Raw genomic sequence first — 49907 nt, 5'->3', positions numbered from 1 at the left:
CGGCGCCCCCCCCCCCCCCGGGGGGGGGGGGGCCCCCCCCCCCCGGGGGGGGGGGGGGGGGGGGGGGGGGGCCCGCGCCCCCCCCCCCACCACTCCGGCCCTCTGAGTCTCTTCGCCCCGAACCGGCTCCCGGGCGTAGTCCTCGCCGCCGTTCCCGACACGTGGTGCTTTGTTCCCGGGATTCCCGGCTGGTGGTCTTCTCCTTCCCAGGCCGGCCGGGACGGAGGCGGCGGTGGGTGCAGGCCCGCTGCCGCCTCTGCTTCAGAACCGCCCGTCGGTGGTGAATCCGCCGACCCGGGCCGGCAACACCAGGCCCGCCTCGGCCAAGAGGGTCAAGATCGATGACAATTCGGTACGGGTGAGCGCCGCCGCCCGGGACGGATGCGGGTGGGGTACCCCGAGCGCGGTGGCCGCCTCGATCGCGCGGGCGCCGATGGCCGCCTCCACCGCCCACACCCGGTGCGCGGACATCGCGGCGTGCGCCGACGCGGCGAGTTCCCCGTGCAGCCGGAGCAGTCGCCGCAGGTCGGCGGCGAGCCGTTCGATCGGTGGGCCGTAGGGTGCCGGTTCGGCCGGTCGCCGTCGTCGCCGGCGGTCGGCGAGGACCGCGCAGCCCCGGGGCACATGACGCACCGCGGCCACCACGACGGCCGGGGCGGCGAGGATGAGGATGATCCGGCTGGCATCGACGAGAGTCACGGGCTCCTCCGTCGGAGGTCGTCGTTCTACCCTCGACCTTCCGCTGCGTCCGGCCACCCGTCAACGCACTTTGTGCGACCCGCCGAATATCGGCGCAGAGCCGCCTCGAAAGCGGGATCCCCGGTGCCGGCCCGCCGTCCGGCGAAGTCGGTGTCCACCTCCTCCGCTCGGGGCCCGCCGGATCGAATACCCGCCCGTTCGGTCACGGCCCGGGCCACCGACGACGGCGCGGCGACCGTCGTCACGTCAAGGGCATGGACACTCCGGACATTCCGGCCACCCGGGTCGTCGACGGTGAGCAGTCGCCAGCCGTCCACCTCGGACCAGACGGCCCCGGCCTCGTCGTGGTCCCAGACCGGCCGTCCGTGCAGGCGGACCTGGCGGGCCAGATCGAACGGGATCCAGCCGTCGCGCGGCACACCGTCGTCGGCGCGCCAGTCGGCGACCGGCACCCCGGCGGCCTCGAGCGCCGCGGCCACCGCCCGGATGTAACCGGCGTGCGCCAGCCCGCTCACCGCGGCGATCCCCACCCGCCGGCCCAGAACGGCTCGCTCACCCGGAAGCCGCCGGCGGCGAGGGCGGCCGTCGCGGTCCGCCCGCAGGGCCCGTCGTCCCAGGTGATGACCGGGGGGACCCGCTGGTCGGCGCGCGGGTGCAGACCGGGGACACCGGCCAGCGCCGTGAGGAGTCGGGCGGGCGTCATCGGACGATCATGGCAACGGCCCGCCGAAGAGTAAAGCTCAGTGGGTCCGGCCGTGCCGGTCGCGCGCCTTCAGCCGTACCGTCGGGAGCTCGGGAGCCGGAAGCGGGTCGGCCGCGCAACCATCCACGAAGCCGAAGCGCCCGGCGCCGGGACCGGCCATCCACTGCTCTCGCGCCCGGACGATGTCCTCGTGGCTGCGGCCGACGAAGTTCCACCACATCACCAGCGGCTCCTCGAACGGCTCGCCGCCGAGCAGGAACAGCCGCGCCGGCCCGGAGACATCAAGATCCAGCGAGGTACGCCCGGAGCCGAGACAGAGCAGCGACCCGGGTTCGAGGACGGTCCCGTCGACGGTGGCCGTCCCGGACATCACCACCACCCCGTGTTCGAAGGACGGCTCCAGGGCGACCGTGTGGGCGGCCGCCGCCGAGTAGTGCATCTCGGCTCCCACCAGCGGCGAGTGCGTCCCGGCGGGCGAGGTCAGCTCGCCGAGCCGTCCGATCACGACGGTGACGGTGACGGGGCCGTCGCGGTGGGCGGGCAGGTTCTCGTGGTGCTCGAAGCGGGCGGCGCCGTGCCGGGCCTGTTCCGGCAGGGCGAGCCACAGTTGCAGCCCGTGCATGCCGTCGGGGTGGTCGGGTGGCGTGTACTCGGAGTGGGCGATGCCGTGCCCGGAGGTCATCAGGTTGAGCTGACCGGGCGCGATGAACTGGTGGCTGCCGAGGCTGTCACGGTGCTCGATGAGGCCCTCGACCAGCCAGGTGACGGTCTGCAGGCCGGTGTGCGGGTGGGGTGGGACCTGCATGCCGGGCCGGCCGCTGACGTCGTCGGGCCCGAAGTGGTCGACGAAGCACCAGGCGCCGATCATCCGCCGTTCCCGGTGCGGGAGCAGGCGGCGCACCGTCGTGTACCGCCCGAGCGGCACGTCGTGACCGGGCAGCAGCACGCTGTCCGGCTCGCCGACCGGGCTGGGTTCCGCGGAGTACAGCGAGGTGCTCATGACCTACGAGGGTAGTAGTGTCGCCGACCCGAGAACGCGGGTGATCGCCACCTCGATGACGACCCGGGCCGGGTTGGGCCGGGGGGTGCGGTAGCGGCCGGCGTACCGGCGTTCGGCTTCGGCGACCGAGGAGGGATCGTCGCGGACGACGGCCAGGCCCTCGATCGTGCTCCAGCGGCGGCCGTCGACCTGGCAGATCGCCACCCGGTGCTGCCCACGCCGGACGTTGCGCACCTTGGTGGAGGTGTCGAAGGAGATCACCCGGGCGATCCCGGCGGCCGGGTCGAGGGTGGCGCCGACCGCCACCACGTGCGGCGATCCGTCGGCGCGCAGGGTGGTGAGGGTGCACAGGTGCCGCTCGGTCCAGAATTCGGCGAGGGCGGGGGAGCCGAGGGGAACAACGCCGCTCACGGTCGTACCTCCGGATGGGTTCTGATCGTCACGCCGGCTCCGCCGGCAGGTGGCCGCGGCGGACCGCCTGGGTGAGCGCCGCGTGATCCGCCTCGACCTGATCGGCGTACGCCTTCGCGAACCGGCTGAGCGACTCGTCCAATTTGTCGCCGCTGCCCACGTAACCGGCGATCATCGACGCCCCGCTGGTCCGGGCGTGCGACTTGGCCAGCAGCGATCCGCAGATGCCCGCGTAGTCGGCGAGCGCCCCGGCGTTGATGTCCTCGATCAGGATGGCGCCCTTCATGTCGCGGAACTGGCGCACGTAGTACTGGTGCTCACCGACCGTGGTCCAGCCGAGCAGCGGGTCGCTGACCGTCTGGAGAGCCTGCTGGTACTCCACCACCCGCTGGCCCTGGTGCCGGTGCCAGGCCAGGTCGCCGTGCTGATACTTCGCCACGACCGACCGGCGGGCCTGCTTGAGCTGGAGGAAGACCACGTCGTCGCTGCTGCTGCCCTCGCACAGGGCGACGTAGGCCCGCAGCCCCACCGACCCGACGCCGACCACCTTGTGCGCGATGTCGACGATCCGGTAGCCGCCGAGGATCCGGGCCCAGTGCGGTTTGAGGGTGTTGAGGTAGCCGTCGAGCGCCTCGGCGAGCTGCTCGTGCTCCCGCTCCGGCAGCCGGGTGATCAGCGGTGGTTCCTCGACCAGGCGGGCGGTGCCGTCGTGCCGCTCGGTGAAGCGGGGCAGCGCCCGGTCGCTGGTGCGCCGCCGGGCCCGCCGGGCGGCGCGTTCGATCTCGTCGCGGAAGCTGGCCCGGCTGGCGTGCGAGCGCATCCCGTCGACGTCGAGCTGGTCGAACGAGCGGGCCAGCAGCGGCTGGTCGGCGAGGTGCCCGATCTGATCGCGGTACTGCTCGACGCAGTGCGCCACGGCGTCCGAGCAGGAGCTCTCCCGGAAGCCGTTGACCCGGCCGGCGACGTGCACGCTGACCGCGAGCCGGCGCAGGTCCCACTCCCACGGGCCGGTGTGCGCCTCGTCGAAGTCGTTGAGGTCGAACACCAGCTCCCGCTCCGGCGAGGCGTAGAAGCCGAAGTTGCCGAGGTGGGCGTCGCCGCAGATGACCGGGGCGATGCCGGTCGAGGGGAGCGCGGCGAAGTCGTCGGCCATCAGGCCGGCGGTGCCGCGCAGGAAGGAGTACGGAGAGACGATCATGCGCCCGATCCGGACCGGGACGAGGTGGTCGAGCCGGCCCTCGTGGGAGGCGATCACCTGGCGGACCGGATCGGGGCGGCGGTCGGGTGCCTTCCAGTGGGCCATCTCCGAGCGGGGGGAGCGCTCGCGCAGGCCGCGGCCTGTCTCGTAGCGTTCGGCGCGCGGGGCGGCGGCCCGGCGCAGCGAGGTGAAACCCTCGTCCGCTAGGCTGCCGAGCACACCCGGCCCGTTGATCGTCACTGCTGGTTCCATCGCTGCCGAGAGTACGTGTCGGCGAAGATCGTCCGCGCGGGGCTCGTGCAAAGCGGATGTTATCGATAACATTTCTGCTGCGCGGGCCGGTGGCGGTTCGGCGTTACGCTCCATCAGAACCGGATCGGACGAGGTGCGCAAGTGGACAAGGCCAGCCGTAGCCCGGCGATGACGGATGTGGCCCGGTTGGCCGGTGTCTCCCATCAGACCGTCTCGCGTGTCCTCAACGATCATCCCAACGTCAAGGAGCAGACCCGCATCCGGGTCCGCGCCGCCATCGCCGAGCTCGGCTACCGCCCCAACCGCGCGGCCCGGGCCCTGGTCACCGGCCGGTCCCAGCTGATCGGCGTGGTCGCCCGCAACAGCACGCTGTACGGGCCGGCCTCGATGCTGACCGAGTTCGAGCAGGCCGCCGCGGACGCCGGTTTCGCGGTGAGCGTGGGCAGCGTCCGGGAGCTGGACCGCTCCTCGATCTCCGCGGTGGTGGACCGGCACCTGGATCAGCGGGTGGCCGGTCTCGTGGTGATCGCCAACGTGGCGTCGGCCGCCGAGGCGCTGGCCGAGATCCCCGGTGACGTGCCGGTGGTCTTCATCGACGGCGACCCGGCCAGCGGCCGCCCGCTCGTCACCGTCGACCAGGTGGCCGGGGCCCGGGCGGCGACCCGGCACCTGCTGGACGCCGGTCACGAGACGGTGTGGCACGTGTCCGGGCCGACCGACTGGTTCGACTCGGCCGGCCGCATCCAGGGGTGGAAGCAGACGCTGCTGGAGGCGGGCGCCGAGGTGCCGCCGCTGCTGTCGGCCGACTGGTCCGCCGCCGAGGGGTACCGGACCGGTCAGATGCTGGCCCGGATGCCCGAGGTCACGGCCATTTTCACGGCGAACGATCACCTGGCCCTGGGCATCCTGCGGGCGCTGCACGAGCGGGGCCGCCGGGTGCCGCACGACGTCAGCATCGTGGGTTTCGACGACGTGCCCGAGGCCGCCTACTTCATCCCGCCGCTGACCACCGTCCGGCAGGCCTTCGGTGACGTGGCACGGGCCGCGCTGAGCCTGCTCCTGGGCCAGATGCGGGACGACTCCGGCACCGCGCACCAGATCGTCGTACCCCCTCAGCTGATCGTCCGCGAGAGCGTGTCGCGCCCGGCCTGAGGGGCCGTCCGGCCCCTCTTTCCGGCGGCCGGCCGGCCTTGATTAATCAGCTGTTACCTCGTTGTTGCCGACTGCCGTTGACACCGGTTTTGTTAGCGATAACACTGGGATTCTCCGCCGGGGTGTGGCCGCCGCCACCGCGCCGGCCGCCCATCGGAGGTACAGGCAATGTCCGCAGACCGTACAGCTTGTGCGGTGTCGCCCACTCTCGGTGACCAGAGTCCGCCGTGGGGCCTGCCCGGCCCGGCTAAGATCATTGACGCGTTCAGCGTGCGGCGACTCCTGCGTGACAAATACTCAGCGTGATCGGGTGTCGCGTGCCCGAGGCCCGCTGAATTTCGAGAGAACCGAGGAAACACGATGAACCCGCAGATCTGGTTCCTGACCGGCAGCCAGCATCTCTACGGCCCGGAGACTCTCCAGCAGGTCGCCGACCAGTCCGCTGAGATCCAGCGGACCCTGGCCGCGGCCGGTGTCAGCGCCGAGATCGTGGGCAAGCCCGTGCTCACCGACTCCGGTGCCATCAAGCGGGTCATGCTCGAGGCGAACGCGGATCGTGACTGCATCGGCGTCATCGCCTGGATGCACACGTTCTCCCCGGCCAAGATGTGGATCGGTGGGCTGGACGCGCTGCGCAAGCCGCTGCTGCACCTGCACACCCAGCACAACGTGTCGCTGCCGTGGTCGACCATCGACATGGACTTCATGAACCTCAACCAGGCCGCCCACGGCGACCGGGAGTTCGGGTTCATCCAGGCCCGCCTCGGCGTGCCGCGCAAGGTGATCGCCGGGCACGTGTCCGACCCGGCCGTGGTGAGGCGCGTCGACGCCTGGGCCCGCGCCGCCACCGGCCTGCAGCACCTGCGCGGTCTGCGGCTGGCCCGCTTCGGCGACAACATGCGCGACGTCGCGGTCACCGAGGGCGACAAGGTCGAGGCGGAGCTGCGCTTCGGCGTCTCGGTCAACACGTACGGGGTGAACGACCTGGTCGCGGTCGTGGACCGGGTGCCGGACGCGGAGATCGACAAGCTGATCGCCGAGTACCGCGACGCCTTCGAGATCGCGCCCGAGCTGCTCGGCGAGCGCCTCGAGTCGTTCCGCTACGCCGCCCGGATCGAGGCCGGCCTGCGGCAGTTCCTCACCGAGGGTGGCTTCGGCGCCTTCACCACCAACTTCGAGGACCTCGGCGGTCTGCGCCAGCTCCCCGGCCTGGCCGTGCAGCGGTTGATGGCGGACGGTTACGGCTTCGGCGGCGAGGGCGACTGGAAGACCTCGGTGCTGGTCGCCACGGTGAAGGCGATGGGTTCCGGAACCGGACGTGGCACCTCATTCATGGAGGATTACACCTACCACTTCGGTCCGGGTGAGCCTAAGATCCTCGGCGCGCACATGCTCGAGGTCTGCCCGTCCATCGCGTCGGCCAAGCCGCGTGCCGAGATCCATCCGCTGGGGATCGGCGGCCGGGAGGACCCTGTGCGCCTGGTCTTCGACGCGGCCCCCGGCCCGGCGGTGGTCATGGGCATGGCCGACATGGGTGACCGGTTCCGCCTGGTCGCGAACGAGATCGAGGTGATTGCGCCGGACGAGCCGCTGCCCCACCTGCCGGTGGCACGCGCGGTGTGGAAGCCCGCGCCCTCGCTGTCCACCTCCGCCGAGTGCTGGATCACGGCCGGCGGACCGCACCACACCGTGCTGACGCAGGCGGTCGGCGCGGAAACCCTGCGTGACTTCGCCGAAATGGCTCAGACCGAGCTTCTGCTGATCGATGAGCGCACTACGCCGGCCGATTTTCTCGACCGAGTGCGCTGGAACCAGGCGTACCACCGCCTGGCTCGCCCCCTGTAACACCGTTCTCGAAGAGGAGATCCACCGTGAAATTCACCCGGATTGCGGCTGTTCTCACCGCCGCCGCGCTGACCGCCACCATGGCGGCCTGCGGGGATGCGGAGAAGACCGTCGACAAGGACACTTCCAGCGGCGACAACACCGGAGCCCTGGTCGGCATCACCATGCCGACCCGCTCGTCGGAGCGCTGGATCCACGACGGCGACAACCTCAAGTCGCAGCTCGAGGGCCTCGGCTACAAGGTCGACCTGCAGTACGCCGAAGACCAGATCCCGACCCAGACCCAGCAGCTGGACAGCCAGATCACCAAGGGCGCCAAGCTGCTGATCATCGCGTCGATCGACGGCGAGGCGATCACCAGCCAGCTCGAGAACGCCGCCCAGGCGGGCATCAAGGTCATCGCGTACGACCGCCTCATCCGCAAGAGCCCGAACGTGGACTACTACGCCACGTTCGACAACTTCAAGGTCGGCGTCCAGCAGGCCACCTCGCTGCTGACCGGCCTCAAGGTCCTCAACGCGGACGGCTCCGACGCCGGCGCCAAGGGCCCGCTGAACATCGAGCTGTTCGCCGGCTCGCCGGACGACAACAACGCGACGTTCTTCTTCAACGGCGCGATGAGCGTCCTCCAGCCGTACATCGACAAGGGCGTCCTCGTCGTCAAGAGCGGCCAGAAGGACTTCGACACCGTCGCGACCCTGCGCTGGGACCCGGAGACCGCTCAGAAGCGCATGGAGAACCTCCTCACCTCCACCTACAAGGGCGGCGCGAAGGTCGACGGCGTTCTCTCGCCGTACGACGGCATCTCGATCGGTATCCTGTCGGCCCTGAAGTCGGCCGGCTACGGCACCGCGGCCCAGGCCTACCCGATCGTGACCGGCCAGGACGCCGAGCTCGCCTCGGTCAAGTCGATCATCGCGGGTGAGCAGTACTCCACCATCTACAAGGACACCCGCAAGCTGGCGGAGACCACCGGCAAGATGGCGGACGACATCCTCAAGGGCAAGACCCCGGAGACCAACAACAACACCGACTACAACAACGGTGTCAAGGTCGTCCCGTCGATGCTTCTGGAGTCGACCATCGTGACCAAGGACAACTACCAGAAGGAACTGGTCGACAGCGGCTACTACAAGGCCGACCAGCTGAAGTGATCCGGGTTTCGCGCTCCGCCTGACCCCAGCGGGCGGGGCGCGGCCTCCCCCGCGGCCCAATAGGAGGGTCCCCATGACCGACACGATCCTGCGGATGAGCGGCATCACCAAGACGTTCCCGGGCGTCAAGGCGCTGCAGGATGTCAACCTTGAAGTACGCAGGGGAGAGATCCACTCCATCTGCGGGGAGAACGGGGCCGGCAAGTCGACCCTGATGAAGGTGCTGTCCGGTGTCTACCCGGACGGCACGTACGAGGGCGACATCACTTTCGATGGCGAGCTCTGCCGGTTCTCCGGAATTCGCGACAGCGAGCACCGTGGCATCGTCATCATTCACCAGGAACTGGCGCTCGCGTCGAATCTTTCCATCGCCGAGAACATTTTTCTCGGGAACGAGCAGGCCACGAACGGCTGGATCAACTGGAACCGGACCAACGCGGCGGCCGACCAGCTGCTGCGCCGGGTCGGTCTCTCCGAGACCGCGGTCACGCCGGTCATTCAGCTCGGCGTCGGCAAGCAGCAACTCGTGGAGATCGCCAAGGCACTCTCCAAAGAGGTCAAGCTGCTGATCCTCGACGAGCCCACCGCGGCGCTCAACGACGAGGACTCGGCACACCTGCTCGACCTGCTGCGCGGCCTGCGTGACGAGGGCATCACCTGCGTGATCATCTCGCACAAGCTCAACGAGGTGATGGGCATCTCGGACCGGGTCACCATCCTGCGGGACGGCAAGACCATCTGGACCGAGGAGACCGCGAACCTCACCGAGGACAAGATCATCTCTGGCATGGTGGGCCGCGACATGGATCACCGCTACCCGGAGCACGAGCCGACCATCGGCGAGGAGGCGCTGCGGATCGAGGACTGGACCGTCTACAGTCCCACCCAGCCCGACCGGGCCCTGGTCCGCAAGGCCAACCTCACGCTGCGCCGCGGCGAGATCGTCGGCCTGGCCGGCCTGATGGGCGCCGGGCGCACCGAGCTGGCGATGAGCGTCTTCGGCCGCTCCTACGGCGTCAACATCTCCGGCCGCCTGATCAAGGACGGCCGGGAGATCCAGGCGCGCAGCGTGCGCGAGGCTATCGACCACGGGCTGGCGTACGCCACCGAGGACCGCAAGCGCTACGGCCTGAACCTGATCGAGGACATCAAGCGCAACGTCTCCGCGGCCAGTCTCGGCAAGCTCGCCAAGGGGGGCTGGGTCGACGGCAACGAGGAGTACAAGGTCGCCGACGAGTTCCGGGCCAGCTTGAACATCAAGGCCCCCAGCGTCGAGGCGATCACCGGCAAGCTCTCCGGCGGCAACCAGCAGAAGGTCGTGCTCTCCAAGTGGATCTTCACGGACCCGGACGTGCTGATCCTCGACGAGCCGACCCGTGGCATCGACGTCGGCGCGAAGTACGAGATCTACACGATCATCAACCGGCTCGCCGACGAGGGGAAGGCCATCCTGGTCATCTCGTCCGAGCTGCCCGAACTGCTCGGGATCTGTGACCGCATCTACACCCTCTCGGCCGGCCGGATCACCGGCGAGCTGCCGCGTGCCGAAGCCACGCAGGAAAGCCTGATGACCCTGATGACGAAGGAAGTACAGGAGGTGGCGCCGTGACCGCCGCACCCACCAGCACCGGCGTGCAGCCCGGCAAGGGACCCGCACCCCAGGGCCAGGCGCCTCGCAAGGTCAACTTCGACCTGAAGCAGAGCGGCATCTACATCGCGCTCGCGCTGATCGTGGTGCTGTTCACCGTGCTGACCGGCGGCGACCTGCTGGCGCCGCAGAACCTCAGCAACATCATCGTGCAGTACTCGTACATCCTCGTGCTCGCGATCGGCATGGTGCTGATCATCATCGCCGGGCACATCGACCTCTCGGTCGGCTCGGTGGTGGCGGCCACCGGCGCGTTCGCCGCGGTCCTGATGGTGGAATGGGATGTTCCCTGGCCGCTCGCGATTCTGCTGACGCTGATCTTCGGCGCTCTGATCGGCGCCTGGCAGGGCTACTGGGTGGCGTATTTCGGCATCCCGGCGTTCATCGTCACGCTCGCCGGCATGCTGCTGTTCCGCGCCGTCACCTACATGATCCTCGGCAACAAGGGCATCGGCCCGTTCCCGGAGCAGGTCCGGACCGCGGCCAACGGCTTCATCCCCGGTTTCCTCAACAACGTCGCTCTCGGGCCACTGGGCGGCGCCGACCTGTTCAGCATCATCGTCGGTGTGTCCGTGGTCGCGGGCATCGCGGTCGTGCAGTACCGGGCCCGCGCCGGCCGGATCCGCTACAACCAGGTCGTCGACCCGGCGTGGCTGTTCTCGGTCAAGGTGGTCGTCCCGGCCGCGCTGGTGATGTTCGTGGTCATCCAGCTCGCCCGGTTCCGCAACCTGCCCTGGGTGCTCGTCCTGCTGGCGCTGCTGGTGGTCGGCTACACCATGGTCACCAACCGGGCCGTCTTCGGCCGCCAGATCTACGCGGTCGGCGGCAACCTCCAGGCCGCGACGCTCTCCGGCGTCAAGGTCAAGTCCGTGGTGTTCTGGCTGTTCGTCAACATGGGCGTGCTCGCCTCGGTGGCCGGCCTGATCTTCGCGGGCCGTCTCAACCTGGCCGGGCCGACCGCCGGTAACAGCTTCGAGCTGGACGCCATCGCGGCCGCGTTCATCGGCGGCGCCGCGGTCCAGGGCGGCGTCGGCAAGGTGGTCGGCGCCATCACCGGCGGCCTGATCATGGGCGTGATCAACAACGGTATGGGTCTGCTCGGCGCCCAGACCGAGACGGTCATGCTGGTCAAGGGCATCGTGCTGCTGGCCGCGGTCGCCTTCGACGTCTGGTCGAAGCGCCGCACGGCGGGCGCCCGCTGACCGAGAGCGGGAAAAGACGCGTCGTCCCGGCAGGGCCTTGACGGGACGACGAGGGCCGGCGCCTCCCTGGGAGGAGCGCCGGCCCTTTCGTGTGTGCGGATCGCCGCCGTAGATGCGGGGACGTCGGGACCGAGCTACCGTGGGTCTCGAATCACATCAGGCCGTAGCCCAGTTCTGACTGCAGGTGCTCTGAATGCGACTGCCGTTGTCGGAGACGCAAAGCGTGAAGCTGATGGTGTGGCCATCAGTGACGCTCATATTGATGTTTTTCTCCTCATAGGCGCCACCCACATAGGCGGTACCGTTCTCGTAGACGTTGCCCCGAGGATCGGAAAACGCCCAATAGATTCGGACGCCGGCGCCATCGGCGGCGTTGTCCACGATTCTGAGGTGCTCGCCGGCGTGATAGAAGTACGCGAGCCCGGCACCCGACGGGTAGGAGGGCGTGCCTACTGTCGCCAGGCTCGTGTTGGTGCCGGCGAAGGCGGGCGTGGCACCCAGGGCGCTCGTCATCGCGGTAGCCGCGACGGTGGCTGCGAAACCGGTGACCACTCGCTTCGAAATCTTTCGCACGTCAGTTCCCTTTCGAGGGCGTTTCATCCCTGCCGTCGTCGCCATGCGCATTCGGCACCGGCCCCTTGATTCAGTGCCAGGTGGTCCGAATCTCGTATGGAGTCCCGTGTGGACGATCTTCGCCACCCTACGTTGGTCAATCACCTCTGTCTATGCATATTGAGCGGGTCGCTCGAGTCCGGTATGTGTGTCTCCGGAACGCGGGGCATAGTGGGTTCGGCCCGTCCGGCGGACCTCCGCGCGGCCGCAACCGTGACCGACGGACTCGCGATCCGCGCGCAGCCGTGTTCAAAGACCGCCGCGCTGTCCTAGGCTCATGGCCGTGGATCAGGCTGAATCGGTACGCACCCCGTCCTCCTGGGTCGTCGTCGGGTTGGACAACGGCGGCACCTCCAACAACGCCACCGTGCTCGACGCCACGGGGCAGTTCCTCGTCGACCACCTGGTGGAGAACCCGAGCCGGGTGCTGGACGGCCCGGAGTCGGCCGTCGAGGCGCTCGCCGGCGCGTTCACCGGCATCCTCGAACTCACCAGGACGCCGCGTTCCCTGGTCCGCGCGGTCGGCCTGGACACCCCGGGCCCGGCCAGCGCCAACGGCGTGATCTCGTCGAAGGGCGCCACCAACTTCAACCACGTGTCCTGGCACGGCTTCGACATCCGGGGCGCGCTGGAGGCCCGGCTCGGACTGCCGGTGGTCTACAACAACGACGGCAACGCGGCCGCTCTCTACGCCCACCACCAGCACTTCGGCGCCGCCGCCGCGGCGAACTCGTCGGTCTCCGCGATCGTCGGCACCGGCCTGGGCGGCGGCGTGGTCGAGGCCGGCGCGGTGATCCGCGGCGCCGCCGGGATGGCGGGCGAGCTCGGCCACGTGCAGATCCCGCTGCACGGCGTCCTCGAGAACGACCAGCCGGTCCCGCGGTGCAACTGCGGCTTCGAGGGGGACGTGGAGAGCGTCGCCTCGCTGACCGGCATCAAGAACAACCTGCTGCCCTACTGGCTGGCCCGGTTCCCGGAGCACCCGCTCGCGGTCGAGCCGATCGGCGCCGCCGCCAAGGCCCTGCGGGGGTACGCGGAGAAGGACGACCCCATGGCGCTCGCCGTGTTCGCGCAGCAGGCCAAGGCGATCGGCAAGCTGTTCACCATCGCGGCGAACTTCACCGATCCGGCCGCCTACTTCCTGGGCGGCGGTGTGGTCGAGGCGGCCCCGCACTTCCGGCAGTGGTTCCTCAACACCGTGCGGGAGAGCACCGACCTGCGCGACGAGCAGAAGGCGGTGGCCACCTTCGCCCTGGTTCCGGACCGGGACATGGCCGGCTCCCGGGGCGCCGCGGTGGCCGCCCTCAACACGGTGATCGCCGGATAGGACCGGCTCACTCCTCCTTCAGTGCGGCCGCGACGTCGGGGAACATCGGCAGGTAGTCGCTGAGCCCGAGGGTGTCGAAGAGCCTGCGGAGGAAGCCGGACGGGGAGGCCAGGCGGACCCAGCCGCCCCGTTCGGCGGCGCGCCCGTGCGCGGTGACCAGGACGCCCACGCCCATCGAGTCACAGAAGTCGAGACCGGACACGTCCACGACGACCCGTGGGGCCGGGCGCTCGACGAGACGGCTCAGGTTCGCCTTGAGGGCCGGCGCGGTGTCGATGTCGAGTGATCCGCGCAGGACCAGCACTGCCGTGTTCGGTGGATGGTGCGCGACCGAGACCTGCATATGCGTCTGTCTTTCCATCGGGCCAGAAGGATCATTCAGAACGGTTGAGGCCAGGGCGCTGAGCTGCGGCCCCTGCAACTCGATGTGGGTTCTGAATGACCCTCCTGGAGCGGGCTCAGCGATCGAGGATGATGACCACCCTATGCGAGCCCGCCGTCACCCGCAGGTTCCCCCGGTCAGGCGGCGTTTCGCCACTTGCGCCCGTTGCGGCCGATCAGCCGGTCCGCGTCGGTCGGGCCCCAGGACGCCGCCTCGTACGTCGGGATCGGCGAGTTGTCCTTCGCCCAGTGCTCGATGATCGGGTCGACGATCCGCCAGCACTGCTGCACCTCGTCGCTGCGGATGAACAGCGACGCGTCACCGATCAGCGCGTCCAGCAGCAGTCGTTCGTACGCCTCCGGGGACTCCTCGACGAACGTCTGGTCGTACGAGAACTCCATGCTGGCCGTGCGCACCCGGAAGGAGTGACCCGGCACCTTGGCGCCGAAGCGCAGCGAGATGCCCTCGTTGGGCTGGATCCGCAGGATCAGCGCGTCGGCGTCGAGGCCGGTCAGCTGGTCGGTCGGGATCGGCAGGTGCGGCGGCCGCTGGAACTGCAGCGCCACCTCGGTGAGCCGGGCCGGCAGCCGCTTGCCGGTGCGCACGTAGAACGGCACCCCGGCCCAGCGCCAGTTGTCGACGTTCAGGCGCATCGCCGCGTACGTCTCGGTGCGCGACAGCGGGTCGACGCCGACCTCCTCGCGGTAGCCCGCCATCAGCTCCTCGCGGGTGCCGCCACGCGTGTACTGACCGCGGACGGCGGCGTCGGCGATGTCCCGGTCGGTGGGCAGCCGGATCGCCTGGAGCAGCTTCACCTTCTCGTTGCGCAGGCCCTCGGCCTCGAACGACGCGGGCGGCTCCATCAGGGCCAGGGCCAGGACCTGGAGCACGTGGTTCTGCACGATGTCGCGCATCGCGCCGGCGTTCTCGTAGAACCCGCCGCGGGTGCCGACGCCGAGGGTCTCGGCCACGGTGATCTGCACGTGGTCGACCCAGGAGCGGTCCCAGATGGGCTGGAAGATCGAGTTGGCGAAGCGCAGCGCCAGAACGTTCTGGACGGTGTCCTTGCCCAGGTAATGGTCGATCCGGAAGACCTGGTGCTCCTCGAACGCGCTGTGCACCACGCCGTCCAGCTCGCGGGCGGTGGCCAGATCCCGCCCGTACGGCTTCTCGATGACCAGGCGGGAGAACGAGCCCTCACGCGGCTGGTTGAGCCCGGCGCCGGCCAGCCCGTTGATCACCGGTTCGAACGCGCCCGCCGGGGTGGACAGGTAGAACAGCCGGTTGCCGGCGGTGCCGCGGACCGCGTCCAGCTCGTCCAGCGTCTCGGCGAGCAGCTTGTAGGTCTCCGGGTCGTCGTAGCCACCCGCCACGTAGCGCACGCCGCCGGCCAGCTGGCGCTTCTCGGCGAGGCTGCGGCCACCCAGCGCGCTCTCCGCGAACTGCTCGTCGCTCATCGGCGTACGCGCGACGCCGACCAGGGCGAACTGGTCGGGCAGACGGCCGTGACGAGCCAGGTTCTCCACCGCGGGCAGCAGCTTGCGGCGGGTCAGGTCGCCGGAGGCGCCGAAGATCACCAGCGTGGCTGGCGGCGCGCTGCGCTCCTGGATGAGCTGAGGTGCGTGGTCCATCTTCTGCGAGTCCTCCGACCGGGTCGTAACCGTTCGTCTGAACCTTACGGCCGAGGGCCCTCGGAGGGTTCATTCGCTTCCTGGAAAGCGGGACAACGTGGCGGTGAACACGTCCGTACGTCGATGCCGGGCGGGCCTTAGCGAAAAAAGTGGCAAACTGGTGCCAAAGGTCTGGCAAGCGAGGGGGACCCCGTGAAGTACCGGCTGGTGACCAGGAGTGACTTCGACGGTCTCGTGTGCGCCGTGCTACTCCGCCATCTCGACATGATCGACGACATCCTGTTCGTGCATCCCAAGGACGTGCAGGACGGCGTCGTCGACATCACCGACCGGGACATCCTGACGAACCTGCCGTACGACGCCCGCGCGAACATGGTCTTCGACCACCACCACTCCGAGACCCTGCGCAACACCGAGGGCCTGGGCAACCACGTCATCGACGCGGACGCGCCGTCCGCGGCCCGGGTGATCTACGAGCACTTCGGCGGGCGGGAGCGCTTCCCGAAGGTGTCGGACGAGCTGATGCGCGCGGTGGACCAGGCCGACTCGGCCGACTACTCGCTCACCGACATCCTCAGCCCGACCGGCTGGACACTGCTCAACTTCCTGATGGACAGCCGGACCGGCCTGGGCCGGTTCCGCAACTTCCGGATCTCCAACTACCAGCTGATGATGCAGCTCATCGACGCCTGCATCGAGCACAACGACGTGCACGAGATCCTGGCCCTGCCGGACGTGGTGGAGCGGGCACAGCTCTTCCACGAGTGCTCGGCCCGCTTCGTCGAGCAGCTGCACCGGGTCTGCCGGCCGGACGGCGACGTGATCGTCGTCGACCTGCGCGACGAGGAGGTGATCGAGGCGGGCAACCGGTTCATGGTCTACGCGCTCTTCCCGGATGCCCGGGTCTCGGTGCACATCCTCTGGGGCCGGCAGAAACTCAACACCGTCTTCGCCTGCGGCAAGTCGATCCTGGACCGCGGGTCCCCGGTGGACATCGGCTCGGTGATGCTGCGCTACGGCGGCGGCGGGCACCTCGCGGCCGGCACCTGCCAGGTCCCGCACGAGGAGTCGGAACGGGTGGAACGCGAGATCATCGACGCGCTGCGCACCGAGCGGGTGGTGCCGGTCTGACCGTACGGGCGGGGCCGCGAGGCCCCACCCGTACAGCACGCGGATCACGGGCCTTGCCCGGGCCCCACCCGCCGGTCGTGGTTCCGCGCCCCACGCGCTAGCCACGACGAACCTCACGCCCACCCGCGTGAGGTGAGGGTTGTTCACGACCTGCCTCGAGTTCCGCGGCCCGCAAGCGGCCCGCTTCGTCTCCGCCGTCGTGAACAATCCTCATATTTCCCTGTCCGCAGGCCCGGCCTACGTCGGGAGTCTCAGCCCTTGTAGCTCCACTTTCCGGCCGCTACCGGCTCCTTCTCGGCGGACTCGTCGTCGCCGGAAGGCGTCTCGTCGGGCTCACCCGGCTCCTCCTCGGTGGCCCGGTGCCGGTTGCGCAGCAGCACCCACCCGGCGCCGAGCAGCACCAGTCCCGCCACCAGCCAGCCGGAGACGGTGACCCAGGACGGGCCCTCCTGCGCCTGCTCGGCGAGCTGCCGGAACAGGGCCGCCTCGGCGTCGGTGGTCCCGGTCGCGCCGGAGCCCTGATCGTGGTGCGACACCGGGGTGGTCCCGTCGTTCGGCGTGAGCGTCACCGTGCCCGGCATGACCGGACCGGCCTTGCCGTCGGCGTACTTCGTCTCCACGGTGAACCGCATCGAGCTCAGCGCCGGCATCGGGCCCAGCGCCACGGTCAGGTCGGCGGATTTTCCCGGCTGGATCGTCGTGCCGTTCATCGCGAGCCAGACGATCGTGTCGGCGGCCTCGGACACCGGGGTGCCGCCGTGGATGGTGGTCAGCGGCTGGCTCAGTTTCCGGTACGTGATCCGCGGCGCCCAGTCGTTCACCGACAGCGGGTACACCTCGGCCACCGGGGTGTCCGCCGGGATCTTCAGCGTCACCTCGGTCACCGGCGCGGCGCCCTCGTTGGTCACGTGGAAGCTGAGGTTCGCCCCGCCGCCCTGCGGCACGCTGGGCGGGCTCACCGTCACGTCGGCCGCGGCCGGGCCGGCGAGCGCCAGCACACCGGCGGTGGTCACAGTGGTCAGCGCGCCCGCACGGCGGGCCATCCGGATAAGCCTCACGACATGTAGTTCGGATCACCGGCCCCGATGGTTCAACGCCCACCCAAGAGTTTTCCGCGATCTCGGCCGGTGGATGATGAACGGATGCGTGACGTGCCCATCGACGGCGACATGATCCGGCTCGGTCAGTTCCTCAAGCTGGCCGATCTCATCGACACCGGTGGGGAGGGCAAGGTCCTGATCGCCTCCGGGGACGTGACCGTCAACGGCGAGGTCGACCTGCGGCGCGGCCGGCAGCTTCATCCGGGCGACGTGGTCGAGGTGCTCGGCCGCAGGGCGCGGGTGGTTTCCTGACCGGGGCCGGAACCCGGAGCGGGTGCGCCTCGTCGTACCCGTCATGAACAGAAACCGCGGCCTGCTGACCGCCGCCGTTCCCCTTCTGCTGCTGGGCGCGTGCGCCCAGCCCGGTGCCGCCGGTGGCACGACCGCCGGCGCGCCGGTCGTCGAGAGCACCACCGCCTCCGCTGACTCGAAGCAGGTGGTGTTGCGTGTGGAGTACCGCGGCGGCTTCGTGCCCGCCGAGCTCATCCCCTCCCGGCTCCCGCGGTTCACCGCGTACGCCGACGGCCGTTTGCTGAGCGAGGGCCCGGTCCCGCTCATCTATCCCGGCAAGGCGCTGCCCAACCTCCAGGAGGTCCGGCTCGGCCCGGAGCGGGTGCGCGAGCTGATCGCCGAGGCGGTCGCGGCCGGCGTGAAGACCGGCACCGACTTCGGCATGCCGGGTGTCGCCGACGCGCCGAGCACCCGGATCACCGTCGTCACCGCGGGTGGCGAGCAGGTGGCCGACGTGATGGCTCTCAACGAGGCCCGGCCCGACGACGGGGCGCTGACGAAGGAGCAGAACGCCGCCCGTAAACGGCTGACCGGCTTCCTCGAGGAACTGGACAGAGAGTTTGCCGGCTCGACCGGCCCGGCGCCGAAGCACTATCAGGCGGAGCGGGTGGCGGTGCTGGCCCAGCCCTACCAGGACACCGGCGACGGCCTGGGCGGCGACCCGGTCCGCTGGCCCGGCCCCGACCTGCCCGGCGGCTACCTCAACGAACAGCTCAAGATCAACTGCCTGACCGTCGAGGGTACGGCGAAGGACGCCGTCTGGGCCGCCGCGGACAAGGCCAACGAGCGTACGCCGTGGGAGTCCGCCGGAAAGAAGTGGCAGGTCCGGTTCCGGCCACTGCTGCCCGAGGAGACCGGCTGCGACTCCCTGCTGAGGCAGGCATGACCCCGATCGAGGAGGTCGTGGAGGTGGTGCGGACCGGTGGCGTGCCCGCCCGCGACCACCGTGACGAGCGGCCCCGCCGTGACGAAACCACTCCGGACCCCGAGAGGCGAGCCCCGGGCAGCTGACACCACGACCGCCGGCGGCCACCGAGGAGGCGGCCGCCGGCGGTCGTGGCCGGGTCAGTGGACCTGGAGCAGGTCCACCAGGAAGACGAGGGTCTCGTTCGGCTTGATCACGCCGCCCGCGCCGTTCGCGCCGTAACCCAGGTGCGGCGGGATCACCAGGCGACGGCGGCCGCCCACCTTCATGCCGGCCACGCCCTGGTCCCAGCCGGCGATGACCTGCTGGCCACCGACCCGGAAGCCGAACGGCTCACCGCGGTTCCAGGAGGCGTCGAACTCCTTGCCCGTGGACTGCGCGACACCCACGTAGTGGACGCTGACGAACGCGCCGGGCTCCGCCTCCGGGCCGGTGCCCTCGACGATGTCCTCGATCACCAGTTCGGTGGCGGGGGCGTCGGGGACGGGGCCGACGTCGGGCTTGCTCATGAATCCTCCAGATCTCTTACCGGACTCGGCCATGCAATCACAGGTCGATCACCGCTGAACGAGCAGTGCCCGAAAGCCGTACTCCCGGGTGGCACCGTCCCAGCCGTACCCGGGAGATCTGATGTTCGTCCGCCGTCTCGCCCTCGCCGGCCTGCTCACCGTCGTGTCCGTGCCGTTCGTGCCGGCGCCCGCGCTGGCGCACGGGTCGCCCATCACGCCGATCAGCCGTAGCGCCGCGTGCGCCGGGAACGGGACGAAACGCGGCGCGCCGGCCTGCAAGGCCGCGCTCAAGGCCACCGACGGGTTCCTCGGGGCGTACGACAACCTGCGGCTCGCGAACGTGGACGACGACCGTGAGCGGGTGCCGGACGGGAAGCTGTGCAGCGGCGGGATCGACGCCTACCGCGGGCTCGACCTGGCCCGCGACGACTTCCCGTCGACGGCGGTGCGCTCGGGGGAGAGGCTCCCGATCACCTACCGGGGGACGATCCCGCACGAGGGCTCGTTCCGTCTCTATCTCACCCGGCCGGGTTACTCGCCGGAGCGGAAGCTGACGTGGGGCGACCTCACCGAGCTGACCGAGATCAAGGATCCGCCGCTGACCGGAGGGTCGTACCGGATGCGGGTGACGCTGCCCCGGCGGAGCGGGCGGCACATCCTCTACGTGGTGTGGGAGACGAGCAGCACCCCCGACACCTATTACTCCTGCTCCGATCTGGTCTTCCCGGCAGCGGTGGCCCCGTCCCCGACCCCGTCCCCGACCCCGTCCGTTTCTCCATCTTCATCCGCAAAAGTCACGAAAAAAGCGGATCTAAAGCCGTCGGCGGGAGCGACGGTGGAAGCGACCGTCGAGCCGTCGGCCACCCCACTGGTCCTGACCGCCGAGCAACCCACCGACGGCCGCCGCACACTCGGCCACTGGCTCATCGGTGGCGCCCTCCTGGCGATCTTCCTGGTCGTTCTCGGCGCCGGCGTCCGCCGACTGCGCCGCCGGGAAATCCACTGAGCTGTTTCGCCAAAAAGGTTTGAACCGCCCGCTCGTGGATCTCGTACTGACGGGCGTCGACGATGCACCGCCTGTCAGGCCCCCAACGACGAAAGGCCAAGCATGAGTCGTGTTCGTTACCGCGCCCAGTCCCGTACCTCGTGGCTGTCGCGTCGCCGGGTCCTGGCCCTCGCCGCTACCGGTGTCGGCGTCTCCGCCGTCTCCGTGGCCGGCCTGAGCCTCGCCGGCGAGTCCTCGAGCGGCGGCGACGGCGACGGTTCGCCGCTGATCCTGTCGCTGGTCGACGCGAAGAAGGGCACGATCGACGTCTTCACCGGTGAGAAGCGCAAGACGATCACCGACAAGAGCCTGGCGAAGAGCCTGCTCAAAGCCGCCGGACGCTGACCTTCCGCCGTTTCGACAGGAGATTCCCCGAACATGTCTTCCCACCGCGAAGCGCCGGAGATCAGCAAGGACCCGGTCGCCGACAGCTCCGACCTGTACGCGTTCGTCAGCCCCGACGATCCGGACACGGTCACGATCATCGCCAACTATGTGCCGCTGCAGATCCCCGCCAGTGGCCCGAACTTCTTCGAGTTCGGCGACGACGTGCTGTACGAGATCCACATCGATGCGAACGGTGACGCCCGCCCGGACATCACCTACCAGTTCCGGTTCCGTACCGAACTGCGCAACGACAAGACGTTCCTCTACAACACCGGCCAGATCAAGTCGCTCGACGACGAGAACTGGAACCGCCGCCAGTTCTACTCGGTCACCAAGGTCGACAAGCACGGCAAGAGCACGGTGCTGGCCAACAAGCTCCCGTCCCCGCCGTGCAACGTCGGCAAGATCTCCATCCCGGACTACGACAAGCTCGCCGAGGACGCCGTCCACAAGCTGAAGACCGGTGAGAAGGTCTTCGCCGGCCAGCGCGCCGACGCGTTCTTCGTCGACCTGGGCGCCATCTTCGACCTGGGCACCCTGCGCCCGTTCCAGGACAAGCACCTGGTCGGCTCGCAGCTGTTCAACTACGCCGGCAAGGCGGTCAACGCCACCGACAAGACGAACGTGCACAGCATCGCGATCCAGATCCCGCTGAGCATGGTCCGCCGGGACGGCAAGAAGCGGGTCCGGGCCAAGGACGCCGGCGCGGTCATCGGCGTGTGGACGTCGGCCAGCCGCCGCCAGGTCGAGGTCCGCGGCAACAAGGGCGACGGCGACGTGGTGGTCGGCCCGCAGGTGCAGGTCTCCCGCCTCGGCAACCCGCTGTTCAACGAGGTCATCGTGCCGATGGCGGAGAAGGACAAGTGGAACAGCCTGCCGCCGAGCGAGGACAAGCGGTTCGCCGAGTTCGTCGCCACGCCCGAGCTGGGAGCGCTGCTGCCGGTGCTCTACCCGGGCCTGTTCGACAAGCTGGCCGAGCTCAACAAGACCAAGGAGCCGCGCGCCGACCTGCTGGCGATTCTGCTCACCGGCATCCCGGACGGCCTGATCGAGGGCTTCCAGAACAACACCGGCGCGCTCCAGGCCGACATGCTGCGGCTGAACACGGCCATCGAACCGGCCGCCAAGGAGAACAAGTTCGGCCTGCTCGGCGGTGACCTGGCCGGCTTCCCGAACGGCCGCCGCATCGCCGACGACGTCGTCTCCATCTCACTGCGCGCCATCGCCGGCGTCACCGTCCCGCTGGTGAACGCCGACTTCGAGCCGGACGCCGCGGCCGCTCTGGTCGAACAGGGTCTGAGCATCAAGGACGCCAGCGCCGGCCTGCTCAAGAAGTTCCCCTTCCTCGGTACGCCCTTCGACGGATTCGGAAACCCCTCATGAGCCACGGCCACGGGCATCCGCACCACCACCACACGTACGCCCCGTCCGGGCAGGGCACCGTGATGCTGAACATCGGCGGCGGGATCGGCGCGCTGATCATCCACACGCCGGCCCAACTGCTCGGCCACGAGATCGAGGTGTCGCCGGTGGGGGACACCGGTGCCCGTACGCATGCCGCGGTCCGGGCCCGTTATGTCAGCTCCGGTGTCACCTTCTGTGTGGTGATCGACAGCCTGCCGGAGGGCCGTTACGCGGTCTGGCAGGACCACGACACCCCGCTCACCCAGGTAGAAGTGCGCGGCGGCGCGGTCGCCGAGGTCACCTGGCCGGCGAATCTGGTTCCCGGGCGGAGGCCGGTCGCGGTCTAATCTGGACGCCATGGCAGGCGGTCGGTCTCCGGGCCCGGCGGCGCCGGGCGCGGACGTCCCGGTTCACATCAGCCTGCGCACCACCGATGTGGACGAGGCCCGCGAGTTCTGCCGAAGCCTGTACTACGGACCGCTGCGGATCGAGCCGGTCGGTGACCCCGGCCGGTTCCAGTTCCAGGCCGACGTGGTGGTGCTCGGCCCGATCACGCTGGGCGAGGTCGGCTACGGCACCGACATCCGGGTGTCGATCGCGGCGCTCGAGACGGCGTACCACGTACTGGTCCCGCTGACCGGCATGCTCCGCTCCCGGCATCGCGGCGCCGTGGTCCTGGCCGACCCGACCAGGGCTGTGGTGTTCCGGCCGACCGGCGACATCGAGGTCGACTGGCCCGCCTCCTGCCGGCTGATCAGCGTCAAGGTGGAACGGGCCGCCCTGGAACGGGAGGTGGACGCCGCCCTCGACCAGCGGGTGATCTCCCCGCTCCCGCTGGGCGCCACCTTCGACCTGGTCGACGGCCCGGGCCGGACCTGGGCGGCGATGGTCCGGCTGCTGCTCGCCGAGCTGCGCGAACCGGACGCCCTGGCCAGCCGTCCGCGGATGGCCGCCCGCTGGCGGGACATGGTGGTCAGCGGCCTGGCGCTCACGGTCGAGCACCCCTACGGCGAGGAACCCGCCGGCCTCCAGGGCCCGCACCGGCCGCGTACGGTGAAACGGGCCCTCGACGCCATGCACGCCGAGCCCTGGCGGGTGTACACGATCCATGACCTGGCGGCGCTGGCCGGCGTCGGCGTCCGGGTCCTCCAGGAGTCGTTCCGCCAGCACGTCGGCATGCCGCCGCTCACCTACCTGCGCCGCCTGCGCCTCGACGCGGTCCACGCCGAGCTGTGCCGCTCCGACCCCGGCCAGGTCAGCGTCAGCGAGGTCGCCTACCGCTACGGCTTCACCCACCTGGGCCGCTTCGCCGGCGCCTACCGCACCCGCTTCGGCGAGACCCCTTCCCAAACCCTCCGCGACCGCCGCTGATCAAGATCAAATTCATTTCCGGTACGCGCGGGAACGCCCCCGCCGAATCCTCCCCGTCCCGCCGAGCCGCGCGACCGTCTGCCCACTCCGGGCCGTGAGGCGACCGCCGGGCTGATGCGCGGGTCGGCCTTCCCTCGGCGGAGCGCGTCCCGCGTACCCTTGAAGATCTTGATGTTCGCAACGGATTCACCGGTTGACGGCACCGTTTAAAATGCCTTTCCCGATCGCCCCGGCGGGGGTCGTGAGATCGGGTGATTCTCCTTTTCGATGTTGCTGTTGCCGGATGTGCCGGGCCATTCTGGCGTCCGGGCTCGGCCGCCTTTCCCGGCGGTGGCGACAGGGGAGAGAAATAACGTGAATCGACCGCATGGGTTTGTGAGAATTATTTTGTTCGGCATTGCCCTGACGGCTTCTCTGATCGGCGCCGCCGGTTGCAAAGCGGAGAAGTCGACGGTGAAGCCCCCCGCCCCGCCCGCGACCGGAGTCGCCAAGGAGAACATAGTTGTAATTCCTGGGGGTGTCGACTTTCAGGGCTACTGCGATACCCGCGAATACAACGAGGATACGGCCGGCGGAACCTGCGATTCGAAAATCGACCTGCTCGCCGCCTGCAAGTTCGATCATCCAAAAGAGGAAACGGGTAAGGAGGTGGCGGAGTTCGTGTTGCGGGACCCGGGGAATCCCAAGAGCGGGCTCTGCCTCGACAGCCGCCGGGTATCGCTCGGCGGAATCAGCGACATGTCCGGATACTGTGCGGCGACCTTCGCGAAGGGTAACCGCGAGAAGGCCGTCGCCGAGCTCGACGGCGACACCTGGATGTGCCGCGAGAGGCTGGACGTCGACGCCCTCTGCATCGAGGACAACAACGACGCCCGCCTCCAGGCCAAGCGCCTCGACAGCGGCCTCTGGCAGTGCTACCGCTACGAGAACGCCTAGATCTCGACGCGCTGGCCCTTGCCGATGACCACCACGCCGTTGTCGCTGACCGTGTAGAGCTTGCGGTCGCGGTCGAGGTCGACGCCGATCTGGGCGCCCTCCGGGACGACGACGTTCTTGTCGATGATGGCGTTGCGGATCACCGCGCGCCGCCCCACCGAGACGCCCTCCATGATGACCGCGCCGTCGACGTGGGCCCACGAGTTGACCCGGACGTTCGGTGAGATCACCGAGCGTTCGACCAGGGCGCCGGAGATCACCACGCCGGGCGAGATCATCGAGTCGAGGGCGCGGCCCTGGCGGTCGTCGTAGCCGTGCACGAACTTCGCCGGCGGCCAGGAGCCGTAGTTGGTGAAGATCGGCCAGTCGTGGTTGTAGAGGTTGAAGATCGGCAGGGTGGCGATCAGGTCGGTGTGGGCCTCGTAGAACGAGTCGAGCGTCCCCACGTCGCGCCAGTAGCCGCGGTCCCGGTCGGTGGCGCCGGGCACGTCGTTGTCGCGGAAGTCGTAGACGTTCGCCTCGCCGCGCTCCACCAGCATCGGGATGATGTTGCCGCCCATGTCGTGCTTGCTGTCCGGGTTCTGCGCGTCGGCGCTGACGGCCTCGCACAGGGCCCGGGTGGTGAAGACGTAGTTGCCCATCGACGCATACACCTCGCCGGGCGAGTCGGGCAGGCCCTGCGCGTCCTTCGGCTTCTCCCGGAAGGCGCGGATGCGCTTGCCGTCCGCGCCGACGTCGATCACGCCGAACTGGTCGGCGAGTGACAGCGGCTGACGGATCCCGGCGACGGTGACCGCGGCGCCCGAGGCGATGTGGTCGTTGACCATCTGCTTCGGGTCCATCCGGTAGATGTGGTCGGCGCCGAAGACGATCACGTAGTCCGGCGACTCGTCGTTGATCAGGTTGAGGCTCTGGTAGATGGCGTCCGCGGAGCCGGCGAACCAGCGCGGGCCGAGCCGCTGCTGGGCGGGGACCGGGGTGACGTAGTTGCCGAGCAGCGTCGACATCCGCCACGTCTTGGAGATGTGCCGGTCCAGGGAGTGCGACTTGTACTGGGTCAGCACGACGATCTTCAGATACCCCGCGTTCGCGAGGTTCGACAACACGAAGTCGATCATGCGGTAGATGCCGCCGAAGGGCACTCCGGGCTTGGCGCGGTCCGCCGTCAGAGGCATCAGGCGCTTGCCTTCACCACCGGCCAGGACGATCGCAAGCACCTTGACAGCCATGGGAAGGACGCTAATATTCCGGCCGCCCCCGCGCCACCCGAAAGGGCGGTTCGAAATATCTTGCTCCCCCTGCAATCGACTTGCCGGTCAGACCGCCGGGATCCGGGCCGCCTCCTCCAGGAGCGCGTCGATCGCCTCGGCGGCACTGGGACGGCCGAAGTGGTAACCCTGCACGAGCGGGCAGCGCAGTCGCCGGAGCAGGTCCGCCTGCACCTGGGTCTCCACCCCCTCGGCCACCGCGACCAGCTCCCGGCTCCGGGCCAGTTCCAGGATCGCCCTGGTCAGGCTCACGTCCTGGGGCTTCGGCGGGTCCTCGTGGCGGCGGATGAAGGACTGGTCGATCTTGAGAATGTCGACCGGCAGGGTGTGCAGGTACGCCAGTGACGAGTACCCGGTGCCGAAGTCGTCGATGGCGATCCGGACCCCGTCCGCGCGCAGCGTGGCGAGCACCGCGGTGTCCCCGGCGTCGATGAGCACCGATTCGGTGATCTCCAGCACCAGCGCGGTCGGCGGCAGCCCGGTCTCCGCCAGGATCTCCCGTACCCCGTCGGCGAAGGCCGGGTCGCGCAACTGGTGGGTGGAGACGTTCACGGTCAGGTAGAGGCCGTGCTCCCGGTGCCACCCGGCGGCCCGGGCGCAGGCCAGCCGCAGCGCCCGGGTGCCCAGCGCGCCGATCAGCCCGGTCTGCTCGGCCACCGGGATGAACACACCGGGCGGGACGACCTCGTCGCCCCGGCGCCAGCGCATCAGCGCCTCCACGCCCTGGATCCGGCCGGTCGCGGTGTCCACCACCGGCTGGTAGTGCATGAACAGGCCGTCGTCGACCAGCGCCTGCCGCAGGCCGGCGGCGATCCGGGTGCGCTCGCCCTGCTCGGCGCGCAGCGTCTCGTCGAACCGCGCCAGCCGCGCGCCGCCCGCCTGCTTGGCGGCGCGCAGGGCCAGGTCCGCGTCGCCCAGCACGGCGTCGTTTCCCGGTACGCCGTCCGCGATCCCGGCCCGGGCGGTCAACGGGATCCACCGCTCGCCGACCACGAACGGCGCCGAGGCGATCGCCGCCATCACCCGCCCCGCCAACTCGCCGGTATCCGCCGGCCCGGTCACCAGCAGGCCGAACTCGTCGCCGCCGAGCCGGGCCACCAGGTCCACCTCGGGGGCGAACAGCAGCAACCGGCCGGCCGCCTGGCGCAGCACGGTGTCACCGACCGAGTGCCCGTACGTGTCGTTGACCTCCTTGAACCCGTCCAGCCCACAGAGGATCAGGGAGTACGGGCGGTCCCCGGCGGCGGCCCGGCCCAGGTGATCGAGCAGCAGGTCCCGGTTGGCGAGCCCGGTCAGCGCGTCGTGCCCGGCCCGGTACGCCAGGCGCTGTTGCAGGACCCGCTGCTCGTGCAGGGCCGCCCCGATCTGCCGGGCCCGCCGCTCGGCCAGCCGGCTGGACAGGCCGACCCGCAGCATCAGCAGCCCACACAGCCCGGCCGTCAGCACCGCCGGGACCACCACGACGGCGCGCGGGTTGGCGACGGCGGGCAGCAGCGGGGCGGCCACCACGGCCACGTACATGCCGATCAGCCCGGCCCGCCCGGCCCGCTCCCCGGCGGCGGCCGGCTGGACCGCCGCCGGGTGCAGCGCGGCGGCCGCCGCCAGCACCCACCAGAGCTGCATGACGAGGTGCGGCCCGCCGCCCGGCAGGAACGGCAGCGTGCCCTGGCCGCCGGTCGCCACGTGGACCAGGTGCGCGGCGACCAGCACGGCCCCGCCGGCGGCGAGCAGCGGCCGCCGGCGCGCGGTCAGCAGCAGGGACGCCAGGATCGCCAGGTCGAGCACCCCGTCGAGGATCGCCAGGGCGTTGTCGACCGGCCGGTAGCCGGGCTCCCCCAGGTAGGGCAGGACGATGAACGACCAGGCCACCATCGCCAGGCAGAGGACCACGGCGCCGGACTCGGCGGCCGATCCCGGGCGTTTGCGGCGGGTGAGCTGCACGGCCCCGGCCGCGTGCAGGGCGTACTGGAGGGCGAGCGACAGGCCCATCGGGGTGTCGTGCGGCGGTGGGGCGCCGGTCGCCGCCCGGACCGTCCACCAGGCGGAGGTCAGCAGGCCCGCGGTACCGGCCGCGGCGATCAGCCACCAGCCGCAACGGTGCCGGCGGGCGGCCCGCCAGAGAATCGCGGTTCCGGCCGCCTGCGGGATCAGCCAGGCGGCGCCGACGCCCAGCAGATGCAGGGCGAGCACCGTCGTGAGGCCGCCGGCCAGCAGGTACTGCCAGGCCGGGAGACGGTGGAGGAACCGGATGGGCATCGGGCCAGTGCACCTCCGGACGGTTGTCGTTCGGGTGCGGCCCCGGTCCAATCCGGGCGCTAAGCTGCGACTCGTGACGGACTCCGCGACCCGCCTGCGTGCTGACCTGCTCACCCGTGAGTACCCACCAGAGGTCTACGGGGGCGCCGGGGTCCACCTCGAATACCTGACCCGTGACCTGCGCCGGCTCGCCGACGTGCGGGTGCACTGCTTCGGTGGGCCGCGCGACGAGGCGGGCGTCACCGCCTACCCGGAGCCCGCCGAACTGTCCGGCGCCAACGCGGCGCTGCGCACCATGGGCGTCAACCTGGCGATGGCATCCGGCTGCGAGGGCGCCGACGTGGTGCACAGCCACACCTGGTACGCGAACTTCGCCGGCCACACCGCCAAACTGCTGCACGGCGTGCCGCACGTGCTGACCACGCACAGCCTGGAGCCGCTGCGCCCCTGGAAGGCCGAACAGCTCGGCGGAGGGTACGCGCTGTCCTCGTTCTGCGAGCGCACCGCCATCGAGAACGCCGACGCCGTCATCGCGGTGTCCGGCGGGATGCGGCGGGACGTGCTCAAGGCGTACCCCTCGGTTGATCCGGACCGCATCCACGTGGTCTACAACGGCATCGACACCGACCTCTACTCGCCGTCGTTCGACACCGACGTGGCCGACCGGCTGGGCATCGACCGCGACCGGCCGAGCGTCGTGTTCGTCGGGCGGATCACCCGGCAGAAGGGCCTGCCGTACCTGATGCGGGCCTGCCGTGGGCTGCCCGCCGAGGCGCAGATCATCCTGCTGGCCGGCGCGCCGGACACCCCCGAGATCGCCGCCGAGGTCGCCGACCTCGCGCGCGAGCTGCGGGCGGTCCGCGACCCGCACGGGGTGGTCTGGGTGCAGGAGATGCTGCCCAAACAGGAGGTCGTCCAGGTCCTCACACACGCCACCGTGTTCGTCTGCCCGTCGATCTACGAACCGATGGGCATCGTCAACCTGGAGGCGATGGCCTGCGAGACCGCGGTGGTCGCCACCGCGACCGGCGGCATCCCCGAGGTGGTGGCGGACGGCGAGACCGGCCTGCTGGTGCCGATCCGGCAGCTCGAGGACGGTACGGGCACGCCCGTCGACCCGGAGGGATTCGTCGCCGACCTGGCCGCCACCCTGACCCGGCTGCTGAACGACCCGGCGCTGGCCGAACGGATGGGCAAGGCCGGCCGCCGCCGCGCCGTGGAGAGATTCAGCTGGTCCCGGATCGCCGAGGACACCCTCGAGATATACCGGACGGTCCGGTGAACCTGCTCCGCCGGCCACCCGTGTGGGTGGCGCTGCTGTCCGCGGCCGCACTGTTCGCGGTGGCCGTCCTGGGTCTCGGCCTGGTCCGGGCCGCACTCTACGAGGCGCCCGGCGTCCCGGCCGGGGATCCGGTGGCGGCCGCCGAGGCGCCCGCACAGGTCGAGGCCGGCCGGTGCGGGACGCTGCCGGTCAGCGCGCCGCGTGAGCTGCGCGGCATGTGGCTCACCACGGTCTACAACATCGACTTCCCGAGCCGGCCGGGACTGCCGCAGGACCAGGTGAAGGCCGAGTACCTGAAATGGCTCGACCTGGCCGTGGCGAAACACCACAACGCGATCTTCGTGCACGTCCGGCCCAGCGGTGACGCGTTCTGGCCGTCCGCGTACGCGCCCTGGTCGAACTGGCTGACCGGCAAGCTGGACGGCAGCGATCCCGGCTGGGACCCGATGGCGTTCATGGTCGACGAGGCGCACGCCCGCAACCTGGAGTTCCACGCCTGGTTCAACCCGTACCGGGGCACCCAGTTCGCCCCGTCCGGCGCCGGGACCGACCTGACCAAGCTGCCCGCCGACCATCCGCTGGTGGTCCACCCGGAGTGGCGGATCGCGCATCCGGCCGGCGCCAAGGGCCGCTTCTACTACGACCCGGGCAATCCGGAGGCCCGCCGCTTCGTCGAGGACGCGATGCTGGAGGCCGTCCAGAAGTACGACGTCGACGGCGTCCACTTCGACGACTTCTTCTACCCGTACCCCGGCGACGGCGGTGGCGCGGACTTCCCCGACGGCGCCTCCTACGCGAAGTACGGCAACGGCAGGAGCCGGGCCGACTGGCGGCGGGAGAACGTCAACATCCTGGTCCGCGAGATGAAGCAGCGGATCGCCGAGATCAAGCCGTGGGTCAAGTTCGGGATCAGCCCGTTCGGCATCTGGCGTAACGGCGGCGAGGGCTCCGACACCAAGGGCCTGGAGAGCTACAGCGCCATCTACGCCGACACCCGTAAATGGGTGCGCGAGGGCTGGCTCGACTACATCGTCCCGCAGCTCTACTGGACCATCGGCTTCGACAAGGCCGACTACGCCAAGGTGCTGCCATGGTGGGCGAAAACGGTCAAGGGCACCGGTGTGCAGCTCTACATCGGGATCGCCGACTACCGGATCGGCGAGAAGGGCGACTGGAGCGACCCCGCCCAGATCGACAAACAACTGACCCTCAACGACCGGTACGGCGTCCAGGGCCAGATCCACTACAACGCCAAGCAGGTCCGTGCCGACCGGCTCGGCGCGGTCACCCGGTACACCGCCAGGCACTACGCGGCGCCCGCACTGCTGCCGCCCATGTCGCGCCTGCCGGCATCGCCGCCCGCGGCGCCGCGCATCACCGGGGCCACCCGCGACGCCGGCGGCCGGATCACCCTGACGACGGCCGCGGCTTCCGGGGGCGCGAGCTGGGCCCTTTACCGTACGGGTGAGAAGGACGCGACCCTGATCGCCACCGGTCGTGCCGGCACCCCCGTCGTGGACCCGAAGCCTCCCGCCGGCTCGGTCACCTACTGCCTGAGCGGCCTGGACCGATCCGCCAACGAGGGCCCCCTGAGCAGCCCGTTCATCACCGCCGGCTGACCTGTTCGTACGTCTCGCCACCGAGCCGGCGGTGCCGCTCTTCGCAGGCGGGCGCCGGCTCGGCGGCCTCCGAGGACCGGCGATCCTGCCCACATCCCTGGTGCTGATCAGCTGTTCTGCCGCCGCGACCGCCGGACGCCGGAGTTCGACGGGGTGGACCTGAGCCTGCTCAGCTCCTGCCTGGCGGACGACCCGTACTCCGTACGGCCCTCTTCATTCCGTTCGCCGCCACACTCATCTGCGCCGCCGCCGCCGTACCGGCCCTCGAACTCCTCCAGACGATCACGGGCAGCGGCGTCTGCGAGGCCGCCGACATCGTCCACAACCTCCTCGGCGCACCTCGGCGTCGCCCTCGCTCGTACGGCTCCGGCCTTGCGCGACGCGCCGCTCGCCCAACTCGGACACAACAGGAACTCCACCGCGTCAGCCGGCCGTCCCGGTCAGTCCGCCCCTTCGGTAGCGTCGCCTTCCGCCTGTGTTCCGGTCGCCCGGCCGAGGCCCGGCTCGGCTCGGCTCGGTCGAGGCGACCCCTGGAGTCACTCGCCGCGATCCACAAATGGCGCCCGCCTTGCCGGTTGCTCGCTTTGCCGGTTGCTCGCTTTGCCGGTTGCTCGCTTTGCCGGTTGCCCGCGGCGCAATGCGGGCCTCCTGATTACTAGGATGATCTCGTGGACGAGCCGGGCCCGAGATTCGCTGTCTCGTTCGCGCGTAGTGTCGCCGTGCTCGCCCTGGAAGCCGACGCACAGGTGGCGTGGCTCGAGAAGCTGGGCGCCGCTCCGTCGGCTGACGAACTCGCACTGGAGTTCGACGACGGTCTCCGGCTGGCGCCGATCTTCGTCCAGCGCGGCTGGCTGAACGACACGGTGATGCCGGCGCTGACCCGGCTCGACGATCAGCTCGGCGCGATGAGCGGAGAGCCGAACGCGGACCTGTGGCACGTCGATGCCCTGGCCGATCGGGCGGAATGGGATCGCGTCAGGACACTGGCGAGAGCGGCGCTGATTCGCCTGGCCTGAGTCACCTACCGCACGGCACGAGCCCGCGCCGCCAGCCGCGGGAACCCGGAACTTTTGTGGCCCGGAGGCGATACGACCGAGCATCCACGCACATCCCGCGGCGCGGGCGCGATGGCGGCCGGCGCGCTTGACGGTGCGGACGATAGGTCGTCCTTCCGGCCCTACCGCCACGCGCCCTCGGTCAGGGCCTCAAAATGGGTGAATCGCGCCATGAGGATCTCATCTCGGTAGTTCTGGATATCGTCATTTATTTCATTCATTGCGGTGGCGCGGTTTCAAGGTGCCGAATGGATACAGGATGGCATGATCATCCGCTTACACTTCGCGATCGGATCGCGGAAGAATTTCCTTATGGGGCAGGGATCGCTGTTCGGCAGGGCGCAGATCGCGGAGATGCGCGACCCGGCGAAGGCGCGCAATTATTCTCCCGAGCGGGAGGAGTTTCGTCGCATGCAACGGCGTCGGCGCGCTTTCGGCCTCGAGCGCCGCCACGCCGAAAAGCTTCGCCGCCTCCACCACAACCCCGCCGCCCCACCGACCCCGCCTGGCCCGGGCCTTCGGGCTGCCGCATCGACCCCGCCTGGGCCGGGTCTTCGGGCTGCCGCATCGACCCCGCCTGGGCCGGGTCTTCGGGCTGCCGCATCGACCCCGCCTGGGCCGGGTCTTCGGGCTGCCGCATCGACCCCGCCTGGGCCGGGTCTTCGGGCTGCCGCATCGGCGGCCCCGGCGGTCCCGGCGGCAGCGGCAGCGGCGGCACCGGCGGCACCTGCCGCGGGGCCGGTCGTTCCCGCTGAACGGCCGCAGCCTCCCGCGCGGTGCGCACCGGACAGCCGCAGACCGTCCACCGCAACCGAGTCCCTCCACGCACCCGCAACCGCGCCGCCCACGCCGCATACACCGGAACCGCCCCGCATGCCGCACGCTGCGATCTTGCCGTCACATCCGATGGCCGAACCGTCAACAGCCGGCCAAGAAGTTCCGGCTGGTCGTCGGAGTCGTCCCGGCCGGGTTGGAGGAGGGGTCGCGGTTGGCCGGGAGGTTCCGGCTGGTCGCCGGAGCTGTCTCGGCCGCGCTGAGTCAGCACCCACAGCCAGACGAAGAGATCCACACAGGCCCGACTGCCGTGAGCGGAGTCGCCGGTCAGTCCCGGTGCCCCGCCGGAAACCCCGGCCACAGGCGCCGCTGGAAACCCCGGCCGCCAACACCGGCCTACGCCTACGCCGTTTCACCGGCAAGGCCCCGATCGCGGCATCCACCGTAACCCTCGACGCCAGGCCCATGGTCCTCATTGGTGATGCCGTGGCCTCAGCCGGCATGGCTGTAGTCGTCATCGGTGATGGCACGCCCGCAGCTGGCATGCCTGTAGTCATCATCGGCGATGGCTTGGCCTCGGCCGGCATGCTCGTAGTTGTCGACGGCGATGGCTTGGCCTCGGCCGGCATGCTCGTAGTTGTCGACGGCGATGCCGTGGCCTCGGCCGGCATGCTCGAAGTTGTCAACGGCGATGACTTGTGCTCAATCGGCATGCCGGTAGTCATCAACGGCAATGGGGCATTTTCGGTCGGTCTGTCCCGCAGCGGCTCGCCACCCGCTGACGGATTCGTCCATGCGCCGGCGATCGGACTTGGGGCACGCCCGCCGAAGCCGTCACGGTACCCTTTCGTCCGGGGCGTCATATCGATGAAGGAATCCGGCCGAGAGTCGATTATGGCCGGAGAGGCATTCGACGCGGCCTACCGATGTCGCATTCATGTGACACGGCGCGTGAAAGCTGAAAATTAGAACGGCCGGACGTCATCCACTTTCGCTTGGCTCATGAAACGAAACCCGCAAGCCTGGGAGATGTTCGGGGGGATCGTGCGCCCCGAGGTATCAGGTGTTCACAAACTGCGGCTCCGGTCCCAAAACCAGTGGGGGCGTCGATCTGGTTGAGCTGAGGTCGTCGTGGTGGTTGTCGGAATGCCAGTTCGTGCCCTGGAGCAGGACCGCGTCTGACCCGTGACCGTCCGCGGCCAGATCGGCGACGGCATAGGGTCTCGCCGCCCCGGCGAGGAACGCCTGGATCATGGCGTGAAAGACGTCGGAAAGGTTCCAGCTGACCTGGGGGCGGGCGAGGGCCTGATGGCCCGGCCAGCCCGCGCGCCTGGCGCCGGGGTGATCGTGATCAATCGTTGAAGGGGATCGCTTCCGGTGGGGGTGCTGACGGCTGGGGGGACTGGATCGCGGCGCAGTGGGCGCGGGCGAACGCGGCGAACGGGTCCTCGTCGGCTGTCGGCTCGGAGCAGGCCGCCACCCCGGAGGAGGCTGTGGTCCACGAGGTGAAGGTGCCGTGTTGTGGCTGGTCGCACGCCACCGTGAAGGTCGCCGAGACGGACCGGGCGCCCGTGTAGAGGAGGACTTCCGTGATCGGGTCCGGGCCGCCGAAAATGCTGAATCCGGCGCCGTCCGTCGGCGCCGGGACAGGACCGGACTGGATGTCGTGCCCGGTCTCGGCGCTGAGCGAGTCCGCCAGTGCCGGGATCCAGTCCGCCGGCGCCGCCACCCCGGAGATCGACGGCGTGAACGGGCCCTTCAGTACCTCCTCGCCGGCCGTCTGGTCCGGGCGGTCCCGGTCCATCCGGAAGCGGGTGACCTTGCTGAGGCGCGATTCCTGCCGGTGATCCGACCAGGTCACCTCGGCCGCGGTGGGGTCGCACCCGTCCGGGACCGCGGCCGGGGGCGTGGCGCCGGGGGCCGCGCAGCCGCCCACTGACAGCGTTCCCCCCACCGCGAACAGTACGACTCTGCGATCGATCACCGCGACAGCATCGCGCATCACAAGATCAATCCGGCGCGCAGGCTGCGCAAGAAGTCAAGACGCGCTCGCCGTGCCGGAACCTTGAGCGCGGGGCCGCGTAGGACCCGGGAGCGCGCGGGGCCGTGCGGGAAGTCCGAAGCGCGCGGGCCGTGCGGGAATCCAGGGCGCGGGCCGCCCGGGAGCCCAGGGCGCGGGCCGCCCGGGAGCCCAGGGCGCGGGCCGCCCGGGGAGCCCAGACCGCAGGCCGCCTGGGAGCCCAGACCGCAGGCCGCCTGGGAGCCCAGACCGCAGGCCGCCTGGGAGCCCAGACCGCAGGCCGCCCGGGAACCCAGACCGCAGGCCACGCGGGAACCGAAAGCGTGGGGCCGTGCGGGAAGCCCGAACGTGGGGGTGTGCGGGAATTTCAGGGCGCGGGCCGCGCAAGAACCCGGAGGGTGTGGGCCGCGCGGGAACCTGGAGCAAGGGGTGCCGCGGTGGGAGCGCGAGTCAGGCGGTCACCTTTCCGTCGGTTACCTCGATGTGGCGGTTTGTGGCGACCGCCTCCAGCATGCGGCGGTCGTGGGTGACCAGCAGCAGGGTGCCGGTGTAGGAGGCCAGCGCCGACTCCAGCTGTTCGATGGCCGGCAGGTCGAGGTGGTTGGTGGGCTCGTCGAGCACCAGCAAATTCACGCCGCGCGCCTGGAGCAGGGCCAGTGCGGCCCGGGTGCGTTCGCCGGGGGAGAGGGTGGCGGCGGGGCGGAGCACGTGTGCCGACCGGAGGCCGAATTTGGCGAGAAGGGTGCGGATGTCGGCGTCCGGCCAGGTGGGGACGGCCGCGCCGAACGCGACCGCCAAGGGCTCGTCGCCGAGGAACAGGCCGCGGGCCTGGTCGACCTCGCCGATCACCACGCCGGGGCCGAGGTGGCGGTCGCCGGAGTCGAGCGGGATGCGGCCCAGCATGGCGGCCAGCAGCGTGGACTTGCCGGAGCCGTTCGCGCCGGTAATGGCGACCCGGTCGGCCCAGTCGATCTGGAGTGTGACCGGGCCCAGGGCGAACGCTCCCCGCCGTACGATGGCATCGCGAAGGGTGGCCACGACGGCGCCCGCGCGTGGCGCCGTGGCGATCTCCATGCGCAGCTCCCACTCCTTGCGGGGTTCCTCGACCACCTCGAGCCGTTCGATCAGGCGTTCCGTCTGGCGGGCCTTCGCCGCCTGCTTCTCGCTGGTCTCGCCGCGGAACGCCTTCACGTGCTTGTCGTTGTCGCTGGCCTTGCGGCGGGCGTTGCGCACGCCCTTGTCCATCCAGGCGCGCTGGGTGCGGGCGCGTTCGAGCAGGTCTTCCTTCTTGTCGGCGTACTCCTCGAACTGGTCGCGGGCGTGCTGCCGGGAGCGGTCGCGTTCTTCGAGATAGGAGGCGTAGCCGCCGCCGTAGAGGCGGACCTGCCGCTGGGCCAGGTCGAGTTCGAGGACCTTGGTGACGGTCCGGGTGAGGAACTCACGGTCGTGGCTGACCACCACGACACCCGCGCGCAGCCCGGCCACGAACGATTCGAGACGGGCCAGGCCGTCCAGGTCGAGGTCGTTGGTCGGCTCGTCGAGCAGGTAGATGTCGTAGCGGCTGAGCAGCAGCGACGCCATGCCGGCGCGGGCCGCCTGGCCGCCGGAGAGGGCGGCCATCGGCAGGTCCGTGGCAAAACCGAGGTCGGTCTCGGCGATCCGGTCATCGAGGTCGGCGCCGCCCAGGTCGAGCCAGCGTTCGAGGGCGGCCGAGTACCGGTCGTCGGCGCCGGGTTTCCCTTCGGCGAGCTCTTCGGCGGCGGCGTCCATCGCCGCGTGCGCGGCGGTCACCCCGGTGCGCCGGCCGAGAAACTCGCGCACGGTCTCGCCGGCGCGCCGCTCCCGCTCCTGCGGTAGATGTCCGACGTTGGCGGTGGGCGGGCTGAGCGAGACGCTTCCGCTCTCGGTGGCGATCAAACCCGCGAGGGTACGAAGGAGCGTGGTCTTGCCCGCCCCGTTGACGCCGACCAGTCCGATCACGTCGCCGGGTGCGACCACGAGGTCGAGTGCTTCGAAGAGGGTGCGGTCCCCGTGTCCCGCGGCGAGGTTGCGGGCGATCATTGTGGCGCTCATCAGGCACGATTCTAGGCCCTCCTGGAAATCGACGGATGGCGATACGGTGTGCCGATGCGACTGCTTGCCAGGAGCCTCGCGCTCCTCGTCGTTCTCGCCGGGTCGGCGGTCATCGCCGCGACCCCGGCCCACGCCGCGACCGGCACCCAACCGGTCCACGACTACGCCACCGCGATCCGGGAACAGGTTTGGGTGCAGACCCCGGTCGACAGCGACTCGGACGGGCAACCGGACCGGGTCGCCGTGCGGATCATCCGGCCCGACACCGGCGCCAAGGTACCGGTGATCTTCCAGCCGAGCCCGTACTACGCGGGCCTCAACGACGTGCCCAACCACGACGACATCGACCGCGACGGCAGCCTGTCCCAGCGATCGATCGACGCGAACCGGGCGGAGACCGTCACCTTCGCCGGCTACCTGGACAACTACTTCGTGCCGCGCGGCTACGCCGTGGTGTTCGCCGACAGCCTCGGCAGCGGCGGCTCGACCGGCTGCCCCACCTCGGGCGGGCGCAACGAGACGCTCGGCATGAAGGCCGTGATCGACTGGCTGAACGGCCGGGCCCCGGGCTTCGACGCGGCCGGCGCCCCGGTGACGGCGGGCTGGACCACCGGCCGGACCGGGATGATCGGCGTCTCCTACAACGGCACCCTGCCGAACGCGGTCGCCGCCACCGGCGTGCGCGGCCTGGAGACGATCGTGCCGATCGCCGCGATCTCCAGCTGGTACGACTACTACCGCAGCAACGGTGGTGTGGTGGCGCCCGGCGGATTCCAGGGCGAGGACACCGACGTACTGGCCAAGGCCGTCCTGACCAGGGAGAATCCCGAGGTCTGCGCCGATGTGATGGCGCATGTCGAAGAGGCGCAGGACCGGGAGACCGGGGACTACAGCGCCTACTGGGCCGAGCGGGACTATCTGCGTGACGTGCACAAGGTGCGGGCCAGCGTGCTGCTGGTGCACGGGCTGCACGACTTCAACGTCCGGACCGGTCAGGCCGGCCAGTGGTGGGACGCGCTGTCGAAACGGAACGTGCCCCGCAAGATCTGGCTGCACCAGGCCGCGCACATCGACCCGTTCAACATCCGGCGCACCGAGTGGCTGACCACCCTGCACCGGTGGTTCGACCAGTGGCTCTACAAGATCGACACCGGGATCATGCGGGAGCCGGTCGCCGACGTCGAGACCGCGCCGAACCACTGGGTGACCTCGCGGACCTGGCCGCTGCGGCCCACCTCGTTCCACTTCGGGACGGGTGAACCGCAGACCTTCACCGACAACACGGCACGGACAGCCGAGGACCTGGCGACCGCGCCGGACAGCGCCGACCCGAACCGGATCGCCTACCTGACCGAGCCACTCGCGAAGGAGACCCGGCTCACCGGCACCCCGGAGGTCACGGTCCGGGCCTCGCTGGACGGCGACAGCCCCTACCTGACCGCGCTGCTGGTCGACTACGGGGAGGCGGAGCGGTTCGTCCGTACCCGGACGCTCGCCGAGCTGGAGTGCGTCGGGCCGGGCATCGAGGGCGATCCCGGGTGCTTCGCCAAACGGGAGTACGTGACGGCGACGACCCCGTACGAGATCGTCACCCGTGGCTGGATCGATGTCCGGAACCGGATCTCGCCGGCACACACCACACCGATCAGGGCCGGGAAGACCTACACCTTCCGCTGGGACCTCCAGACCACCGACCACGTGTTCGCGGCCGGGCACCGGATCGGCCTCGTGCTGATCTCCACCGACCGTGACCACACCCTGCGGTACCCGTCCGGAACCGTGGTCGGCGTCTCCGGCGCCGGCCTGCGGATCAGCTGATCGGGACGGCCGGGCCGCTCACCAGGACCGCCTCGTTCCCCGGAACCAGGCGCACGGTGATGCGGCTCGGCCGGCCCATGTCGTCGCCCTGCCGCAGCAGCAGCTCAGCGGTCGCCGGGACCAGCTCCAGCGCCCGCAGGTAGCCGCCCAGGGCCGCTGCTGCCGCGCCGGTCGCCGGGTCCTCGTACACCCCGCCGACCGGGAACGGGTTCCGCACGTCGAACGTGCCCGGCGACTCGCGGAAAACGAGCTGCACCGTGGTCCAGCCGCGCGCGGTCATCAACGCGGTCAGCGCCGGCACGTCGTAGTCCAGCTCGGCGAGGCGCTTCCGGCTGGTCACGGCCAGAATCGGGTGGTACGCCCCCGCGTACGCCACACGCGGCGGCAACTCCGGATCGAGGTCGCCGGCGTCCCAGCGCAGCGCGGCGAGCAGTGCCGTCACGTCGTCGCCGGGCAGGTCGCCGACCGTCGGCCGCACGCTGTTCAGGGTCGCCACCCCGGCCTCGTCGACGGACACCGGCACATCGCCCGCGTTGGTCGTGAAGACGTGCTCGCCGGGTCCGAGCGCCACCGCGGTCGCCACCGTGGCGTGCCCGCAGAACGGCACCTCGACGAGCGGGCTGAAATACCGCACCCGGTAGCGGTCGCCGTCGGCCGCGGTCACGAACGCCGTCTCCGAATAACCCACCTCGGCCGCGATCTCCTGCATCCGGGCGTCACTGAGCGTGCTCGCGTCCAGCACCACCCCGGCCGGGTTGCCTCCGGCCGGATCGAGGGTGAAGGCCGCGTACCGAAGAATCTGCGTCATGCGACCGAGCGTGCCGCGCCGCAGCCGAGGGTGACCAGAGCCAATCCCGCGCGCCTGGATGTGTCGGCGCGCACAGTCGATGTCGTCATATCGCCGGAGTAGCGTTCGTGCGGTGACCTCACCCGCCGAACCCGCCGACCTGCCCCGCACCGTGGGCGAGCTGCGTGCCACCGGCCACCAGTTCCGCCCGGTGAAAGAAGAGCTCCGCGACAACCTGCTGGCCCGGCTGCGTTCCGGCGAGCCACGCTTCCCCGGCATCGTCGGCTATGACGACACCGTCCTGCCCGAGGTCGAGCGCGCGCTGCTCGCCGGGCACGACATGGTCCTGCTCGGCGAGCGCGGCCAGGGCAAGACCCGCCTCATCCGGGCCCTCGTGGGCCTGCTCGACGAGTGGACGCCCTACATCGCCGGCTCCGAGCTGCACGAGCATCCGTACCATCCGGTCACCCCCGCCTCCCGCCGGCTGGCCGCCGAGACCGGCGACCTTCTGCCGGTCGCCTGGCTGCACCGCTCCGAGCGGTACGGGGAGAAGCTCGCCACCCCGGACACCAGCGTCGGCGACCTGATCGGCGACGTCGACCCGATCAAGGTGGCCGAGGGCCGCGCCCTGGGCGACCCGGAGACCATCCACTTCGGCCTCGTGCCGCGCACCAACCGGGGCATCTTCGCCGTCAACGAGCTGCCCGACCTCGCCGAGCGGATCCAGGTGTCGCTGCTCAACGTGCTGGAGGAGCGCGACATCCAAGTCCGCGGCTACCAGCTCCGGCTGCCGCTCGACCTGCTGCTGGTGGCGTCGGCCAACCCGGAGGACTACACCAACCGCGGCCGCATCATCACCCCGCTCAAGGACCGGTTCGGCGCGGAGATCCGCACCCACTACCCGGTCGACCTGGAGCTGGAGACCGCCCTGATCCGGCAGGAGGCGGCGCTCGTCGCGTCCCTGCCCGACCACCTCGTCGACGTGCTGGCCCGCTACACCCGGGCGGTCCGCGAGTCTCCGTCGGTGGACGCGCGATCCGGCGTGTCGGCCCGGTTCGCGATCGCCGCCGCCGAGACCGTGGCGGCGTCCGCGCTGCGCCGGGCCGGGCTGCGCGGCGAACGCGAGGCGGTCGCCCGGATCTGCGACGCCGTGTCGGTCACCGCCACGCTGCGCGGCAAGGTCGAGTTCGAGAGCGGCGAGGAGGGCCGGGAGACCGAGATCCTCGGCCACCTGCTGCGGGTCGCCACCGCCGAGACGTTCCGGGCCCGGCTCGCCGGTCTCGACCTGTCCGGTTTCACCGATCTGGTCGCCGAGGGCGCCATCATCCAGACCGGTGACCTGGTCAGCGCCGACGAGCTCCTCGGGCAGATCGGGACGGTGCCGGGGCTGGCCAAGGTGCTGGACCGGCTCGGGCTGGGCGACGCGCCGAGCCCCGGGCAGGCGGCGTCCGGCATCGAGTTCGTCCTGGAGGGGCTGCACCTGACCCGCCGTCTCGCCAAGGAGCTGACCGACGACGGCCGCACCATCTACGGGAGCTGAGGTCCGTGCCCGGCAATGTCTTCCGCTACGGGGCCTGGCGGGACGGGCCCGATCCACTCGCGCCGCCGTACGACGTTCGCGCCGCGGTCGACGCCATGGGGGAGCGGGTCCTGCGCGGCGACAGCCTGCGGGACGCGCTGCGTGACCTGATCCGGCGCGGCCCCCGCGACGGCCGTGGGCTCGACTCGCTGATGGACCGGGCCCGCCGGCTGCGGCGGGAGACGCTGCGCCGTGGCAACCTCGACGGCGCCGTCACCCGCGCCCGGCAGATGCTGGACCAGGCCCTCGCCGCCGAACGGGACGCGCTCGCCGCCCGCCGGGACGACGACGCCCGCTTCCACGAGGCGATGCTGGACAGCCTGCCGGCATCGGTGTCGCAAGCCGTCTCCGAGCTGTCCGGCTACGACTGGACGTCCGACGACGCCCGGCAGATCTACCAGCAGATCCTCGCCGGGCTGCGGCAGGAGGTCGTCGCCCAGCGCTTCGCCGGCATGAAGCAGGCCCTCCAGGAGGGCGACCTGTCGGACGTCTCGGCCATGCTCGACGACCTCAACGACCTGCTCGGCCGGCACGCCCGCGGCGAGGACACCACCGACGCGTTCCGCGACTTCATGGAGCGGCACGGCCGGTTCTTCCCGGACGGCCCGCGCAACGTCGACGAGCTGATCGACTCGCTGGCCCGGCAGGCCGCCGCCGCCGAACGCCTGATGCGCTCCCTCAGCCCGCAACAGCGCGAGGAGCTGGAGCAGCTGATGCGGCAGGCCCTCGGCGACGGACCGCTGCGCGGGCAGCTCGCCCAGCTCACCGACAACCTGCGCACCCTCCGGCCGAACCTGAACTGGGGCCGCGGCGAGCGCATGCGCGGCCCCGGCGACCTCGGCTACGGCGACGCCGCGTCGGCGCTCGGCGAGATCGCCGACCTGGACGAGCTGATCGAGCAGCTCGGTCAGGACCATCCCGGCGCCACCCTCGACGACGTCGACGTCGAGGCGGTCGAACGCCAGCTCGGCCGCGGCGCCGCCGACGACCTGCGGCGGCTACGCGAGCTGGAGCGTGAGCTGCGCCGCCAGGGCTGGGTCCAGCGCGACGCGGACGGCCTCACCCTCTCCCCGAAGGCGCTGCGCCGCCTCGGCCGGACCGCCCTCTCGGCGATCTTCAAGGACATCGCCGGCCGGCGCGGTGAGCACGACATGCGTGACGCGGGCGCCGCCGGTGACCTGATCGGCTCCTCGCGCCGCTGGGAGTTCGGCGACGATCAACCCCTCGACGTGGTGCGGACCATCGGCAACGCGGTCCGCCGCCGGGCCGCCTCGGCTTTCGCGGCGACCCTTCCGGTCCGTCTGGAGCCCGAGGATTTCGAGATCGCCGAGACCGAGCGCCGGGCCTCCGCGGCGGTCGCGCTCTGCGTCGACCTCTCCTATTCGATGTACGCCGACGGCCGCTGGGGCCCGATGAAGCAGACCGCCCTGGCTCTGTCCCATCTGGTCGCCACCCGGTTCCCGCAGGACGCGCTCCAGATCGTCGGCTTCGGGCGGTATGCGCAGACGCTCTCCCAGGGGGAGCTGGCCGCCATCGAGCCCACCATCGAGAAGGGCACCAACCTCCAGCACGCCCTCAAGATCGCCGGCCGGCACCTGCGCCGCCACCCCGGCGCCGAGCCGGTCGTCCTGGTGGTCACCGACGGCGAACCCACCGCCCACCTGGAGGAGGACGGCGAGGCGGTGTTCTGGTGGCCGCCGCTGCCGGAGACCGTCCAGGCCACCGTCCGCGAGGTCGACCAGCTGACCCGATACGGCGCCACCCTGAACGTCTTCATGCTCGGCGAGGACGACGGCCTGCGCCGTTTCGTCGGCGCGATCGCCCAGCGCAACGGCGGCCGCGTCTTCAGCCCGGATGCCGCCGACCTGGGCCGCTACGTGATCGACGACTACGTCCGCGCCCGGCGGGGCCGCCACTCCCACTGACCCTCCCGCCCTCCGCGCGCGCTCCGTACGTTTCGCGCCCTCCGCGCCCTCCGCGCCCTCCGCGCCCTCCGCGCCCTCCGCGCCCTCCGCGCCCTCCGCGCCCTCCGCGCCCTCCGCGCCCTCCGCGCCCTCCGCGCCCTCCGCGCCCTCCGCGCCCTCCGCGCCCTCCGCGGCTTGCCCACCCCTTCGCCCCGCGATCTTGGACGTTTCGCCACCTGAGGCGGTGGGTGGCCGTCCAAGATTGCGGGGCGGCGGTGGGCATCCGTGGCCTGCGCTCGTTCCGTACGTTCGCGCGCTCCGTACGTTCGTGCGTTCCGCGCGTTCCGCGGCTTGCCGACTCCTTCGCCTCGCGATCTTGGACGTTTCGCCACCTGAGGCGGTGGGTGGCCGTCCAAGATTGCGGAGGCGTGGTGGGTGGCCGTCCAAGATTGCGGAGGCGTGGTGGGTGGCCGTCCAAGATTGCGGAGGCGTGGTGGGCTAGCCTCCTAGGATGGGCTTGCGGGTGTGGCCAGCGTGACTGTGTGCCGGGTTGGGGAACGCGGCTGGTTATAGTTGCTCGGCGAGCGGCCCGTTCGTGCGTTCGGGGCTTGCGCACGAGCCAGGGCGGGGGCCTCGGCCGAGGGGGAGAGGAAGTCGCGATGTCGCAGCGGCCTGCGCCGTCCATCGAGACCTCCAACCGCATCTGGACGCTGCCCAATGTGATCAGCTTCATCCGGCTGCTCGGGGTGCCGCTCTTCCTCTACCTGCTGCTCGTGGCCGAGCAGGACGTGGCGGCGGTGGTCGTCCTCGCGATCGGCGGATCCACCGACTGGGTGGACGGATATGTCGCCCGCCGGATGAATTCGGTGAGCCGCCTCGGGGAGCTGCTGGACCCGTTCGCGGACCGGCTGTACATCCTGGCCACGCTGATCGGGTTCACCGTGCGCGAGGTGGTGCCGCTGTGGTTCACCGCCGCGCTCCTGGCGCGTGAGGCCGTGCTCGGGGTGGCGCTGCTCATCCTGCGGCGGCACGGGTTCGGACCCCCGCCGGTGCACTACGTGGGCAAGACCGGGACGTTCCTGCTGCTCGCGGCGTTTCCGATCATCCTGCTGGGCACGGCGGCGCCGGGGCTGGCCTGGTGGGCGACACCGGTCGGCTGGGGGCTGGCCTGGTGGGCGCTGGGGCTCTACTGGTGCGCGGCCGTGCTCTATCTGATCCAGGCCGTGCGCCTGCTGCGGGCCGATGCCGAGGAAGCGTCGTGAGGTGCGGCGCCGAGGGCGTGCCGTGAGCCTGCCACCCTCTTATCTTCCGGCCGGTGGGCCGGACCCGGACGGGGCGTCGGCGGGGAAGCGGACCTACGGACCGGACTTTCTCACGGCGCTGTTCCAGAACCCGCTCGATCCGGGGTACCAGGACGCCGCCGCGCGGCGGGCCACCGAGGGCCGTCGGCGCGGCTGGCGGCGGTCGCTGGCCGGCGGGTCGTCGGCGCTGACCCTTGTGGTGATCGGGTTCCTGCTGGTGGTGGCCTATCGGCAGACGGTCGCCGAGGAGCCGGCCAGGACCGTGGCGCGGGAGTCGCTGATCACCCAGGTGCAGAAGCGCCGGGAGGAGACCGATCGGCTGCGGGAGCAGGCCGACCGGCTCGGTGACGAGGTCGCCGCGCTGCGGGACCGGGCTCTGGGCGGGGCGGCGCTGGCCGAGCTGCGTGATCTGGAGGCGGTCACCGGCATGTCGCGGGTCCGCGGCTCGGGTGCGAAGATCACGCTGGTGGACGGGCCGACGTCGGTGGACGCGGTGACCGGGGAACGGCGTACCGAGGGCCAGGTCAAGGACACCGATCTGCAGCTGGCGGCGAACGCGCTGTGGGAGGCGGGCGCCGAGGCCATCATGATCAACGGGCAGCGGCTGACCGCGACGTCGCGGATCCGGCAGGCCGGCGAGGCGATCCTGGTCGACATCCGGCCGGTGGCGTCACCGTACGAGGTGGTGGCGATCGGGCCGGAGGACCTCGCCGACGACTTCCGGGCGGGCTATGCCGGGCAGTTCTTCGAGACGCTGTCCGGGCGGTACGGGATCTCGTTCAAGGCCGCCGAGGCGAACGACGTGACCCTGGAGGCGGCGACCGAGTTCCAGCTCCGTTCGGCCGCGCCCAGCATCGCGCCCGCGCCGTCGGGCTCCGCTTCGTCGTCCGGGCCGGGGTCGCCGGTGCCGGGTTCGTCCACGGAAGGCGGCCGATGATCGCCGTACTCGCTCTGCTCGCCGGTGTTCTCCTGGGCATCCTGTACGAACCGTCGGTGCCGTTGGAGCTGGTGCCGTACCTGCCGATCGCGGTGGTGGCGGCGCTGGACGCGGTGTTCGGCGGGGTGCGGGCCAAGCTGGACGGGATCTTCGACGACAAGCAGTTCGTGGTCTCGTTCATCTCCAACGTGCTGGTGTCCGCGCTGATCGTGTATGTCGGTGACCAGCTCGGTGTGGGTGGTCAGTTGTCGACGGGTGTCGTGGTCGTGCTCGGCGTGCGGATCTTCGGTAATGTCGCGGCGATCCGACGTCACCTGTTCCGGGCATAGGAATTCGATGATCGAGCCTGATGAGACCGGGTTGCGGCCGCAGACCGCGGCCGCTTCCGCCGTGCCCGTCGCGGACGAGGATCCGGCCACCACGCCGGCCCCGACGGACGACAACGCGCCGACCGCGCCGGGCGGCGAGCCCACGACGGCACCGACCGCGCCGGGCGACGAGCCCACGACGGCGCTGACCAAGCCGGGCGGCGAGTTCACGACGGCGCCGACCGCGCCGGGCGACGAGCTCACGACGGCGCTGACCAAGCCGGGCGGCGAGTTCACGACGGCGCCGACCGCGCCGGGCGACGAGCTCACGACGGCGCTGACCAAGCCGGGCGGCGAGTTCACGACGGCGCCGGTGTACGAGCCCACGGCCGAGGGCGCTGTACCGATCGGCGATGAGGAGCCGACGGTCTCTCTGGCCCGGCCGAGCGCTTTCGGCGTACCCCCGCATGGTTCTGTGGGGACGGTCGCGGCGGAGGCCGCCCCGCTGGGCGAGGGTGACGCGCAGGCCGCGGGGGTGCCCCGGTCGGGTGACCGGGAGGACGGTGAGGCGGAGATATCCGCCACGTCACCCGATAGGGCGGAGCCCGGAGAAAGTGATCTTGGTCGCCCGGGGCGGCGCTGGCCGGCGCCGGCCGGGGCGCTGATCTGGGTGCTGTTGGCGCTGTTCGGGTTCACGCTGGTGGTGCAGCTGCGCAGCAACGACGCCGACGACGGGCTGGCCGGGATGCGGCAGGAGGACCTGGTCCGGATCCTGAGTGACCTGGAGGCGCAGGACAGCCGTCTGCTGGCCGAGATCCAGGAGCTGGAGAGCAGTAAGCAGCAGCTCAGCTCGGGTGTGGCGGGCCGTGAGGCGGCGCAGGTCGAGGCGGAGAAGCGCAGTCAGCAGCTGGGGCTGCTCGCCGGGACGGTGGCGGGCAGCGGTCCGGGGCTGGACATCACGCTGAGCAACGTGCGGGCGTCCGACGTGCTGAACGCGGTGCAGGAGCTGCGTGGCGCGGGCGGTGAGGTGATGCAGCTCAATGGGGCGAACGGCACCTCCGTGCGGGTGGTGGCGTCGAGCTTCTTCGTGGACGCGTCGGGTGGCGGGATCATCGCTGACGGTGAACAGCTGACGGGTCCGTTCCGTCTGCTGGTGATCGGTCCGCCGAGCACGATGAGCACTGCGCTGCAGATCCCGGGCGGGGTGGTGGCGTCGGTGCAGAACGACGGCGGTAGCGTGACCATGGACTCGCGTTCGCTGGTCGACGTGACCGCGGTGCGTAAGGCGGCAGCTTTGCGATACGCGCGTCCTGTTTCGTGATTTACGGAGGAAGCGTTGATTCCTGAGGATCTGCGGTATACCGCGGAGCACGAGTGGGTCGCCGGTGACGGCAGCGGTCCCGTGCGGGTGGGCATCACCCACTTCGCGCAGGACGCCCTGGGCGACATCGTCTACGTGCAGCTGCCCGACGAGGGCACGGTGGTGCAGGCGGGTGACTCGCTCGGCGAGATCGAGTCGACCAAGAGTGTCTCGGAGATCTACGCGCCGATATCGGGCACGGTCGTGGCGCGGAACGCGACGCTGGCCGATGAGCCGGAAATCATCAACGGCGAGCCGTACGCGGCCGGCTGGCTGGTGGAGATCACGCCGGACGATCCGGCGTCGGTCGCGGCGCTGCTGGACGCGGCGGCGTACCGGGCTCTCACCGAGAGCTGAGGTCTCCGCGCGTCCGGTTGCTCAGCGATATTGGCGCTGACTAGGCTCGCGAAGCACACGAAGAACTGTTATTCCTTTGAAACCGATAGTCGTGCGTCGGGCCGAATTGGCTCGGCGGGGGCCGCAACGCCGCGTGTCCCGCCGGGAGGCGACGACCAACTGATCCGTGAGGTGGTCCGATGACGCGCCCAGACGACGAGTTCCCCCCGCTCGACGTCACGTCCACGCTGAACCTTGGCGCCCTTGACGAGGTGCTGGAGGGACCTGAGACCGATGTGGTGCCGAGCCGCATGTCCGGCTCGCTCCCGCCGGGGATGGCTCTGCTGGTGGTCCGCCGTGGCCCCAACGCAGGCGCCCGTTTCCTCCTCGACCACGACGTGACGACCAGCGGCCGGCACCCGGACAGTGACATCTTCCTCGACGACGTGACGGTGTCGCGCCGCCACGCCGAGTTCCACCGGGACGGCGGCACGTTCACCGTCCGCGACGTCGGCTCGCTCAACGGTACGTACGTGAACCGGGAAAGGGTTGAAGCCGCGACGCTCAGCAATGGCGACGAGGTCCAGATCGGCAAGTTCCGTCTGGTGTTCATCGCCGGTCCGCGGCCGGAGGGCGAGGGCCGGGCGTGACGTCGTCGGGGGCGGCCGCGCGTGATCCGGGGGCTTCGCGCCCTCAGGACGGGCGGGAGGGTGCGCTGATGAGCATCGGGGAGGTGCTGGCCCACCTGCGCACCGAGTTCCCCGACACCACGATCTCGAAGTTGCGGTTCCTGGAGGCGGAGGGTCTGGTCGACCCGCAACGCACCGCCTCCGGGTACCGCAAGTACTCGTGGAACGATGTGGCCCGGCTGCGTTTCGTGCTGACCGCTCAGCGGGATCAGTACCTCCCCTTGCGGGTGATCCGCGAGCAGCTGGACCGGATGGAGAAGGAGCCGGTGGTTCCGCAGCGGCCCACGCTGGTGGCGGTGGGGACGCAGCGGGCCACGGATCCGGCGGACACCCGCATCCCGAAGGCGGACCTGCTGGAACGCACCGGGGTGGACGAGGTGCTGCTGGCCGAGCTGGAGCAGATCGGGCTGGTGTCGGCCCGTCCCCCGGGCTGGTACGACGCCGACCAGGTGATCATTGTGGAGGCCGTCGTGGGTCTCACCCGGTACGGCCTGGAGGTGCGCCACCTGCGGGCCTTCCGTAACGCCGCGGACCGTGAGGTGGGCCTGTTCACACAGTTGCTGGCGCCGCTGGCCCGGCAGCAGGACCCGGCCGCCCGGGCGCGTGCCGTGGAGACCGCGCGTGAGCTGCAGGCTCTTTCGCAGCGCTTGCACGCGGCCCTGGTCCGCTCGGGCCTACGGGGTGAGTTGGGGCGCTGAACCCGATGCCGCGCGGATCGGACACCCGCGGTGTGCGTGTACCGTGCAGGTTAGGGGCGGCTGCGGTGCGGCCGAGACGATGACGACACGGAGGCGGCGGTGCGCGAGCTGAGCGTGGTCGGGGTCCGGGTGGAGCTGCCCAGCAACCAGCCGATCGTGTTGCTGCGGGAGGTCGACGGCGACCGTTACCTGCCGATCTGGATCGGGGCGGTGGAGGCCACCGCGATCGCCTACGAACAGCAGGGTGTGAAGCCGGCCCGCCCGCTGACGCATGATCTGCTGCGCGACATCCTGGCGGCGGTGAAGGCCCCGCTGAAGGCGGTCGAGATCACCGAGCTGAAGGACAACGTCTTCTATGCCGACCTGCTGATCGGCGACGATCTTCGGGTGTCGGCGCGGCCCAGCGACTCGATCGCGCTGGCGTTGCGGGTCGGCGCGCCGATCCGTTGTGCCGAGCAGGTGCTCACCGAGGCCGGTATCGTGATCCCGGACGAGCAGGAGGACGAGGTGGAGAAGTTCCGCGAGTTCCTCGACCAGGTCCGTCCCGAGGATTTCGCGGGCTGAGCAACGGCTGAGCGATGGCTGGGCAACGGCTGAGCGATGGCTGAGCCCGGCCGAGTATCGACACTCGCCGTAGTCCGTACGCGGCGTGTCGAGCGGTTACCTCCATGTTTCGGCGCTGATTGAGATATACGCTCGTGAAGTCCAGGTGAACCGGCATACCGCCTAGATTTTGATCATGGGCAGCGGGGAGGCATCGGGTGCACGAGCAACCTCTTGAGGGCCCACTAGCCGGCGAGGACGGAGAGGTCGGCTACCGCGGGGTCACCGCCTGTCAGGCCGTCGGGATCAGTTATCGCCAGCTCGACTACTGGGCCAGGACCACGCTGGTCGTGCCGAGTGTGCGGGACGCCTCGGGCTCCGGCACCCAGCGCCTCTACTCGTTCCGTGACCTGGTGGTGCTGAAGGTCGTCAAGCGCCTGCTGGACGCCGGCGTCTCGTTGCAGAACATCCGCCGGGCGATCGAGGCGCTGCGCTCGCGCGGGGTGGCGGATCTCGCCGAGATCACGCTGATCTCGGACGGGACGACGGTTTACGAGTGCCGTTCCCCGGAGGAGGTCGTGGACCTGTTGCAGGGCGGCCAGGGCGTGTTCGGGATAGCGATCGGCGGCGCGTTCAAGGAGATCCAGGGTTCGCTGTCTCATCTGCCGGGCGAGCCGGCCGCGCAACCGCAGCCGATCACGGCGTCGTTCCAGCCGTCCGAGGGTGACGAGCTGGCGGCGCGCCGGGCGCGCCGCCGAGCCGGATAGCGCGGAGCGTCAGCCCTCCTGGTCGAGGAAGGCCATCGCGACGGCCGGGAACAGCGGGGACATGAACAGGCTGTAGTGGGTGGTGCCGGGCAGGATGGCCAGGGCGTGCCCACCCTTGGGGCGGCCCTCGCCCATCCAGCCGCCGTCACGCAGGCCGCCGTCGAGCAGGTTGAAGATCTCGACGAAGTGGGCGGCCGGCACGATGTCGGCGTCCGAGC

At 70.5% G+C, this 49907-nt stretch carries 49 protein-coding genes (1 of these 49 only partly in view); 32 read left to right on the top strand and 17 right to left on the bottom strand.

Annotation, left to right across the window (positions count from 1 at the left end; all coding sequences use genetic code 11):
* Positions 1–261: 261 nt before the first annotated feature.
* Genes KZ829_RS16725 through KZ829_RS16700 form a run of 6 tightly spaced genes read right to left on the bottom strand, consistent with a single transcriptional unit; the run spans position 262 to position 4263 of the window.
* Positions 262–699: a hypothetical protein gene (locus KZ829_RS16725; RefSeq protein WP_246635746.1), complete on the bottom strand. Its 438-nt coding sequence runs from the start codon at positions 697–699 to the stop codon at positions 262–264.
* A gap of 26 nt (positions 700–725) precedes the next feature.
* Positions 726–1214, bottom strand: a complete 489-nt coding sequence (locus tag KZ829_RS16720) for a DUF6292 family protein (protein ID WP_220144832.1) — start codon at positions 1212–1214, stop codon at positions 726–728.
* Entirely contained in the window at positions 1211–1402 is a 192-nt protein-coding gene (locus KZ829_RS16715) for a hypothetical protein (RefSeq protein WP_220144831.1), read from the bottom strand. Before KZ829_RS16715 ends, KZ829_RS16720 begins: the two co-directional genes overlap by 4 nt.
* Before the next feature lie 37 nt (positions 1403–1439).
* Complete coding sequence (locus KZ829_RS16710; RefSeq protein ID WP_220144830.1) at positions 1440–2402, bottom strand: pirin family protein; 963 nt, start codon at positions 2400–2402, stop codon at positions 1440–1442.
* 3 nt (positions 2403–2405) lie between these two features.
* Positions 2406–2813, bottom strand: coding sequence for a pyridoxamine 5'-phosphate oxidase family protein (locus KZ829_RS16705; protein ID WP_220144829.1), 408 nt, complete (start codon positions 2811–2813; stop codon positions 2406–2408).
* 28 nt (positions 2814–2841) lie between these two features.
* Positions 2842–4263 (bottom strand): DUF2252 domain-containing protein, encoded by a 1422-nt coding sequence (locus KZ829_RS16700; protein WP_220144828.1) that lies wholly within the window; start codon positions 4261–4263, stop codon positions 2842–2844.
* 168 nt (positions 4264–4431) lie between these two features.
* Here KZ829_RS16700 and KZ829_RS16695 point away from each other — a divergent pair, with 168 nt between their 5' ends.
* The 5 genes from KZ829_RS16695 to mmsB all read left to right on the top strand — a co-directional run bounded on the left by KZ829_RS16695 (position 4432) and on the right by mmsB (position 11264).
* Entirely contained in the window at positions 4432–5415 is a 984-nt protein-coding gene (locus tag KZ829_RS16695) for a LacI family DNA-binding transcriptional regulator (protein WP_183219368.1), read from the top strand.
* Positions 5416–5775: 360 nt separating this feature from the next.
* The gene (gene araA / locus KZ829_RS16690; protein WP_220144827.1) at positions 5776–7260 is read left to right on the top strand and encodes an L-arabinose isomerase; all 1485 of its coding nucleotides are present in this window, start codon (positions 5776–5778) and stop codon (positions 7258–7260) included.
* A 26-nt stretch (positions 7261–7286) separates the two neighbouring features.
* Entirely contained in the window at positions 7287–8414 is a 1128-nt protein-coding gene (chvE, locus tag KZ829_RS16685; RefSeq protein WP_372453874.1) for a multiple monosaccharide ABC transporter substrate-binding protein, read from the top strand.
* Between the two features lie 73 nt (positions 8415–8487).
* Positions 8488–10023: a multiple monosaccharide ABC transporter ATP-binding protein gene (mmsA, locus tag KZ829_RS16680; RefSeq protein ID WP_220144826.1), complete on the top strand. Its 1536-nt coding sequence runs from the start codon at positions 8488–8490 to the stop codon at positions 10021–10023.
* The gene (gene mmsB, locus KZ829_RS16675; RefSeq protein WP_220144825.1) at positions 10020–11264 is read left to right on the top strand and encodes a multiple monosaccharide ABC transporter permease; all 1245 of its coding nucleotides are present in this window, start codon (positions 10020–10022) and stop codon (positions 11262–11264) included. The genes mmsA and mmsB overlap by 4 nt, the downstream gene beginning before the upstream one ends.
* Positions 11265–11420: 156 nt before the next feature.
* Here the strand turns inward: mmsB and KZ829_RS16670 are convergent, their stop codons facing one another.
* On the bottom strand, positions 11421–11837 hold the full coding sequence (locus tag KZ829_RS16670) for a hypothetical protein (protein WP_220144824.1): 417 nt from the start codon (positions 11835–11837) through the stop codon (positions 11421–11423).
* Between the two features lie 316 nt (positions 11838–12153).
* Between KZ829_RS16670 and KZ829_RS16665 the strand changes: the two genes are divergently transcribed.
* On the top strand, positions 12154–13203 hold the full coding sequence (locus KZ829_RS16665; RefSeq protein WP_220144823.1) for an ROK family protein: 1050 nt from the start codon (positions 12154–12156) through the stop codon (positions 13201–13203).
* Between the two features lie 7 nt (positions 13204–13210).
* On the opposite strand, the gene KZ829_RS16660 is transcribed toward KZ829_RS16665, so the two are convergent.
* Both KZ829_RS16660 and zwf read right to left on the bottom strand, forming a co-directional pair.
* Positions 13211–13564, bottom strand: coding sequence for an STAS domain-containing protein (locus KZ829_RS16660; RefSeq protein WP_229806805.1), 354 nt, complete (start codon positions 13562–13564; stop codon positions 13211–13213).
* A 158-nt stretch (positions 13565–13722) separates the two neighbouring features.
* Positions 13723–15216, bottom strand: coding sequence for a glucose-6-phosphate dehydrogenase (gene zwf, locus KZ829_RS16655; protein WP_220144822.1), 1494 nt, complete (start codon positions 15214–15216; stop codon positions 13723–13725).
* Positions 15217–15408: 192 nt separating this feature from the next.
* Between zwf and KZ829_RS16650 the strand changes: the two genes are divergently transcribed.
* Positions 15409–16347 (top strand): DHH family phosphoesterase, encoded by a 939-nt coding sequence (locus KZ829_RS16650; RefSeq protein ID WP_220144821.1) that lies wholly within the window; start codon positions 15409–15411, stop codon positions 16345–16347.
* A 251-nt stretch (positions 16348–16598) separates the two neighbouring features.
* Here KZ829_RS16650 and KZ829_RS16645 read toward each other — a convergent pair whose 3' ends face one another.
* Positions 16599–17390 carry a DUF1775 domain-containing protein gene (locus tag KZ829_RS16645; protein WP_220144820.1) on the bottom strand — a complete coding sequence of 264 codons (792 nt, stop codon included), beginning with the start codon at positions 17388–17390 and terminating at the stop codon, positions 16599–16601.
* A gap of 99 nt (positions 17391–17489) precedes the next feature.
* Between KZ829_RS16645 and KZ829_RS16640 the strand changes: the two genes are divergently transcribed.
* The 3 genes from KZ829_RS16640 to KZ829_RS43985 are packed head-to-tail and all read left to right on the top strand — an operon-like array spanning position 17490 to position 18749.
* Positions 17490–17699: an RNA-binding S4 domain-containing protein gene (locus KZ829_RS16640; RefSeq protein ID WP_183219058.1), complete on the top strand. Its 210-nt coding sequence runs from the start codon at positions 17490–17492 to the stop codon at positions 17697–17699.
* Positions 17700–17742: 43 nt separating this feature from the next.
* Complete coding sequence (locus KZ829_RS16635) at positions 17743–18624, top strand: hypothetical protein (protein ID WP_220144819.1); 882 nt, start codon at positions 17743–17745, stop codon at positions 18622–18624.
* Positions 18621–18749, top strand: a complete 129-nt coding sequence (locus KZ829_RS43985) for a hypothetical protein (RefSeq protein ID WP_281428153.1) — start codon at positions 18621–18623, stop codon at positions 18747–18749. Before KZ829_RS16635 ends, KZ829_RS43985 begins: the two co-directional genes overlap by 4 nt.
* Before the next feature lie 54 nt (positions 18750–18803).
* On the opposite strand, the gene KZ829_RS16630 is transcribed toward KZ829_RS43985, so the two are convergent.
* The gene (locus KZ829_RS16630) at positions 18804–19172 is read right to left on the bottom strand and encodes an FKBP-type peptidyl-prolyl cis-trans isomerase (RefSeq protein ID WP_183219056.1); all 369 of its coding nucleotides are present in this window, start codon (positions 19170–19172) and stop codon (positions 18804–18806) included.
* 121 nt (positions 19173–19293) lie between these two features.
* On the opposite strand from KZ829_RS16630, the gene KZ829_RS16625 reads away from it, so the two are divergent.
* From KZ829_RS16625 to KZ829_RS16600, 6 genes are all read left to right on the top strand, one after another.
* Positions 19294–20178: a lytic polysaccharide monooxygenase gene (locus KZ829_RS16625; protein ID WP_220144818.1), complete on the top strand. Its 885-nt coding sequence runs from the start codon at positions 19294–19296 to the stop codon at positions 20176–20178.
* A 102-nt stretch (positions 20179–20280) separates the two neighbouring features.
* Entirely contained in the window at positions 20281–20562 is a 282-nt protein-coding gene (locus tag KZ829_RS16620) for a hypothetical protein (protein WP_208468123.1), read from the top strand.
* Positions 20563–20595: 33 nt separating this feature from the next.
* Entirely contained in the window at positions 20596–21987 is a 1392-nt protein-coding gene (locus tag KZ829_RS16615; protein WP_220144817.1) for a DUF4331 domain-containing protein, read from the top strand.
* Complete coding sequence (locus KZ829_RS16610) at positions 21984–22355, top strand: phospholipase (RefSeq protein WP_220144816.1); 372 nt, start codon at positions 21984–21986, stop codon at positions 22353–22355. Before KZ829_RS16615 ends, KZ829_RS16610 begins: the two co-directional genes overlap by 4 nt.
* Before the next feature lie 10 nt (positions 22356–22365).
* The gene (locus KZ829_RS16605; protein WP_220144815.1) at positions 22366–23379 is read left to right on the top strand and encodes an AraC family transcriptional regulator; all 1014 of its coding nucleotides are present in this window, start codon (positions 22366–22368) and stop codon (positions 23377–23379) included.
* Between the two features lie 354 nt (positions 23380–23733).
* Positions 23734–24315 (top strand): hypothetical protein, encoded by a 582-nt coding sequence (locus KZ829_RS16600; protein ID WP_220144814.1) that lies wholly within the window; start codon positions 23734–23736, stop codon positions 24313–24315.
* Here KZ829_RS16600 and glgC read toward each other — a convergent pair.
* The gene (glgC, locus tag KZ829_RS16595) at positions 24312–25544 is read right to left on the bottom strand and encodes a glucose-1-phosphate adenylyltransferase (RefSeq protein WP_220144813.1); all 1233 of its coding nucleotides are present in this window, start codon (positions 25542–25544) and stop codon (positions 24312–24314) included. The two genes, KZ829_RS16600 and glgC, sit on opposite strands and share 4 nt — an antisense overlap.
* Before the next feature lie 87 nt (positions 25545–25631).
* Complete coding sequence (locus tag KZ829_RS16590; protein WP_220144812.1) at positions 25632–27839, bottom strand: putative bifunctional diguanylate cyclase/phosphodiesterase; 2208 nt, start codon at positions 27837–27839, stop codon at positions 25632–25634.
* Positions 27840–27912: 73 nt separating this feature from the next.
* On the opposite strand from KZ829_RS16590, the gene glgA reads away from it, so the two are divergent.
* The 4 genes from glgA to KZ829_RS16570 all read left to right on the top strand — a co-directional run bounded on the left by glgA (position 27913) and on the right by KZ829_RS16570 (position 33538).
* Positions 27913–29121 (top strand): glycogen synthase, encoded by a 1209-nt coding sequence (glgA, locus tag KZ829_RS16585; RefSeq protein WP_308285518.1) that lies wholly within the window; start codon positions 27913–27915, stop codon positions 29119–29121.
* Positions 29118–30740: a glycoside hydrolase family 10-like protein gene (locus KZ829_RS16580; protein ID WP_220144811.1), complete on the top strand. Its 1623-nt coding sequence runs from the start codon at positions 29118–29120 to the stop codon at positions 30738–30740. The genes glgA and KZ829_RS16580 overlap by 4 nt, the downstream gene beginning before the upstream one ends.
* A 668-nt stretch (positions 30741–31408) precedes the next feature.
* Positions 31409–31756, top strand: coding sequence for a hypothetical protein (locus tag KZ829_RS16575; protein WP_220144810.1), 348 nt, complete (start codon positions 31409–31411; stop codon positions 31754–31756).
* A gap of 1314 nt (positions 31757–33070) precedes the next feature.
* Positions 33071–33538 (top strand): hypothetical protein, encoded by a 468-nt coding sequence (locus KZ829_RS16570; protein ID WP_220144809.1) that lies wholly within the window; start codon positions 33071–33073, stop codon positions 33536–33538.
* A gap of 382 nt (positions 33539–33920) precedes the next feature.
* On the opposite strand, the gene KZ829_RS16565 is transcribed toward KZ829_RS16570, so the two are convergent.
* Both KZ829_RS16565 and KZ829_RS16560 read right to left on the bottom strand, forming a co-directional pair.
* Positions 33921–34553: a hypothetical protein gene (locus tag KZ829_RS16565; protein WP_220144808.1), complete on the bottom strand. Its 633-nt coding sequence runs from the start codon at positions 34551–34553 to the stop codon at positions 33921–33923.
* A gap of 486 nt (positions 34554–35039) precedes the next feature.
* Complete coding sequence (locus KZ829_RS16560; RefSeq protein ID WP_220144807.1) at positions 35040–36662, bottom strand: ABC-F family ATP-binding cassette domain-containing protein; 1623 nt, start codon at positions 36660–36662, stop codon at positions 35040–35042.
* Positions 36663–36716: 54 nt separating this feature from the next.
* Between KZ829_RS16560 and KZ829_RS16555 the strand changes: the two genes are divergently transcribed.
* Positions 36717–38480 (top strand): Xaa-Pro dipeptidyl-peptidase, encoded by a 1764-nt coding sequence (locus KZ829_RS16555; protein WP_220144806.1) that lies wholly within the window; start codon positions 36717–36719, stop codon positions 38478–38480.
* On the opposite strand, the gene KZ829_RS16550 is transcribed toward KZ829_RS16555, so the two are convergent.
* On the bottom strand, positions 38473–39288 hold the full coding sequence (locus KZ829_RS16550) for a PhzF family phenazine biosynthesis protein (protein WP_220144805.1): 816 nt from the start codon (positions 39286–39288) through the stop codon (positions 38473–38475). The two genes, KZ829_RS16555 and KZ829_RS16550, sit on opposite strands and share 8 nt — an antisense overlap.
* A 112-nt stretch (positions 39289–39400) precedes the next feature.
* On the opposite strand from KZ829_RS16550, the gene KZ829_RS16545 reads away from it, so the two are divergent.
* The 11 genes from KZ829_RS16545 (at position 39401) to KZ829_RS16495 (ending at position 49689) form a co-directional block, all read left to right on the top strand.
* Positions 39401–40807 carry a sigma 54-interacting transcriptional regulator gene (locus KZ829_RS16545; RefSeq protein WP_239141048.1) on the top strand — a complete coding sequence of 469 codons (1407 nt, stop codon included), beginning with the start codon at positions 39401–39403 and terminating at the stop codon, positions 40805–40807.
* Positions 40808–40812: 5 nt separating this feature from the next.
* The gene (locus tag KZ829_RS16540; protein ID WP_220144804.1) at positions 40813–42771 is read left to right on the top strand and encodes a vWA domain-containing protein; all 1959 of its coding nucleotides are present in this window, start codon (positions 40813–40815) and stop codon (positions 42769–42771) included.
* Between the two features lie 638 nt (positions 42772–43409).
* The gene (gene clsA / locus KZ829_RS16535; protein ID WP_220144803.1) at positions 43410–44012 is read left to right on the top strand and encodes a cardiolipin synthase ClsA; all 603 of its coding nucleotides are present in this window, start codon (positions 43410–43412) and stop codon (positions 44010–44012) included.
* Positions 44013–44034: 22 nt separating this feature from the next.
* Positions 44035–44988 carry a DUF881 domain-containing protein gene (locus KZ829_RS16530; protein WP_308285517.1) on the top strand — a complete coding sequence of 318 codons (954 nt, stop codon included), beginning with the start codon at positions 44035–44037 and terminating at the stop codon, positions 44986–44988.
* The gene (locus KZ829_RS16525) at positions 44985–45317 is read left to right on the top strand and encodes a small basic family protein (protein ID WP_183219036.1); all 333 of its coding nucleotides are present in this window, start codon (positions 44985–44987) and stop codon (positions 45315–45317) included. The genes KZ829_RS16530 and KZ829_RS16525 overlap by 4 nt, the downstream gene beginning before the upstream one ends.
* Positions 45318–45324: 7 nt before the next feature.
* Positions 45325–46617, top strand: coding sequence for a DUF881 domain-containing protein (locus tag KZ829_RS16520; protein WP_220144801.1), 1293 nt, complete (start codon positions 45325–45327; stop codon positions 46615–46617).
* Between the two features lie 15 nt (positions 46618–46632).
* Positions 46633–47013, top strand: coding sequence for a glycine cleavage system protein GcvH (gene gcvH / locus KZ829_RS16515; protein WP_220144800.1), 381 nt, complete (start codon positions 46633–46635; stop codon positions 47011–47013).
* Positions 47014–47192: 179 nt separating this feature from the next.
* Positions 47193–47642, top strand: coding sequence for an oxoglutarate dehydrogenase inhibitor Odhl (gene odhI, locus KZ829_RS16510; RefSeq protein ID WP_183219034.1), 450 nt, complete (start codon positions 47193–47195; stop codon positions 47640–47642).
* 68 nt (positions 47643–47710) lie between these two features.
* The gene (gene ftsR / locus KZ829_RS16505) at positions 47711–48379 is read left to right on the top strand and encodes a transcriptional regulator FtsR (protein ID WP_239141052.1); all 669 of its coding nucleotides are present in this window, start codon (positions 47711–47713) and stop codon (positions 48377–48379) included.
* Positions 48380–48478: 99 nt separating this feature from the next.
* A complete protein-coding gene (locus tag KZ829_RS16500) occupies positions 48479–48943 on the top strand; it encodes a bifunctional nuclease family protein (RefSeq protein WP_183219032.1) in 465 nt (154 codons plus the stop codon).
* 197 nt (positions 48944–49140) lie between these two features.
* Positions 49141–49689 carry a MerR family transcriptional regulator gene (locus tag KZ829_RS16495; protein WP_220144799.1) on the top strand — a complete coding sequence of 183 codons (549 nt, stop codon included), beginning with the start codon at positions 49141–49143 and terminating at the stop codon, positions 49687–49689.
* Positions 49690–49698: 9 nt separating this feature from the next.
* Here the strand turns inward: KZ829_RS16495 and KZ829_RS16490 are convergent, their stop codons facing one another.
* Positions 49699–49907 carry the 3' end of an alpha/beta fold hydrolase gene (locus tag KZ829_RS16490; protein ID WP_220144798.1) on the bottom strand. Its footprint extends 583 nt past the window's final position, so 209 of the gene's 792 nt are visible here — the last part of the coding sequence; the start codon falls outside the window, past its right edge — the gene reads right to left on this strand; the stop codon is at positions 49699–49701.

The sequence above is a fragment of the Actinoplanes hulinensis genome (assembly GCF_019429605.1).
In the GTDB taxonomy this organism is placed as follows: domain Bacteria; phylum Actinomycetota; class Actinomycetes; order Mycobacteriales; family Micromonosporaceae; genus Actinoplanes; species Actinoplanes campanulatus.
The sequence above is the reverse complement of the archived record's forward strand: the minus strand, read 5'-3'. Positions and strand labels throughout refer to the sequence as shown.

Coding starts and splice junctions, on each gene's coding strand:
- KZ829_RS16715 (WP_220144831.1), bottom strand. CDS start 1,402: ATGACGCCCGCCCGACTCCTCACGGCGCTGGCCGGTGTCCCCGGTCTG.
- KZ829_RS16660 (WP_229806805.1), bottom strand. CDS start 13,564: ATGGAAAGACAGACGCATATGCAGGTCTCGGTCGCGCACCATCCACCG.
- KZ829_RS16570 (WP_220144809.1), top strand. CDS start 33,071: ATGGCTGTAGTCGTCATCGGTGATGGCACGCCCGCAGCTGGCATGCCT.
- clsA (WP_220144803.1), top strand. CDS start 43,410: ATGTCGCAGCGGCCTGCGCCGTCCATCGAGACCTCCAACCGCATCTGG.
- KZ829_RS16590 (WP_220144812.1), bottom strand. CDS start 27,839: ATGCCCATCCGGTTCCTCCACCGTCTCCCGGCCTGGCAGTACCTGCTG.
- KZ829_RS16615 (WP_220144817.1), top strand. CDS start 20,596: ATGTCTTCCCACCGCGAAGCGCCGGAGATCAGCAAGGACCCGGTCGCC.
- zwf (WP_220144822.1), bottom strand. CDS start 15,216: ATGGACCACGCACCTCAGCTCATCCAGGAGCGCAGCGCGCCGCCAGCC.
- KZ829_RS16695 (WP_183219368.1), top strand. CDS start 4,432: ATGACGGATGTGGCCCGGTTGGCCGGTGTCTCCCATCAGACCGTCTCG.
- KZ829_RS16710 (WP_220144830.1), bottom strand. CDS start 2,402: ATGAGCACCTCGCTGTACTCCGCGGAACCCAGCCCGGTCGGCGAGCCG.
- KZ829_RS16525 (WP_183219036.1), top strand. CDS start 44,985: ATGATCGCCGTACTCGCTCTGCTCGCCGGTGTTCTCCTGGGCATCCTG.
- mmsA (WP_220144826.1), top strand. CDS start 8,488: ATGACCGACACGATCCTGCGGATGAGCGGCATCACCAAGACGTTCCCG.
- ftsR (WP_239141052.1), top strand. CDS start 47,711: ATGAGCATCGGGGAGGTGCTGGCCCACCTGCGCACCGAGTTCCCCGAC.
- KZ829_RS16560 (WP_220144807.1), bottom strand. CDS start 36,662: ATGAGCGCCACAATGATCGCCCGCAACCTCGCCGCGGGACACGGGGAC.
- KZ829_RS16630 (WP_183219056.1), bottom strand. CDS start 19,172: ATGAGCAAGCCCGACGTCGGCCCCGTCCCCGACGCCCCCGCCACCGAA.
- KZ829_RS43985 (WP_281428153.1), top strand. CDS start 18,621: ATGACCCCGATCGAGGAGGTCGTGGAGGTGGTGCGGACCGGTGGCGTG.
- KZ829_RS16665 (WP_220144823.1), top strand. CDS start 12,154: ATGGCCGTGGATCAGGCTGAATCGGTACGCACCCCGTCCTCCTGGGTC.
- KZ829_RS16520 (WP_220144801.1), top strand. CDS start 45,325: ATGATCGAGCCTGATGAGACCGGGTTGCGGCCGCAGACCGCGGCCGCT.
- araA (WP_220144827.1), top strand. CDS start 5,776: ATGAACCCGCAGATCTGGTTCCTGACCGGCAGCCAGCATCTCTACGGC.
- KZ829_RS16635 (WP_220144819.1), top strand. CDS start 17,743: ATGAACAGAAACCGCGGCCTGCTGACCGCCGCCGTTCCCCTTCTGCTG.
- KZ829_RS16605 (WP_220144815.1), top strand. CDS start 22,366: ATGGCAGGCGGTCGGTCTCCGGGCCCGGCGGCGCCGGGCGCGGACGTC.
- KZ829_RS16640 (WP_183219058.1), top strand. CDS start 17,490: ATGCGTGACGTGCCCATCGACGGCGACATGATCCGGCTCGGTCAGTTC.
- KZ829_RS16700 (WP_220144828.1), bottom strand. CDS start 4,263: ATGGAACCAGCAGTGACGATCAACGGGCCGGGTGTGCTCGGCAGCCTA.
- KZ829_RS16645 (WP_220144820.1), bottom strand. CDS start 17,390: ATGGCCCGCCGTGCGGGCGCGCTGACCACTGTGACCACCGCCGGTGTG.
- KZ829_RS16620 (WP_208468123.1), top strand. CDS start 20,281: ATGAGTCGTGTTCGTTACCGCGCCCAGTCCCGTACCTCGTGGCTGTCG.
- KZ829_RS16550 (WP_220144805.1), bottom strand. CDS start 39,288: ATGACGCAGATTCTTCGGTACGCGGCCTTCACCCTCGATCCGGCCGGA.
- odhI (WP_183219034.1), top strand. CDS start 47,193: ATGACGCGCCCAGACGACGAGTTCCCCCCGCTCGACGTCACGTCCACG.
- glgC (WP_220144813.1), bottom strand. CDS start 25,544: ATGGCTGTCAAGGTGCTTGCGATCGTCCTGGCCGGTGGTGAAGGCAAG.
- KZ829_RS16555 (WP_220144806.1), top strand. CDS start 36,717: ATGCGACTGCTTGCCAGGAGCCTCGCGCTCCTCGTCGTTCTCGCCGGG.
- KZ829_RS16625 (WP_220144818.1), top strand. CDS start 19,294: ATGTTCGTCCGCCGTCTCGCCCTCGCCGGCCTGCTCACCGTCGTGTCC.
- KZ829_RS16610 (WP_220144816.1), top strand. CDS start 21,984: ATGAGCCACGGCCACGGGCATCCGCACCACCACCACACGTACGCCCCG.